Here is a 57671-nt window from a genome sequence, read left to right as displayed (position 1 = left end):
AGCACGGATCCGGTCACGATCGACTCGCTGGTGGACGACACCTATGGCGACCTCGACGGGCTCGGCACCTGCTCGGTCCCGCAGCTCATCCCCCCGGGCGGCACGTACACGTGCGCGTTCACGGAGGTCGTCAGCGGCTCGCCGGGGACCTCGGAGACCAACACGGTCACCGCCACGGGCTCGGACGACGAGGGCAACTCCGTCAGCGACTCGGACTCGGCCACGGTCGACATCAATAACGTCCCGTCGATGATCACGCTGACCAAGACCGCCGATCCGACCTCCGTCCCCGAGGGGGTTGATGGGATCGTCGTGTACACCTACACGATCACGAACACCTCCGCCGCGGACACCGTAACGATCAACACACTGACCGATAACGTGTACGGGAACGTCGTGACGCTGCCACCCCCGTCGGGCGGCATTCAGTGCGCGATGCCGCAGATCCTCGCGCCGGGGGCGTCCTACACGTGCCAGATCCAGGTCCCGGTGCAGGGAGATGCCGCGGACGTGGACGGCCTGACCAACACGGCCACGGCCACGGGCGTCGACGACGACGGCAACCCGCTCAGCGACACCGACGACGCGACCGTGAACTTCACCAACGTCGCGCCCTCGGCGACGCTCACGAAGACCGCGGTGAGGGCGATCGTGACCTATGAGGTCGTGGTATCGAATACATCGAGCGCTGAGGAGCTGTTCCTGAACAGCCTCGTCGACAACACGTTCGGCAACGTCACCCAGACCGGGGCGGTTATCAGCCGCACGACCTGCTCGGTGCCGCAGACCCTGGCCATCCAGGGGACGCCGGGCGACACCTACACGTGCGAATTCGACGCCCTGGTCACATCGTCCCCGCACACCGACACGGTCACCGGCCAGGTCAACGACAACGACGGCTCGGCGACGCTTTCGGTCTCGGACACCGCGACCGTGACGTTCAACTGAGCTCCTCTCGAGCGTGGCGCCCTCGCGGGCGCCTCGCGCGCGGCCTGCGAACCCCCAATGTTGTGGCTATCCCCGGTATCCCAACCTGGGTCGGCGCGCTCGACCCGGGTCGGGGTCACTCAGGGCCGGGCTCCACCGCAGTCGCCCAGCGTCGCGCGGGCGCCTCGGAGGTGACGCAGCGGCCGGGGTGTTGTAACCGCAACGATCGCTGTGCGGCGCTGTGTACCTGGCCTCGGCTTGCTGGTCGCGGGCGCCCTCGCGGGCGCGTGCGCTGCCGCGCCGGACGCGCCCGCGCGGCCGACAGGCGACGTCGAGGCGCCGGCCGGCAGCGCCCTGCCTGGGGCCGCGGAGGCGGCGCGGGTGCCCATGCCGAGGCCGGCGCGGGCGCGGCTCGGGGCGGCGGCGATCGCGAACCATGCCTGCGAGGGGTGCCACGAGGAGGCGGCGCGGGAGTGGCGCGCGTCGCTCCACCACCGGGCGAACACCGAGCCGGCCTACCGGCGGGCGTTCGCGATCGAGCCGATGCCGTTCTGCCGGGCGTGCCACGCGCCCGAGGCGAGGCCGGAGGAGCCAGAGCCGGAGGCGCTCGGGGCGCTCGGGGTGGGGTGCGTGACGTGCCACGTGACGACCGACGGCGAGGGCGAGCTCGCGGGGCAGGCGGTGGCGCCGGTGCTCGCGGCGCCGTGGGCGGGGCGCGGAGCGCCGCCGGCGGCGCCGCACGCGGTGATCCGGGACGCGCGGTTCGGGGGCGCGGACGCGTGCGCGGCCTGCCACGAGTTCGCGTTCCCCACGGCGCGAGGGCGCTCGGCCGCGGAGCTGATGCAGTCGACCGTCATCGAGCACCGCGCGTCTCCGGCCGCGGACCAGCCCTGCGCGGCGTGCCACATGCCCCGCGGGCCGGGGGGGCGGCGCGGCCACGGGTTCGCGGGATCGCGGGACGAGGCGCTCGTGCGGAGCGCTGTGGCGGTGACGGCGCGGCGGCTCTCGGCGACGCGCGTGGCGGTGACGCTCGCGCCCGCGAACGCGGGGCACGCGTTCCCGACGGGGGATCTGTTCCGGAGGCTCGAGGTGTCGGCCGAGGCGCTCGGGCCCGACGAGCTGGTGCTGGGGCAAGCGGAGCGCTACCTGACGCGGCACTTCGCGCTGCGGCCCGGGGCGATCGGGCGGAAGCTCGTGGCCGACGACCGGGTGCACGCGGAGCCCGTGACGGTGGATCTCGACGTCGGGGCCGCCGGCGAGGGGCAGACGATCGCGTGGCAGGTGGCCTACCAGCGGGTGGCGCACCCGAACGGGGTGGACCTGCGCGACGCGGAGATCGAGGGCGAGATCCGGGTCGCGTCAGGGAGGCTCGCGCCATGAGCGGACGAGGGATCGGCGCGAGGCGGAGCAGGCCGGCGTGGCGAGCGGTCCGGGGTGGTGAGCGGCCGGGCAGCCGGCGGGTCAAGGATGAGAGCATGGGAGCGCGGCGCGGCAGTCCGGCGCGGCCGTGCCTGGAGGAGGACGAGCGATGATCGGGCGAAGGGCGTGGAGGGGGCTGGGCGGGCTCGTGATGGCGATGGCAGGGTGTGTACCGGCGCCTGCGCCGCAGGCCGCGGACGGGCCGCGCGCGGAGGCCGCGGCGCAGGGGCCGGGCACGGCAGGCGCGGCGGGCGCATCGAGCACCGCGGGCGCGCCGGGCGCGCCGGGCGCGGCGGGCGGGGTGAAGGCGGACGAGGCGGCGAAGCCGGAGCCGCCGCCGAAGTCGGCGTTCGCGCCGGTGGCGCAGATCCCGGAGGAGGTCGAGCTGCGGCTGCACCCGGTGGAGGGGGCGCTGCTCGTGTCGACCTCCAACCTGACGATGCTCGAGGGGGAGCAGACGGCCGTGGCCGCCGCCGTCGGCGTGCTGAAGGAGGGGAAGATCGAGTTCCCGAAGCGGCTGCACCTGCCGGGGTGGTGGGTGTCCGTGATCGGCGTCCACGGGCGCTATCCCGACCAGCTCGACCTGATCGCGACGGGCACGACGGGCCGCACCGGCGTCGCCGAGCACTACGCGCTGGGGGCGAAGGGCTGGGTGCAGCGCGTGAGCGACGCGGGGCAGTGGTTCACCGGGGTGGCGAGCATGGGCAGCTCGCTCGTGGGGCTGGTGGGGCCGACGATGATCGGGCCCTCGAGGTTCGTCACGCTGCGCGGGCCCAGGGTGGGGCTGACGATCACGCCGGCGCCCAAGAAGGGGGAGTGCCGCGGGTTCGACTTCGAAGGGGCATCGCGTTACTCGGAGACCGAGGTCCGCCCGGAGGCATTCGGGGCGACGCGCGATGGGACCGCGCTGAGCTACGGGCTCGACTGCAAAGGGGAGAGCGCCCTGGAGGTCTGGAAGCCGGGCGAGAAACGCTCGACCATCCTGCCCATCCCGGCGCCATCCGACGAACAGAGCGCCGACGATGTGCGCACGCTGATCCTGCCGGGCCCCGGCGACGGCGAGGCGTGGATCGTGGACGGGGGCGTGCTCCGCTACCAGGGCGGGGAGGCGAAGAAGATCGACCCGCCGGCGAAGGGCGCGCGCGTGCTCACCGCGTCGGCGGCGCCGGACGGGACGCTGTGGGCGCTCACGGACGGCGCGCTGTTCGCGCGCAAGGGCGACGCCTGGGAGCAGGCGCCGCTGCCTGACGGGGTGAAGGCCCGCGACGTGGCCGTGGGGAGCGACGGGGCGGTGTGGGTCGCGGCCGGCGGGGCGATCCTGAAGCACGGCGGCGCCAGCGAGGCCGCGGGCGCGGCGCCGGGGACCATCCAGCTCCAGAAGGGGCCGCCGCCGAAGCCCAAGGAGAACCGGACCTTGCCCAGGCCCGGCGGGCCGAAGTGCCCGCAGAACCTCGTGGTGCTCTACACGTTCAGCAAGACGGCGCCGGACGACTACGACTTCCCGCTGACGCGCAAGGCGCTCAAGGGACGCACGGAGTTCTCGCCGGCGCGCTTCGTGGTGACGCGCGACATGGGGCAGCGCTTCTTCGCCGCGTTCGTGCCGACCTGGGATCTCGCCAAGAAATTGGAGGAGCGGATCAAGACCGATGTGCAGGGCTCGACGCCGCAGATCGTGTGCGCCAAGCCGGAGGTGGTGCGGGAGCTCAAGCTGGATCTGAAGACGGGAGAGGTCGCGAAGTAAGACGGCTGAAGACGGCGCGGCGGGGGCGCCGGCGTGCGGCGGCGCCCCCGTCGATGGGCCCCCGTCCGCCGCAGCCAGCGGCGGCGCCGTTCACAGGTGCCGGGTCTCTCCCGGCGGCGCGCCCCAGTTGTTGTTGCGTCCGTCGGCGTACCGGATCGGCGCGGCGATGAGCTCCTCGAGATCCACGCCGTCCAGCGAAGCGAGCTGGACCGCCACATAGTCGCCGCCGATCGCCTCGACATACCCGCGCCCGAACGAGCGCACGCCGCAGTGTCGACAGAACAGGTGGTGCCCGAACTTCATGCCGAACTGGTAGTCGCTCAGCGCGTCCTCACCCGCGAGCAACCGGAACGCGTCCGGCTTGAGGATCACGTTCCAGTTTCTCGTCTTGGTGCAGATAGAGCAGTTGCACTTGTTGGTTCCAGCGCTCAGGTCGATGTCGGCCTCGAAGCGGACCGCGCCGCAGTGGCAGCTCCCTGTATAGGTCTTCTTCATGTGCAAACCTCCTGGCAGGATGGGCGTTCGCGTTCGAACGCGCGACCACCTGAAGGCCTGACGGTACCCGAATCCGCACCGGCGGGAGCCCCCTTCGAAGCGCCGCCGCGCGGTCTGGAGGCGCGCTGCGCCGGCGGCGCCGGGGCGTCCATCAGCCGAGCCGCGGGTTCGTCGCCCTGACACACGTGTCATGCCGCTCGGCGGGCGCCTGGCACAAGGCGTCAGGAGCGCCGGCTTCTTGCGCCCGCGCAGGTGGTCTACCCGTTGCTTCGCCAGCGCCTCCATCCACGGCGGTCCCGCCGGAGAGAGGATGGCTCCATGACCTTATCTCTTTTTTCCCTCGTCCCGCTCGGCCCTTGCGCCCGCAAGGCCGCCGCGCTCGCCGCCGGGTTCGCCGTGACCGCCGCCATGGCCGGCTGCATCATGAACCCGAAGCAATGCACCGAGATGGCCTGTAGCGACACCTTCACCATCACCGCCGCGACGGCGAACAAGAGCTGGGCAGCGGGAGAGTACACGCTGGAGCTCGCGGTGGACGGCAACGCGGTGTCGTGCGCCTACAGCTGGACGAACACACCGAACGTCGGCGGCAGCGGCGTGTTCGTCCAGTGCAGCCCGACCGTCAGCGTCTCGGTCAACGCGGTGACAATCTGCACGGAGACGAGGCACGGAGACGCCGTCTCCCAGAGCTGCGTCCCGGCCCCCGGGCAGTTCACCCAGCAGCTCGCGGTTCGTGGCACGCCGGCGCGCGTCGACGTCGTCGTGCGCCGGGACGGCGCGCTCCTCGGAGAGCGGAGCTTCAGCCCCGCGTACCGGACATGGTACCCGAACGGCGAAGACTGCGGGCCTGGGTGCCGACAGGACGCGCAGGACTGGGCGCTCCCGTAGCCGCCGGCGCCGGAGGGGCGCCGCAGCGCGCCTGACGACGCGGATGAGCCCGTAGCGCACGAAGATGCGCCCCGCTCTACAGCGGTTTCCGCCCCCCTCTGCACCATCCAGAGCAGAGCGGCAGCAGAGCGGCGGTCTCCCGCACAGGAGACGGGCCCAGATCGGCGTTTTTCGGCGCGCAAGCGCACTCCGGTGCGCTGAGCACCGAAAACGTCGAGGTGGGCCCGTATCCGAAGCGGGTGACCGTCGCTCTAATCCCAGCGAGCGGAGAGGACGCCTCTCATCCGGTCTATCCGCAGCGCCCTCTCCAGGGCGCGCCCCTCGTAGGCGCTCAGGAGCGCGGGGAGCGCCTGCCGGGCCAGCGCCAGCAGCGCGCGGCGGCGGACCTCCTGATCGAGCCTGCCCTCGACGACGATCTGGCTGAAGGCCAGGGCGAGGATCGCCTCGTCGCGGGTGAGCAGGCCGTACTCGTCCTCTTCGCCGAGCGCCTCGACCTCGGCCGCGTCCACGGCGTCCCAGCCGGCATTGCCGACCTCCCAGCGCTCGAGGAGCGCGTCGAGGAGCTCGATCGGGCTCTTCTTCGGGTGCTCGTCGCGGAAGTCGCGGAAGGCGGTGAGGGTCTCGTGCGCGGTCTCGTTGCCGAACGGGGCGGTCTCGTCGGTGAGCGACCAGAAGAACGGGTCGGCGAGGGCAGCGGCGGCCCGTGGGTGGCAGTCGTCGGGGGAGAGGTCGGGGAGCTCGGGCGCTTCGGTCATGGGAGAGGGCTTTCCGTCGGGTGAGGCGCTGGCGCGCCGCGCCGCCACCTTACCGCGTCGGCGCGCCCCGTCCGAGCGCGGCGCCCTCCTCCCCCGTCATTTCCAGTGCCACTTGCCCTTCCCCTTGCCCTTGTGCTTGTGCTTGTGGATGACGAGGACCCGGCCGTCGTCGTCATCGTCGTCGTGCACCACCACGGTCGGCTTGACGTCGACCTTCACGGCCCACGTGGTCGCCACCAGGATGCCGATCACGGGCGCGCTCGGGCCGACCACGATCACCGCGCCTGGACGGTAACCGCAGAGGACCACGTGCGTGTGCCCGCCTTCCTTGAGCACCACCGTGATCTTGGTCGGATTGACCTTCACGTCGAGCTTGCCGGTGAAGTAGAGCCGATCGGGCCCAGGCGCGAGCACGATGACGTCCGGCCCCGACGACGTCTGGATCGCGAGCTTGATCTCGCGCTCGCCGATCGGCACCGGCTTGAGGTTGAGATCCAGCACGTACACGCGCAGATCGCCGCTCTCCTTGTCGGCGACGATCTCCACGATGTCGTCTCCGACCGGCTGGAGCACGCCCCCGTTCGGCCCCTTGGTCCCGTCGAGCTGGGTGGTCTGGTGCTCCCTGGCGCTCTCCTGGAGCTCCCGGGTCCCGCCGCGCGGCACGTGCAGCACCCCCTTGAACGGCTCGCCCTTCACCTTGAGCTCGTAGCTGACCTCGGTCAGGTCGTCCTCGAGCGGCGGGAGCTTGGCCAGCAGCACGCCCCCCGACTTGGGCTCCGGCACGAGCGCCGCGCTCATGGGGGCTCCGCCCTTGCCAGGCACCTTGACCGAGACGCTGCCCGACACATCCGCCGCGATGGGCTTGCCGTCGCGATCCTTCACGAGCGCCGTCACCTGCCCGTCCTGGGCCACCGTCATGACGACGGACCCGGGCTCGTGCTGCTCCGTCAGCGCCCAGTTGTCCTCCATGCTCTCCGCCGTGATCTGCGGCGACTTGCTGCAAGCGGACGAGACGAGCGCCGCGGAGGCGACCCCGAGCGCGACGACCATGGACCGGAGACAACGTTGGATTCGCATACACCCCTCTTTGGCAACACCTTGAAGGCGCGATCGCCTCATACCTGCTTGCGCGTCACGGACCAGATGAAGCCGTCGTACCAGAAGTGCATCAGCGCGACGGTCTGCGTGATCGACCACAGCGCGCGGTCGTCCGCCGGCGCGAGCTCGGCCCAGACCCCGTACACAAGGACACCCCCGAGGAAGACCGCCACCGCGATCGGCGTTCCGGCCCGGAGCGCGTCGAGGCGCAGCCGGCGGCGGAGGCGGCCGCCCTCCGACCACCAGACGAGCGCCAGGTACTGCACGGCGTGGAACAGGTTCATGATGAAGAAGGCCTGTCCCCAGGGGTTGAAACCCCACGTGTAGATCGAGCAGAGGCCCGTGCTGACGAGCAGCCACACCTTGGGGAACGACACCCGATAGCCCCGCCGGCATATCGCGCGGTAAGCGAGCGCGTAATAGATCAGGTACGACGTGCCCGCGGCGATGACGGCCCAGCTGAGGGCGCGGTGGCTCGACGTCATCAGCGCAGGGACGGCGGTGAAGAAGGCGGGGCCCACGCCCTCGAAGGCGTCGAAGCTCTGGAAGTGGAGGAGCATCGTCGCGCCGCCCAGGATGGGGCCGGCATAGAGGACGAGGTTGAGCCAGAGATCCAGCCGGCGGCCGAGCGCCGGCGCGTTCCCCGCGCGCGCGTCGTAGATGCGCCCGAGGCCGAACGTCTGGAGCGCCGAGTGGTAGACGTCCCAGAACACCACGAGGACCGACACGCAGGCGACGGCCCACATGGACAGCATCATCGCGGCGAACAGGGCGACCGGCGCCACGAGGAAGCGGAGCCGGTGCCGCCGGAAGATGTCCGCGTTGCCGTGGCTCCGGAGGAGCACCGCGGCGAGGTGGCCGTGGATGAGCGTGCCGATGAAGAGCCCCGCCCACGTGACCTTCTCCCCATGAAGCCTGAACGTCGCGTCGGCGAACGGCGTCCCCGCGATCAGGGCGCCCGCGGCCAGCGCGACGAGCGGCGGGAGCAGGAAGAAGGCCCAGTCGTACCAGGGGCCGACGATGTACGCGGCCCGGCCCACACCGAGCAGCGCAGCGGACGCGGGCTCGGCCCGTGCGCTCATGCGGGACGTGGGGCCGCCGCGGGCCGCGGCTCCGGTGCTGCTGGCGAGAAGCCGATCGTCCATCCCTGCACGACGAGGTGATCGACGAGCGACAGCAGGAAGAGATTCACGCCGAGCATCTCCATCGACTCCTCCACGAAGTCGATGAGCGCGTAGATCAGGTTGTCGCTCCCGGCCCGCTCGGTCCAGTACCCGAGCGGTAGCTCCAGGACGAGGGCGCCGATGACATAGATCCCGCCCGAGAGGAGGAATCGATTCCGCGTATCTCGCGGGAGGTGCGAGAGGAACTGGAGGTATGCGACCGCGAACATCGCCACCGCGGCGGCCGCCGGGATCACCCAGCTGAAGTACAGGACCCCGCCCAGATCGAGCCAGGAGCTCGCCGCTTCATGGATCTCGACCACCTCGTCGAGCGAGATGTAGAGGAACGCCGCGGAGAGCCCCCACCAGTGCTTCACGAACTTACCCGTGCGGCGGGCGCCGACGGCGATGACAGCGAGGGTGAGTGAGCACACGAACAGCAGCGACGAGGTGTACCACGTGGGCACATTCTGTTCGTAGCTCAGCGAGAACAACGGGACGACGCCGCTCTGGCTCCTCAGGTGGAGGAGCGGCTTGAGCACCTCGACGGCGAGCCCGGCGCCCGCAATCACCGCCATCACGGCGAGCAGCGCGACCTGGAGCCGGGCCCTCGGGAGGGTGATCTGCATCGAATGAGAAGAACTACGCCAGGACGCCGGACACGGTCAACGCGTAAAGCAGCCGACACCGGCGCAGCGGGGCGGCGCAACGCGCCCTGGCGAGCGGCCTCGGGAGCGCTCGCCATGCGCTCTCGAGCCACTTCGGTTCAATGCGGTGAGGGCGAACAGGCTCCCTCCGCCGCGTTCGCCCCTGCTGTCCTGCTGCCCGCAATCGCCGCCGGACGCGCGCTCAAGGAGCGCTGTAGGACACGATCTGGCCTTCGAAGCGGTAGTCACCGCCGTTGGTCCAGAACACGTCCTGACCTTCCGGGGCGAGGATGCGCCAGGCGAAGTGCTGGCCGAGCGCGAGCACGACGGTCGTATTGCTCGCGAGATCGTGGGCCTGGACGCTGCGGTTCCGGCTCATGTCCGTCGAGAAGAGCGTCGAGCCCCTGAGGGCCAGCCCCGCCATCGAGCCCCCCCGGTAGATCAGCGTCTTCGCCCCTCCGGCGATCGGCGCCTTGAACACGCCGCCGTCACCGGCGTTGGCCCAGTAGACGAACTGCGCGTCCACCGCGATCCCGGCCGGCTCCCCCTCGTTCTCGGCGATGACGGTCACCTCCCCGCCCGACTTCGCCACCTTGTAGACCTTGTTCGTCGTGGCGCCGCCGGTCCAGTAGATGTTCTCTGCGTCCTGCGCCAGGTACTCCGGCGCGCCGGCGCCCTGCGCGAGGACGACGGGCTCACCGCCGTCGAGCGGCATCTTGTAGATGTTGTGTCCGTCGCCATCGCCGAAATAGACGGACGACTCGTCTCCGGTGACGCTCAGCACGTAGCCGATCTCGACCAGCGTCTCCATCTCCAGGGTCGATTTGTCGACGCGCTTGAGCGCCGAAGGGATGACCGGATCGTTGTCTCCGCCGCTCGCCCAGTACACGTGGGAGGCATTGACCCACAGCGCCTTGGGGTCCGGATCCGCGGGGGTCATCGCCTCCACCTCGGTCGTGCCCGGCTTGACGCGATAGACGTAGCCGTCGTTCGAGTCCGCGGGCGCGGTGGACTCGGTGCCGCCGCTCGCGAAGTAGAGGTAGGTGTCGTCGGCGGCGAGCGCCATCGGGTAGGCGTGCTGGCTCGCCATCACCCCCGCCGGGATCATCCCGGCGTAGAAGGTGCCAACGGAGGTGGTCTCCGTGATGAGCTCAGCGGCCGAGACCTCGTGACGCTCGAGCAGCGTGAAAGCGTCGGAGCCCGTCGGCGCGGAGAAGCCGTAGGCATCGAGGACGGTATTCTCCCCGAGCTCCGCCTCGAGCTCCACGGTGATCGGCAGCGTGAGCTTGATCGGCTTGGCGAACGTCTGCCCCTCCGGACCGAGGCGGTACGTGGGCCCTACCGCGCCTTCGCGGGCGTCCACGATGTTCTCGATGGTGAGCTCCGTCGCCGCGCTGACCGCCCCCGGCGGCACTTCGATCTTGAATCCATCATCCCCGGTGAAGACCCCGCCCTGAGCGTCGACAGAGAACTGGGGCTCAGTCTCCTGCGTGGCGTCGTCGCCCGCGTCCGCCCCCCCGCACGACACGCTGCCCAGCCCGCCCGCTACACACGCCAACACCATGAATGAGTTTTTTTTCATCGACTTGCTCCTCCTCGGGCGGTCACCGCCGCCCAAGGTGGACAGGGTTGCAAGCAGGGGCACGGCCGGAGTCTCCACGGTCGTGACCCGTCAAGAATCGAAACTGCCACAGCGGCGCCTCTGTGCGAGATATTCGTTGAAGTCCAGGGCGTGTGTTCAGATCAAATGCATCCTATATCGATGTTTCGTCCCGATAGCCAGTGTGCGTGATTCCGCCCTGGCCAGCGTGTGCTGCCCCTGTGGCCGAAGACACAGTGAGATGTCTCCGCACGAGCGCTCGAGACCATTGAATCCGCCGAGATCGCTTGCGCGCGGCCGCGGCGTCGCCGTCGCGCCCAGACGCCGGCCGCTGCGCAGTCGACGCCGAACCTGAGCGCGAGAGAACACACCTCCCTACCCTCCAGGGCCATCCCGAACATGCAGTTGCGCCGCGGCTCACCGGCGGCTCATGAATCGACGCGAACGGGACGAGTCCCTCGACCGTCGACGTGATGGCGCGGCGCGCGCCGCGCCACCCTGGGCGGCAGCGGAGAGCGTCGTGCGCCGGCGGAGGCCCGCCGGCGGCGCGTCAGCGCCCGGGGAGCGGCAGCCCGGCCTGCGCCGAGAGCCGGGCCATCGCGAGCTTCGCGGCGACGAGCGCCTCCTCCGGGGTGCGGCCCGTGGCGGAGAGGTGACCCATCTTGCGGCCGGGGCGGGCGACCCGCTTGCCGTAGAGGTGGAGCCGGACGCCCGGGATCTCCAGCGCGGCCTCGAACGGGGGCGGCGCGCCGCCGAGCCACACGTCGCCGAGCAGGTTGAGGATCGCCGCGGGGCGGACGATCTCGACCGAGCCGAGCGGCAGGTCGCACACGGCGCGGACCGCCTGCTCGAACTGGCTCGTCGCGCAGGCGACCTCGGAGGCGTGGTAGCTGTTGTGGGGCCGCGGCGCGAGCTCGTTGATGAGCAGGCGGCCGTCCTTGAGCAGGAAGAGCTCGACGACGAGCAGCCCCTCGACGCGCAGGCCGACCGCGAGGTCGAGCGCGATCTGGACCGCTTGCCCCGTCACTGCGGCCGAGAGCGGGCCCGGCAGCAGCGACCAGTCGAGGATCTGGTCGACATGGTGGTTCAGCGCCGGCGGGTAGACCGCGAGCTTGCCGCTCGGGCTCCGCGCGACGAGCACCGAGAGCTCGGCCTCGAGGTCGAGCGCCTGCTCGACCACGCAGCGCTGGCCGCCGAGCGAGGCGAAGAGCGACGCGGCCTCGCCCTCGAGACCGCCGGCGCCGCCCGGCGACGCGTCCCCCGAGAGCCGCAGCTGGCCGCGGCCGTCGTACCCGCCGACGCACGACTTCACGAAGCACGCCCCGCCCATGGCGCGCGCCGCCTCGAGGAGCTGCTCGCTCGTCGCGACCTCGCAGAAGGGCCCCACCGGGAACCCGTTGCGCGACAGCCAGCCCTTCTGGACGCCGCGGTCCTGCACCATGGCCAGCACGTCGGCCGACGGGCGCACCGGCGCGAACCGGGCGGCGGCCACGAGGCCGTCCGTGGCGACCTTCTCGATCTCGAGCGTCACCACGTCGCACTGCGACGCGAGCTCGGCCGCCTGAGCTACGTCGTCGAACGAGGCGACGATGCAGTGATCGAGCACCGAACGAGCCGGGCAGTCCGGGTCAGGGTCGAGGGCGTGGACCTTGTACCCGAGCGTGCGGGCGGCCAGCGCCGTCATGCGGCCGAGCTGGCCGCCACCGAGGATACCGAGCGTGGAGCCGGGAGCGATGGGCATTTCCGGAGGACCTGTACGAGGGGGAGCAAAACGAGGCCTGACGAGGCCTGACGAGGCCTGACGAGCTAGACGATGACCGAGTCGCGTAGCACCGCCGCCTCCTGGGCGCCGCGGAAGGCGGCGAGGCGCTCGCGGAGCTCCGGGTGCTTGCCCGACAGGACCGCCGCCGCGAACAGGGCCGCGTTGGCCGCCCCGGGCTTGCCGATCGCCATCGTGGCGACGGGGACGCCCTTCGGCATCTGGACGATCGAGAGCAGCGCGTCCATGCCGTTCAGCGCCGTGGCGGGGATGGGCACGCCGATGACGGGCAGCACCGTCTTCGCGGCGACCATCCCGGGCAGGTGGGCGGCGCCGCCGGCGGCGGCGATGATCACCTCGATCCCGCGCTCCGCGGCCGTGCTCGCGTACTCGAACATCCGGTCCGGCGTGCGGTGCGCCGAGACGACGCGCACCTCGTGCGGGATGCCGAGCTGCGTGAGCAGCTCGCTCGTGACGGCGAGGTGCTCGTAGTCGCTCTTGCCGCCCATGATCACGCCGACCCAGGGCTTCTCGGCCGAGCTCGCTCCCATTTCCGCCGGGGTCCGGCCCTCGCCGGCCCCTCCCTGCGCCATCGTGCTCATCGTTCCACCGCTCACCGGCTCATCGTCCGTCCGTCGTCCGTCATCCGTCGCCCCCCCCCGCCCGCGTCAGCGCGTGAGCTGATCCAGGAGGCTCAGGCTCTCGCGCTCTTCCTCGCCGATCTCGCCGTCGGACGAGATCATCTCGCGCGCGGCGTTCAGGAAGAGCTGCCGGTGCGCGCGCGGGATCTTCATCGGATCCACGTCGTCGGCCGCGGGCGGCACCTCGAGCCAGCCGCGCACCTGCTTGGCTTCCTCCGCGTCCAGGTGGAGCCGCAGGATCATCTTGCGCACGAACTCGCGCTCCTGGTCGCGCACCTGGAGGTCGGCCCAGGCGAACGAACAGATGAACCGCATCAGCTGGAGGCGTTCTTCGCGAGAAAGCTTGTCGAGCATGGGCGGGGACTCTAGCCCGGATCCGCCAGCGTTTTGTGTGGAAATCAGCGAGCCGCGCGCCGCGTAAGGGGATTCCCGGTTCCTCGCCTTTCCTCCTTCCCGCGCTCGCGCTGCCGCGCTTTCGCCTTCCCGCGCTCGCGCTGCCGCGCCCCCGCATTCGCGTTTCCGCCCGCGCGTCCTCCTGGTGGGCTGGTGGGTGGGGCCGCGCGCTCCAGCGCGGTCGCCGCAGCCCCCCCCGCCCGGGCGCCCGCTCCTCGCCGCTCAGCGGTACGGGCGGGCGGCGCGCGGGCCGCGCAGGAGCGCCGCCACGTGCAGCTGCTCGCCGAGCAGATCGCGCAGGGTGGCGGGGTCCTCGAGCGGGGCCGGCAGCGTGATCACGATGGCGTGCGGGGCGATCCGGAGCGCGCGCGTGCGGGCCTGCAGGCCCTTGACCGCCTCGCGCGCCCTGGGCGAGGCGGCGCGCAGCTGCTCGGGATCGTCGGGATCGAGCGCCGCGTCGAGGGGCGGATCCACCACCAGCGTGATCTCGGAGCGCTCGGGGTGGGGGCCTCGCTCGAAGCAGGTGTCGACGTGGAACGTCGCGCCGTCGACCTGCGCGTCCCGGATGCGCATGCGGCCCACCTCGAAGCGGCCGTGGACCTCGGCCGCGAACCGCTCCCAGGCCGCGCGCATCCCCGCCATCGGCGTGGGCGGCGGGATGCGCTCGTTCGCGGCGCCGATCTCGGCCGCCAGCGCGGCGAGGTGCTCCAGGAACGCGCCGAGCCAGGGCTGATCGTGGCCCGGCGTCCGCGACCGGACCGACACGTGCTCGTCGTCCAGCCGGACGTCGTCGAAGGCGAGCAGCGCCCGGCGCAGCGGCCCCGCGACCACGGCGCGCACCTGGCCGGGATCGCGCCCGCGCACGCGGTAACGGCGGCCGAAGCCCTCGTCGTCCTCGGACGACAGCGCGAGCAGGAAGCGCTTCACGCCGACCTCCAGGTCGAGCCCCCACGACGGCCAGCGCAGCTCGCCCACGAGCGCGCCGCTCGACGAGGAGCCCGCGTCGATCCACACCGACGCCGCGGCGCCGGAGAGCGTGCCCGAGAGGCGGAGCTCCAGCGCGTCGAGGGACAGGCCGTGGCGCGCGCCGACCGCTTCCCAGACGGCGCGCCACCTCCCGGAGCCGATCTGCCGCCGCATCGCGCCGAGGCCGGGCGGGCTGTCGAAGACGCCGAGCACGAGCGGCGTCGTGTGGACGACGCCGTCCGCGCGCGCGAGATCGACGCGCACCTCGAGCCCCCAGACGAGGGCGACCCAGCCGGCGTCGAACGACGGCGCGACGGAGCGGGGGATCCTGAACCGGAAGGGCAGCTCCCGCCCCTCGTCGCGGCTGTCCGCGCGGCGGAAGGCGGTGAAGCGGTGCGCCTCGGTCGCGCGGTTCGGCGCGGAGCGGTCGGCGCTGAGGAGGCGCTCGACGCCGACCAGCGAGATCTCGATCCCGCGCACGCCGCGGCCCTGCACGTTGCCGAGGGCCACCGCCCCCGAGATCTCGTCGCCCGGCGCGAAGACGCGATCGTCGAGCGAGACCTCGACGAAGGGGCTGTCGCCGCGCGCCGTGGTCCCCGCGGCCGGCGACCGGCCCGGGCGGGTGACGGGGCGGGGCGTGACGAGCACCTCGTAGGACTCCTGGACGTCGAGCCACCACGGGATCGCGATGGAGAGCGTGAGGCCGTAGCGGATCTCGGCGCGCGTGCCGAGGTACGAGCAGGGCGCGTCGGCCGGGACCGGGAAGCTCGCGCGGTAGCGCTGCTCGCCCTCCGGCAACGTCGTCGGCCCCGAGACGCGGGCGACGAGCGAGAGGAAGTGGGGCGGCACGAGGACGCGCTCCTCGACGCGGGCGACCTGCATGCCCTCCAGGTGGAGCTCGATCGCGTCGACCGGCGTCCTCCCGCGGCAGCGGAGCACCAGCTCGACGAGGACGACGTCGCCCGGGTGCACGGTCCTGGACATCCGGAGCTCGACGTCGGGTCGGGTTCGCATGGTGTCCGGCTCAGCGCGGCGGGCGCGGGCTCACTTCACGAGCGGGGCCGGCACGGTGAGGCGGATCGGCCCTCGGGGAGCGCCGCGCTCGAAGATCTCTCCGCGCCGGTCCGCGACGCCGAGGCGCAGGAGCCCGTCCGCGCGCACGAGCGCGAAGGGCGCGCGCGGGGCCGGCGCGTCGCGCACCGAGCCGCCCCGGCCCGCGTCGAACGGGACGATGAAGACCACGACGTCCTCGGCGCCGGCGGCCGGCGCGCGGGGCGGCGCGGCGCGGGCGCAGCGCCCTGCGACCGCGGCGTTCCTGTCCTCGGCGGCGCAGCGGGCGAGCGCGCGGCGATCGTCGTCGGCGCCGCTCCGCGCGAGGTGGTCGGCGGCCGCGAGGCGGACCGCCTCCGCGGGGTCGCGCGCGAGCAGGTCCCGGGCCGCGTCGCCGTCGCAGCGGGCGCCGGCCACGGTGAGGGCCGCGAGCGCGTTGGCCCGCACGTAGGGGCGCGCATCGGGGAGCGCCGCGCAGAGCGCCGCGGCCGCGCGGGCCGGCTGCCCGAGGCGGCCGGCGGCGCGCCCGATCGCGCCCGCCGCGTTGCCCGCCACGGCGGCGTCGGGGTCCTTGAGGAGCGGCAGGAGCAGCGGCAGCGCGTCCTTGTCCCCCGCCGCGCCCAGCGACCAGATCGCGTTGGCGCGGACGCCGGGATCCGGATCGCCCGCGAGCTTGCGGAGCGCGGCGGCGGCCTCCGGGTGCCCCGCGAGCGCCTCGGCGATCTTGCGGCGATCGTCGATGGGCGCCGCCGAGGCCATCCGCGCGAGCGCGGCGCCCGCGGCCTGCCCCGGCATGCGGCCGAGCCCCTCGATCAGCGCGTCGCGCGCGGCGTCCGGCGCGCTCGCGATCGCGGCCGCGACCTCGTGGACGAGGCCCTTGCCGCTCGCGTCGCGCGCGGCCTTCGCGTCCGCCGCGCCGCCGGCGTCGTCCGCGCGCGACAGGGCGCCCGAGAGGGCGATGCCGAGCGCGCCGCGGTCCTGCTCCGCCGCGACCGTGAGGCGCTGGAGCAGCGGCCGGGCGCTCCCTGGGCCGGCGACGCGGGAGAGCGCGATCGCCGCCCGGAGCCGCACGTCGGCCGACTCGTCGTCGAGCGCCGCGAGCAGGGCGGCGTCCACGGCCGCGCCGAGCTGTCCTGCAGCGCGCGCGGCCCCGAGCGCCTCGATCACGGCGAGGCGGAGCGGCGTGGAGCGCGCCTTGGCGAGCGGCAGCAGCGCCGCCTGCGCGCGCGGCGACCCGGTGCGCCCGAGCAGCTGGACGAGGGCGAGCTTCTCGTCGGGCGCGGTCGCCGGGTCGACCAGCAGGGCGCGCGCCGGGTCCACCGCGCGCCCATCGGGCCGCGCTGGATCGAGCAGCGCGGTCGCGGCGCGGATGGCCTCCGCGCGGACCGCGGGGTCGCCGTCGCCGAGCAGCTCCAGCACGCCGGGCAGCGCCGCGGGATCGCCGAGCGCGCCAAGGGCGCGCAGCCCGTGCCGGAGCGGGACGACGCCCCGCTGCATCCCCCGCGCGAGCGCGGGCAGCGCTTCCCTGGCCTTGAGCTCGCCGAGCACGAGGGCGGCGCCCGCCGCGGTGTTGGCCGACGGCGCGGCCGCGAGCGCCGCGACGAGCGCGGGGACGGCCGCGGCGCCGGCGCTGACGAGGGCGTCGCGGACCGCGGAGCGCGGCGCCGCGGGGTTGTCCTTCGCGAGCGCCGCGAGCAGCGCCTTCACGGCCGCGTCGGAGCCGATGCGGCCGAGCGCCCGGAGCGCCGCCTCCCGCACGTCGTTGCTCGAGGTGGCGCTGTCGGACGGCCGCGCCCCCGGGAACGCGCCCGCGGCCCCCGGCGACGCCGTGACGAGATCGGCGATCGCCGACGTCGCGTCGTCCGAGCGCAGCCGGCCGAGGGCGGTCACCGCCTCGACGCGCACGTCCTGGGATGCGTCCTGGAGCGCGAGCAGCAGCGCGCTGACCGCGCGCTGGTCTCCGAGCTCTCCGAGCGCGCGCGCCGTGGCCTTGCGGACCTCCGGCACCGAGTCCTGCACCTTGCCGATCAGCGGCACGACGGCGCGCGCGTCGCCGATCCGGCCGAGCGCGCGCGCGACCTCCGCGCGCACCTCCGGCGCGGTGTCGTCGAGGTGGCCGAGCAGCGGCGAGACCGCGTCCGGGAGCCCCGCCGCGCCCATCGCGGCCGCGGCGGCGAGGCGGACGTGCGGGTCGGGATCGCCGAGCACCCGCCCGAGCGCGACGACGGAGCGGTCCGTGGGCGCCGCGCGGATCACGTCGCAGGCCGCGAGCCGCAGGCGCGCGTCGCCCTCGCCGAGCCACTCGATCACGAGGTCCCCCGCGCGCGGCATCCGGAGGCGCACGGCCGCCCCGGCGAGGTGCAGCCGCACCTCGACGTCCGGGTCGCTCATGCCCCGCTGGATCAGCCTGATCGCCGTCTCCGGGGCGAGCTCGCCCACGCGGGTCGCGGCCAGGCGCCGCTCCAGGGCGTCGCCCGACGTGAGCGCCCGCGCGATCTGCTCCGGCACGTTGGGCCAGAGGGTCGCGGCCGCTCCCCCGGGCGACGCGACCGCGGCGGCCGAGGCGGCGACGACGAGCAGGACCTGCGGTAGGCGGCGCAGCGGCGAGGACGAACGGCGCACGAGCCGAGCGTAATACAGCGGGCGCGGCCGCGTCATGGCGTTCCAGACGGCTCGAGCGCCGCGGGGCGCGCTGGCGGGGCCGCGCGCTGGCGGGGGCGCCTCCTCGCCGCGATCGCGTACGAGCCGCGCCGGTCCCCGAGCGCTCCCGCAACCGTCCGTGGCGTGCAACAGTCTGGCGAGGTGTCCAACATGATTCCGTTCTCCGTTCTCGACCTTGCCCCGATCGTCCAGGGCGGAGATGCCGCGCAGGCGCTCCGCAACTCGCTCGATCTCGCGCGCCACGCCGAGCGGCTCGGCTATCACCGCTACTGGCTGGCCGAGCACCACAACATGGGCGGCGTCGCCAGCGCCGCGACGTCGATCGTGATCGCGCACGTGGCCGCCGGCACCTCGACGATCCGCGTCGGCGCGGGCGGGATCATGCTGCCGAACCACGCGCCGCTCGTGATCGCCGAGCAGTTCGGCACGCTGGCGTCGCTCTTTCCTGGGCGCATCGATCTGGGCCTCGGGCGCGCTCCGGGCTCCGACCCGATCACCGCCCGCGCGCTCAGGCGCAACCTGGCCGGCGACGCGGACGGCTTCCCCCGGGACGTCCTGGAGCTGATGGGCTACTTCCGCCCGGCGGAGCCTGGCCAGCTCGTGCAGGCCGTGCCCGGCGCCGGGCTCCGCGTGCCGATCTGGATCCTCGGCTCCAGCCTCTTCGGCGCGCAGCTCGCTGCGGCGCTCGGCCTCCCCTACGCCTTCGCCTCGCACTTCGCGCCGGGCCAGATGACGCAGGCGATCGCGCTGTACCGCAGGGAGTTCCGCCCCTCGGACGAGCTCGCAGCGCCCCGCGTCATGCTGGGGGTCAACGTCGTCGCGGCCGGCACCGACGAGGAGGCGCGCCGGCTGTGGACCTCGCTCCAGCAGGCCTTCGTCAACCTGCGCCGTGGCCGGCCGGGGCCCTTTCCTCCGCCGGTCGACGATTTCGAGCGCGACCTGAGCCCCCTGGACCGCGCCGGCCTGGAGCAGGCACTGGCCTGCTCGGTCGCCGGCTCGCCCGAGACCGTGCGGCGGTGGCTGGACGGCTTCATCGTCCGCACCCGCGCCGACGAGCTCATCGTGAGCTCACCGATCTTCGACCACGCCGCGCGCGTGCGCTCGCTCGAGCTCACGGCGGCGGTGCGCGACGAGCTCGCCCGCGCCGGGTGAAGCGCCTTGCCCGGAGGCGCGGGCTCGCGCCGGGCGGGAGCAGAGAGCTTCCTCACCGACCGGGGGGCGAACCTCGCGCTCGAGCCCCTGCGGCGGGAGGTGACGGGACTGTTCGGTACCGGTCGACGCAGCCGAGCGATGCGTCGACCCGGGTCGGGTAGCAGGCGGGACCGCAGGCGCTCACCGGGGGCGCCCAGGCGACCCGTTGACGGAGGGATTCGTCGACCGTCGTGCGGGATCTACTGGATGCACATGACGTGGGCCGTCTTGCCGTTGCTCACGGTCACCTTCCACCAGTGGGTGCCGGGGTCATAGGTGACGAAGACGCCGTCGTCCCAGGAGCTGGTCCGGAAGCGTCCAGCGACGCCCGTGAGGAAGCATTGCGTGCCGAGCGGGCTCGTGCCGTGGTCGATTGCCTGGACGAGGTTGTGCGTGGCCGTGCCGGAGCTCGGCGCGATATAGGTCCAGAGCCCGATGCCGGTGCCGGGGCTGACGTCCACGCAGCTGCCGTCGCCTATGGCGTTCCCGGTGCCGCCGATGTACCAGTTGGTACCGTCGTTCCAGACCTGCACGCTGTCGCTGGCGGCCTGCCATTTGTCGCCCCCGTTGTTCCACACGCTCATCAGGCCACACCGCCGGTTGGCAGTGACCGGCGCCATGACCTTCGCCGCCTGTCCGGAACTCCACCGGATCTCCCCCGTCCTGTTCGCGATGCTGGGAACGCAGAGGGCGGTCGCCTTGACCTTGGCGCCCTCGTAGCTGCCCTTCGTTCGAAAATACCAGCGGCCGCTGAAGGTCCAGAGCCCCGCAAAGCCAATGTTGGAGGTGTCGTTGGCATTGAGGTCACCGGCGACCCCGGAGAGGAAGCATCTCATATCGTCGTCTGATCCGATGTCCCATGACGGCGTATCGTCACCTTCCGTCGCCCGCGACCAGCCCCAGTAGCCGCCGAATGCCTGCTCGGCCGTGCCGACCAGCTCGTCGTCCACCAGCTCGTCGCCCGCCTGTTCACCCGTGGCCGCTACGCAGCCGATTCCCATGAGCAGGACAGGGAGGATGCACGAGAGCTTCCAGAGTTTGTTCGATACGTTCTTCATATGTATTCCATCGATAGGGGTCGTGCAGCTTTGACGACGCTTCAAAACTGATCCATGCAGCGGCGCTTTCGTGGTCCGCGCCCGAGCGTGCAGCGATATTCGATCGAGCCCTGGGTCACGGTCCCGCAACGCGTGGATCAGGTGAAGAGCACTGCTGAAGGGACAAAGCAACAGGCGCGCCAGCTCTGGCGCCCCGCGGTGCTCGCATGCGCAGCAGCGCCAAACTCGGGTCACCGCGGCGCCAGAGCGTCGCAACTACAGCGGCTGCAGAGCGAGAGGGCTGCTGCGCCACGCGTCGCCAGGCGGAGCTGCGTTGAAAGCTTCTGCTGGACTGAAGCGCATGTCACGGTGCGGCCGTGACATGTCACGTGACATGTCACGGTGCGGCCGTGACATGTCACGGCGAAGCCGGCGGCGATCCAGTCAGGTGAGCGGCAGTCGTTTCTGGGGAGTCGACCGAGCTACTCGCGCACGATCCGGACGCTGCTCCTCGAGTGAATCCTGATTGCCGTGGGTCGAGCACGTGCGTGCTCGAAGATCGGCGAGCTCACGATGAGCTCGTCGGCGCGGGCGCGGGCGATGAAGGCGTCCAGCCACCGAGGCGGGCGTAGACGTCGCCCGATCCCGATCCGAGGGTCCGCGACGCGAGGAAGCGGCGGATGCCATCCGCGTCGAGCCACGCCGTTTCGCCGAGGACGAGGCTCTCTCCGCGGGACCAGTTGTAGCGGTAATCCCCCAGCGAGGTGAGCCGCTCGACGCACTCGATCGCGATCTCCCGCGCGGCGGGCAGGTATTCGAACGAGAGCGCGGGCAGCGGCCTCGAGAGGCCCGAGAGCACCTCGGCCTCGAAGCCTTCGACGTCGATCTTCACGAAGGCGGGAACGCCGAGCTCGTCGATCAGCGCGTCGAGCGTGCGGACCTCGACCTCTGCGCCCTCGGACCATCTCACGCCCCGGAACGACGGATCCCTCCGCACCTTGTCGATCCAGGCGCGCGACAGCGTCGTGACCGTCGGCGCGCGCTCGCTGACGAAGAGGCGCGCTCGTCCCGGCGCCCGACCGAGCGCGGCGTGCAGGACGACGACGTCCCCGTCGCGCCCATAGAGGCCACGAAGCAGGCGGACGAACGCGGCCTGGGGCTCGACGGCGACGACGCGCGCGCCGAGACAGCGGAACGCGCGGATGCGATCCCCCGCGTGCGCGCCGACGTCGAAGCAGAGCGAGCCCGGCGTCACGAACTGCCCGTAAAGACGAGCCATCCGGCCGCCGCGGAGCGGCACGCCGTAATACATCGCGAGCGAACGCGCGATGCCGAACCAGCTCTCCACGCGCGTCATCACGCTCCTTACCGCCCCGCGGGTCGAGCCCGGAGCGTCGCAGGCCCCACCCGGCGGCCTGGCGTACCTCGTGTCGTCATTCCGCGGCGCAGCTCCGATCGTGAGCCGCCGCGAGCGACGGTAGCACGGCGCCCGCTCACCCGCCGCGTGCCCGCCGCTCCATGGGGAGCGTACCGATTCTACGTTACCGAGCGGCCGTTACGTCCACGTCCGGCGCGTCCGTCCGCTCGGCGAAGGCGACATCAACGGCTTCACTCGAAGCCGGGGAGGATGCGCGGCGAGGCGGATGGATCCGTAGCGGCGCGCGACGGGTCCCAGCCGCCGGCGTCACCGGCCGTGGCTGCGGGTCCACGGGGCGTCGGTGTTACCCCACCATCGGTCACCAAGGTCGGGGTGGTCGTGCCGGTGAGCTCCTGATAAACGGACGGGCATCGTCCTTGGTCTTCCCATCCCCCCGACACCGTCCGGAGAAACGAGCATGAGTCGATTCGTGGGCTACCGCAGCCTGACCGTTCGAGATCCGATGAACGACCTCTCGTTCCCGGTCCTCGTGATGTACCCGACGCACGTCCCTGCCGAGGTCGTCGCCATGGGGCCTTACTCGCTCGAGGTGGCCCGGAACGCGCCCGCGCACGGCGGCCCTTTCCCCTTCGTGGTCATCTCGCATGGCGGCGGCGGGACGCCCCTCGGGTATCGGACGCTCGCGTCCCACCTCGCGCAGAGCGGCTATGTCGTCGCGATGCCCGAGCACCCCGGGGACAATCGCAACGATCGGTCCCTGACCGAGGCGGTCGAGAACCTGGAGCGCCGGCCCCGGCACGCCCGGCTGGCGGTGGACGCTGTCTGCTCCGACGCCGAGCTCGGGCCTCGCCTGCTGGGCGACGACATCGCCGTCATCGGGCACTCGATGGGTGGCTACACCGCGCTCGCCCTCGCGGGCGGGCAGCCCTGGACGGGGCCGGGGCAGAGGGTCGCGGTCACGAAGGACCCGCGCGTCAAGGCGCTGGTCTTGATGGCCCCCGCGGCGTGCTGGTTCGTGCCCAACGACGCCTTGAAGGACGTCGAGGCGCCCATCCTCCTGCTCGTGGCGGAGCACGACCGCATCGCGCCGCGATGGCAGGGGCAGCTCGTCCTCGACCTCGTCCCTGACCCGGCCCGGGTCACGTTCGAGGTCGTCGAGAACGCGAACCATTACTCGTTCCTGAGCCCGTTTCCTCCCCAGATGCGGCGCCCGGACTTCCTGCCCGCGATCGATCGCGCCGGGTTCGATCGCGAGGCGTTCCACCGTCGGCTCGAGCGCGACGTGCGCGAGTTCCTCGACGCGGCGCTGCGGCGGAGCCCTTCGTCGCCGCCACGTCGACAGCCCGTCCCGGAGGGAGCAGGCGACGCGCCGGCGGCCGTGGAACCACCTCACCCCGGATCGAGCCGGTAGACGCGCCCCGTGTTGAACATCACCACGTAGACCTCCCCGGCCGCGTCCTCGCCGAACGAGGACGGGAGTCCATTCGGGTTCAACGCCGAGGTCAGCTCGGCGGGATCGGTCGCTGCCTTGCCGTCCCACACGAAGGAGAAGAAGCGGCCCGTCACGTAGTCGGCGTACAGGTAACGGCCGCGCAGGCACGGGATCTTCGCCCCGCGGTAGACATAGCCGCCGACGATGGAGCCCGCCTCGCTCCGCGGGTGCTCGACCGCGGGCGGGAGGCCGCGCGGCTTGCACGTCGCGCCGGGAGGGTAGCAATGGGCGCCCTCCATCGCTTCCCAGCCGTAATCGTTCCTGCCCTGGCCAGGGCGCTCCACCAGGATCTCCTCCCAGCTCTTCTGGCCGACATCGCCGATGTACATGTCCCCGGTGAGCCGGTCGAAGCTGAACCGCCACGGGTTCCGGAGCCCGTAGTCCCAGATCATCGGGTCACCGCTCGTCATGTTGCCCGCCGGCGCCTTGCCCGGCTGATCGACGTCGATGCGGAGGATCTTGCCGAGCTTCGAGGTGAGATCGGCCGCGGGGCTCGGCGATCGCGCGGAGTCGCCGATCGCGGCGTAGAGATGGCCGTCCTTGCCGAAGGCGAGCATCCCGCCGACGTGGTTCCAGGCGCCGTGCTTCACGTCGACCAGCGACCTGACCGGCTCGGGATGGGCGGAGTCGCCGCCCTGCGCCGCGCGCTTCCACTCCTCGATCACCACGTTGCCGCGCGGGGCCGACGAGTAGTGGAGCCAGAAGCGCCCGTTCTTCTCGTAGTCCGGGTGGAACGCGAGCCCGAGCAGGCCGCCCTCCGCGTTCGGCGCCGGAAAGAACACGCGCGAGCGCACGTCGAGGAACGGCGCCTGCTGGACGGCGCCGCCCTTGATGAGCCGGACGACCCCCGTCTTTTCGAGCACGAGGAGGCGCGACGGATCGCCGGGCGGCCCGGCGACATACGTCGGCTGCTCGAGCCCGCTCGCCACCAGGGTGAGCTTCAGCTGCGGGACGCCCCCGCACTTCGCTGGGCGAGCGAGATCCGCGGCGCTCGCGGGCGCCCCCTGCGCCGCGGGGGCGCCTTGCGCGGCGGGCGCCCCCTGCGCGGCCGGCGTGTCTTGCGCGGCGAGCGCCGCGCCAGGCGCCCCCGTGCCCCCCTGAGCCGCCTGGACCGGGCTCCCCGCCGTGGCATGGCCGGGAGGGCCGCCCTCGCGAGGCTCCTCGGGCGGCCCCGCCACCTGCACGCGCCTGTCGCAGGCGGCTACACTGCCTGCGAGCAGGAGGCACCAGGCGGTCCGATGGCACGCTCTCGTCACATAGGCAGCGCGCCCCACGACGCGCCGGTGGCTCGGTCTCTCGGGCAAGCGGGCACCTCCCTCTCCACCTTCACCACGAGAGGCCGCGCCTGGCAAGCCGTGCTCGCATCGCTGCTGCTGGCCGGCTGCGGCGGCTGCGGCGCGCAGGAGGCGCCCCGGCCCGAACCTCTCCCCGCCCCACCGGCCCAGACCGGCCCGGCGGCCGCGACCACCACGCGCGCCCCCGGCACAGGCGATCGCCCCGGCCAGGGCGCGGCCCAGGCGCCCGGAGGCCTGCCGCCTTGCAAGGACGGCGACACCGATCCTCACGATCTCCGCTGCACCGGGCTCTACGGCGACCCCGGCGCGCGCTCGCTCGCGGCGGGTGTCCGCGAGTTCAAGCCCGCCTTCGAGCTCTGGAGCGACGGCGCGGAGAAGACGCGGTGGATCTATCTCCCTCCGGGCGCGACCATCGATGTCTCCCGGATGAACGACTGGACCTTTCCTGTCGGCACCAGGCTGTGGAAGGAGTTCCGTCTGCCCGTCGCCGGCGCGAGCCGCCGTATCGAGACGAGGTTCCTGTGGAAGACGGCGGAGGATCGCTGGACGCGCGCGACCTACGTCTGGTCGGAGGACGGAGCGAGCGCGACGCAGGTGAAGGCCGGTGTCCCCCACGTCCCCGGCGCCCCCGACTATGCGATCCCGGCGCAGGTCGACTGCATCCGTTGCCACGCTGGCAAGACCGACAACCCGCTTGGATTCGAGGCGATCCAGCTCGCCGCGCGGGGCGCCGGCGGCCTGACGTATGCCGAGCTCGTCGAGCGCGGCCTCCTGTCGACGACATCCGGCGGCCCGCTCCCCGACGCGGCCGCGCTCGAGGTGCCCGGGACCGCGACGGAGCGGCGCGCCCTCGGCCTGCTGCACGTCAACTGCGGCGTCTCGTGCCACCACCCGCTCGGCGTCGCGACGCACTTCGAGATGCGCCTCGACGTCGACGCTGCCGGCCGGGTGGGCGACGTGCGCGGCACGCGCGTCTACCAGACGGCGATCAACCAGCCCGCGAAGGTCCGCCCGCCCGGAGCGCCGCCGGGAGCCCGCTATGACCGGCTGAGGCCCCTCGATCCGGATCGCAGCGCCGTGCTCCGCAGCATGTCCCGGCGCGACGCGCCCGGCGCGCCGCCCGAGCAGATGCCGCCGCTCGCGACCCGGCGCGTCGACGAGGAGGCCATCGCCGCGATCCGCGCCTGGATCGAGGCGATGACCCCTGCCGCCGGCTACCCGCGCCCCTCCCCTTGATCGCGATCGCCCGCCGGGGTTGCCCGGCGCGTCGCGAACATGCCATCTCGTGCCAGCACCTCATGCCGCCGTCCGAGGCGCCGAGAGGAAGGGAGCGCCGGAAACGCGCGAAGGGAGCCCGCGGGAAACGCCATCGCGCGCGCGCCGCGCCCGTGGTGATCGCGGCCCTCGAGCTTCATGCTCCCGGCGGGTCGCAGCGCCGCGCGGCCTCGACCGACGTCGCGCTCGCCGCGCCCACGGCGCCGGCGGATGCCCCGCCTTGCCCGGCGAGCGCCCACGACCACGACCGGGGGGAACACGTCACGTGAAGCAGCCGAAAAAGATCAAGACCGCGGAGGGCAAGCTCGGGGTCCTGCTGCCGGGGCTGGGCGCCGTCTCCACGACGACCATCGCGGGCACCCTGCTCGCGCGGCGCGGGCTCGCGGCGCCCATCGGGTCGCTCACCCAGATGGGCACGATCCGGCTCGGCCGGCGCACCGACGAACGCGCGCCCAGGATCAAGGATTTCCTGCCGATCGCGGCGCTCGATCAGCTGGTGTTCGGCGCGTGGGACATCTTCCCCGACAACGCCTACGAGTCGGCGCGGCACGCGGACGTGCTCGAGCACCGCCACCTCGACGCCGTCCGCGAGGAGCTCGAGCGGATCCGCCCGATGCCCGCGGTGTTCTACCCGCAGTACGTCCGGCGGCTCCACGGCAACCACGTGAAGAAGGGCGCGAGCAAGGCCGCGATGGTCGAGCAGGTCCGGGAGGATATCCGCGCCTTCCTGCGCGACAGCGGCGCCGCGCGCGCCGTCGCCGTCTGGTGCGGATCGACCGAGGTCTATATCGCGCCGGCGGAGGTCCACTCCTCCGTCGCGCGCTTCGAGGCGGGCCTCGCCGAGGACCACCCGGCGATCTCGAGCTCCCAGATCTACGCGTGGGCCTGCCTGAAGGAGCGCGTCCCGTTCGCGAACGGCGCCCCGAACCTGACGGTCGATTTCCCGGCCGCGTGGGAGCTCGCGAGCAAGCAGGAGGTCCCCATCGCCGGCAAGGACTTCAAGACCGGCCAGACCCTGATGAAGACGGTGATCGCCCCGGGGCTCAAGGCCAGGATGCTCGGCGTCGCAGGGTGGTTCTCGACGAACATCCTCGGCAACCGCGACGGCGAGGTGCTCGACGACCCGGACTCGTTCCGATCGAAGGAGGTCTCGAAGCTCGGGGTGCTCGAGCACATCCTCCAGCCGCACGTCCACGGCGAGCTCTATGGCAAGCTCTTCCACAAGGTGCGGATCGAGTACTACCCCCCACGGGGCGACGCCAAGGAGGGGTGGGACAACATCGATCTCGTCGGCTGGCTCGGCTACCCGATGCAGGTGAAGATCAACTTCCTCTGCCGCGACTCGATCCTCGCCGCGCCCCTCGTGCTCGACCTGGCGCTCCTCCTCGATCTCGCGCAGCGCGCCGGGCTGCGCGGCACGCAGGAGTGGCTCAGCTTCTACTTCAAGAGCCCCATGACCGCGCCGGCCCTGTACCCGGAGCACGATCTCTTCATCCAGTCGATGAAGCTCAAGAACACGATGCGCTGGCTCATGGGGGAGGACCTCATCACCCACCTGGGCAACGAGTACTACGACTGATCGCCCGGCAGCTCCGCGCCGCCCCCGCGGCGGCGTCACTGCCAGCGCAGGTGCACGTCGACGACCGCGCCCGTCCGCGTCGAGGCGCCCTCCGAGAACGTGAACGAGGCCCGCTCGATCTCGCAGTTGCCGCGCGTGTCACAGCGCCGATCGCGTCCATACGAGAGCTCGATCGCGACGAGCCCGCGCGACGCGAGCGGCTCGAGCTCGCCGGCGCTCGAGGCGCGGTTCGCGTCGCGGTCGCTCCAGAGCACGAGCCGCGACCACGCCTCGTCCCGCGCCGTGATCCGGCCGTCTCCGTCGGTGTCGAGCTCGCGGAGCGCGGTGAACCCGTTGTCCGCGCGGGCGCCGCTCGAGAGCACCGTCGCCGAGCCGAACAGCTCCTCGCCGCCGTCGATCGCCCCGTTGTCGTCCCGATCGAGCGCGAGCCACGGCGTCGCCGCGGTCGGCCAGTCGGTGGCGATCGTGGCCCCGAGCCCGCTCAGATCGAAGGCGCCGCTCATCGCGGTCACGTACTCGACCGGCCGTTGCTCGAACGAGAGCACGAGCGGCGTGCTGGTGACGCTGCCGCCCGCCTGGCACCCGGTCCAGGTCGCCACCCCGTCGATGTTCTCGCACTGCTCGAAGCCCTCCGTCCCATTGACGGTGCAGCTCCGGGACTCGCCGATCTCACACGCCGCCTCCGCCTCGTCGCCTTCGAGCTCGTCGCCTTCGAGCGCGCCCTCATCGGTGCCCTCACCGCTTTCCCCTTCTGTCACCTGCGCGGCGCATCCAGCGCCGATCGACGCCACGCCGAGGAGGAGCGCAAGCGAGGCAATTCCCACCGAACCGGAGCGAAGAATGGTCAGCTTGATGTTCATGGCACATGACCGGAGCAAGCGTTGCGCCAGCCCCTCGCCGCCCGCTCATCCCGCGAAATCCCCGGGAGTCGTGGCATCAGGAGCCCCCGAAGCGCTCCACCGTGCCACCCTGCGCCAGGAGCACGACGCGGGTCGTGCCAATCTGGTCCAATCCGTGTCGTCTCGCGCCCTGCCGGACGGGTGAGCCTCATCCGCGCGGCGGCGCGTAAAAATCCACGATCCGGATCGGCTCGGTCAGGCGCACGCGCACCCGCGATCGCTCCCCGCGGACGTCGCCGCCGATCTGGAAGCTCGTCGCCGGGTCCATCTCGATCGTGACCTCATCCACGAAGTAATCGAACACCGTTTCCAGATCGTCGAACTCTCCGCTCCAGATGCTCGAGAAATTCCGCAGGAACGTGAACGGCGAGACCACCGACACGCGCAGCTGCATCCGGTCCTGGCGATCGTCCGCATAGGGGAACATCCGGAAGCCGAAGCCGTAATAGGGGATCGTCGACAGCGCCGCGATCTTCGCCGGCCCCTCGTAGATGACGCCGCCCTTCTTGATGGGCGCCCCCAGCATCGCCCCCTTCTCGCCGACGCGGATCGCGTCGTTGCCCTCGTTGATGATGCGGCAGTGCGGTGTTCGCCGCACGAGGTAGCTCGGGATCGTCCGCGTCGCCGCGGCGACGGCGTACGCCACCGGCCCCGGCGCGAGCCGCTTCAGCGGGCCCCGCGCGAGCGCCGACTTCACCGCGTTGTAGTCGCGGAGCATCACCGCATCGATCCCGAAGCCGCAGAACGGCGACAGGATGTCCTCGGCCTCCACCAGCCGCAGGTTCCGGCTCCCGGCCTCGGCGCGCAGCCGCTGGAGGTCGACCGCGAGCCCGGGCTTCGCGCCCGCGCCGCCGGACGCGCCGAGCACCCACGCCAGCGAGTTGCCCGTCCCCAGGCGCAGCAGCCCGAACCGCGGCAGCGGCAGCCCGCGCCGCTTCGCCTCGTTGACAACGGCCGTCACCACCACCGTGAACGTCCCGTCGCCGCCGCCCGTGAGGATCGTGCCGTAACCCCGGTCGACCAGGATCCGCGCGATGCCCTCGCTCTCCTCCACCCGCCGCGAGACGAACAGATCCCCCGTGTCAAGGATCTGATCGAGCGTCTCGATCACCTCCGCCGTCACGCTCTTGGCGTTGCCGTTCACCACCACGGCAATCCGGCTGCTCGCCGCGCCTCGTGGTATTTCGCTCGCACGACGCGGCGCATCAGCGACCACGGCCTTGGGGACGTCATCGGCGGGGTCGCGACCGGCGGGCGGAGAGGTCATACACCGCGATCTACCACGACCCACCCCTGCGCTTGGAGCGCGGGATGACGCGGGATCGCGCGGGACGGCTGGATGGATGGATGACCAACCGCCCGGCAGGCGACCGGCGCGCGACAGGCGTCGCGGGCGCGGCTCTCGCCGGACCCCAGCGCCGAGCCCGCCGGGGCCGGCGATTGTGGACCGATGTGGCCGACGAAACCCAGCGGTCCCGCCGGGCGACCAGCTTTCCGGGAGGCCCGATAGCGTGCGATGCTCGCTGGTTTTGGCTCCCGGACCGATCTTGGGTCATGCTGCCCTTCGGGAAAGCGAGGAGCCTCCCCGAAACTTAGTGGACGGGGTGGTCGATTTTTTGGTAAGGCGACGACCTGGTGAGCCAATCGGGCTTGACAGCCGTGCGGGTCTTTACCGCCGCGCGGGCGGCGCGCGCTTGAGGCGAAGGGCCGCGACGATCTCGTACCCAGCGGGGGACGCAGCGACATGCCGAAGATCACAAAGCAGGGCAGCTCCGAGAAGGCGACGGGTATGAAGAAGAAGGCCTCTTCGAGCAGCAAGGGGGGCGCAGAAGCTCAGCTTGCGAAGCCCGTGAATCCGGTAATCAAGGAAGATTCGAAATCGGCGTCGAGCGCGTCGAAGCGTAAGCTCGGCCTCCGTGGCGCTGCGCCCTGGGCTGCGCGGCACGCTGCGAAGCACGCCGCCGAGGCGCGGGCCCGGGCCGCGGAGCCGGCGCCCCCTGGCAGCGCCCGGGCGACCATCCGCGTGCCGAGCGGCGCCGAGGAGATCAAGGCGAAGATCGCCGAGCTCCACAATCAGACCCAGAAGATCCGCACGCTCCGCAAGCGGCTCGACAAGGGGTTCTTCGATATCGGGGTGGTGCTCGCCGAGATCCAGCAGCAGGAGCTGTATCAGGCGAAGGGCTACGGCTCGTTCGAGGCGTTCCTCGAGCGCGAGATCGACCTCGGCAAGCAGACGTCGTTGCGCCTCATCAAGGTCGCCCACGTCTTCCAGCGCGAGGTGGCCCTCGACTACGGCATGGACCGGCTGTTCGTCGCGCTCGCCGCCCTCGAGGGCGAGGTGCCCAAGCCCGCCCCCTCCGCGATCCCCTCCGCCCCTGGCTCCAAGCCTCCCCTCCCCCTGAAGCCCCCCATGCGCATCGTGGGGTGAGCGGCGCTCGGCGGTGCGCGTTCCGGGCGGCGAGTCAGACGCCAGCGACGCGGGGGGGTGACGAGCCGACCGGGCGCTCGATGGGCTCGGGGACGAAGCGGGGGAGCCTCACCCGGACCGTCGTGCCGTCGGCGGCGTGCGCGTCGACATCCACACGGCCCGCGTGCTGGTCGACGATCTTCCGGACGATCGCGAGCCCGAGGCCCGTGCCCGCCGCCTTCGTGGTGAAGAACGGATCGAAGATCTCGGCGAGGATCGTCGGCGCGATCCCCGGCCCCGTGTCCCCGATCGACAGCCACACCTCGTGCGCGTCCCCCGACGCGCACGCCCGCAAGACCCCGCCGTCGGGCATCACGTCGAGCGCGTTGACGACGAGGTTCAAGACCACCTGCTTGAGCTTCTCGACGTCGCCCAGCGCGAAGCAGTCGTCCGCGAGATCGCGGACGACCTCGACGTGGTGGCTCGCGAACGCCTCCTCCTCGAGATCGAGCACGTCGCGCACGACGCGGGCCAGATCGACGGGCTCCCGGTGGGGCGCGCGCGGCCGGGCGAGCTCGAGGAACTCGCCGAGGAGCCGGCCCAGGCGGGCGATCTCCGCCTCGACGATGCCGACGCGCCGCTTCATGGGCTCGCGGATCGCCTCGTCGGAGAGGCGGTCGATGCCGCGGCTGAGCAGGTGGAGCTCCAGGACCGCGGCGTTCAGCGGGTTCCTGATCTCGTGGGCGAGCCCGAGGGCGAGCGGGGCCATGGCGTTCAGGGCCTCGGCGTCGGCGGCCCGCCGCTCGAGGGCGCGCCGCTCGGTCACGTCGATGCCGATGCCGTAGACGAGGTCGGTCCTGCCGCCGCGCCCGCCGCCGCGGACGCCGGAGAGGTGCCAGCGCACGCGGCGGATCGCGCCCACCGCGTCCCGGACGCCGACCTCGACCTCGGCGGCGGCGTCGCCCTCGACCACGCTCAGGAACGACTGGTTGAACCGGCGCTGATCGGGCTCGTCGACGAGCGCCTCGCAGAACGCCATGCCGAGCGCGGCGTCGCAGGACACGCCGGTCAGCGCGGTCAGGCGCGGGTTGAAGAGCGCGACGCTGCCGCCGGCGTTCAGGCCGAGGATGAGCACGTCCGCCGCGTCGATGATCGCCCGGTACCGGCGCTCGAGCTCTTCCCGCTCCCGCTTCAGCGAGATCTTCTCGATCGCCTGGGCCACGGTGGAGATGAGCTCCTCGGGGCGGAACGACTTGAGGATGAAGGCGAAGGCGCCGGCGCGGAGTGCGGCCATGGCGGCGTCGACGGTCGCGAAGCCGGTCACGAGGACGATCTCGCCGTGGGGGGCGGCGGCGCGGAGCGGGGCGATGAGCTCGAGGCCGCTCGCGTCCGGGAGCTTGACGTCGACGACCGCGACGTCGAACCCGTCGCGCCGGGCGGCCGCGAGCCCCTGCTTGCCGTCGGGCGCGAGGGCGACCTCCACGTCGAGCTCGCGCGCGCCCTCGAGGACCTCGCGGAGGTTTCCGGCGAGGCTCGTGTTGTCGTCCACGATCAGGATTCGAGCGGGCACCTGGGGTCTCCTGGGCGAGCGGTCCGGCGGGCGGCCCGATGCGCGGGGCGCCCTTCCGCTTTGGGGTCTTTCCTAAATTGTATGCTATGAGCCGCCGTCATGCGGTTCGTCGATCGGTGCCGTCTGAAGGTGATCGCCGGGGATGGCGGCAATGGAGCGATCGCATTCCGTCGTGAGAAGTACATCCCGTTCGGCGGCCCCGCGGGTGGAGACGGCGGCCGCGGCGGGGACGTCGTCTTCGTGGGCGACGGAGGCCTGTCCACGCTACTCGACTTCACCTACGCGCGCACGCTCGAGGCCGACCGGGGCGAGCACGGGATGGGGAGCGACTGCCACGGGCGCGCCGGCGCCGACCGGGTCGAGAAGCTCCCCGTGGGGACGCAGATCTTCGACGCGGAGAGCGGCGAGCTGATCGCCGACGTGACCGAGCACGGCCAGCGGGTCATCGTCGCCCGCGGCGGCAAGGGGGGCCGCGGCAACCTGCACTTCAAGTCGCCGCACGACAGGGCTCCGCGGCGCGCCGAGCCGGGCGAGCCGGGCGAGGCCCGCGAGCTCCGCCTCGAGCTGAAGGTGCTCGCCGACATCGGCCTGCTCGGCTTCCCCAACGCCGGCAAGAGCACCTTCGTCGCGGCCGTCTCGGCGGCCCGGCCCAAGATCGGCGACTACCCGTTCACGACGCTCACCCCGATCCTGGGCATGGTCGAGATCGGCGGCGGCGTCCGCGCGGGCGGGTCGAGCTTCGTCATCGCGGACATCCCCGGGCTGGTGCCGGGCGCGAGCGAGGGGGTAGGGCTCGGCATCCAGTTCCTGAGGCACGTGGAGCGGACGCGGGCGCTCCTCCACCTCGTGACGCTCGACCCGGGCGAGGGCCGCGAGCCGCTCGCCGACTACCGGGCGCTCCGCAAGGAGCTCAAGAAGTTCAGCCCGGAGATCGCGGAGCGCCCGGAGATCGTCGTCCTGACGAAGGCCGATCTGACCGAGGTGCGCGAGGCCTACCCGAAGCTCAAGGCGCGGTTCGCGAAGGCGAAGGTGAAGCTCCACCTCATCAGCGCCGCGACGGGCGAGGGGATGCCGGAGCTCGTCCGCGAGCTCGCGGCGCTCGCGCGCAAGCGGGAAGAGCCGGCAGAGCAGGACGGCTGAGCGCCCCGGCCCGGGCGGGCTGGCGCGGCGCGCACCGACGGCGCGGCGTGAGCGCCGCCGCCGTCGGCGCATCGTGACACGGCAGAGTCCGCTGGCTCGCTGGCTCGAACGGACGTTGGCTCGCGGAACGCGAAAGAACGCGGAAGAACGCGGAAGAACGCGAAAGAACGCGAAAGAACGCGGACGGCGGCGCAGAGCCGGCGCCGTGCGCCCCTTCGTCATCACATCACCCGTCATCCGGCGCACTGGAAAAAGGGGATCACCCGCCTTCGTGCGTACAGACACGAAGTGTTCTCACGTGGGCTGGTCCTCCACATCCGTCGTTATTTGGTTCGAGCGGGCGCGCGCCACCTGGACAGGAGAGCAAAACTCGAGTCCACTTTACGATCCGGACTCACGTGTTCTGTCGGAAGGAGAAGCCCTATGCGCTGGTCGACCCCCAACAAACCGTCTTCTCTCGCGTGGCGTGCGGCCCTCCTCGTGGCGCTCGGCACGGGCGGGGCGGCGCGCGCGGATGTGGTGCAGCCGAACGGCACCGTCGTCCCCGTGATCACGAGCCGATTGAGCGATCTGCTGAACGGCTCGACGAAGAACGACATGCTCGACGAGATGATCGACGTCGTGGCCGACGCCGCGGTGGAGCCCCAGGTGTTCTCGCCGCTCTGCGAGTTCAGCGGCAAGTACATCGAGAAGGGGGGCGGCGCCAACTTCGCGGTCGGCTGGTACAACGTCGACGATGGCCGCGACAGCGGCGACCCGCCGCTGTATGTCCCCGTCGACGCCGGAGCCAACCTCAGCACGCCGGCGCCGGAGAGCGATATCCAGATGCTCTTTCCGTTCTCTGGCTCCCTGCCGCCCACCGAGAAGCGCGAGCTGACGGCCGTCTCGATCCGGGAGAACCCCGCCTACGCGGGAGGCCTCATCGGCTTCGTGTTGATCCCCAACCCGAACGGCACCGGCAACGGCAACGCCACGCAGTACCATTACACCGAGCACCGGTTCAACGTGGAGTGTACGGCGTGCGAGAGCCCGGGGCCCTGGTACTCCGATCTCATCTACAGGTCGAACCAGCTCGCCAACACGTTCTACCTGGGGTTCGAGGATCTCGATTTCCGGAACGCCGCCGGCAGCGCGGGCGTCAACGGCAATGATCTCGATTACGAGGACTTCCTGTTCCGCTTCTCCGGCATCACGTGCCCCGCGGCCGGCCAGCCGTGCGAGGTCGAGGAGAACGTGGGCGCGTGCCGCGCGGGCATCTCCGACTGCGACGCGCAGGGACAGGCGATCTGCACGCCGATCGTCGAGCCTGGCAGCCAGGCCGAGCAGTGCGACGGCATCGACAACGACTGCGACGACATCGTCGACGAGGAGGCGCCCTGTCCGGAGTACCAGGTGTGCAGCCGCGGCCGCTGCGTGAACCGCTGCGGCTCGGCCGAGTTCCCGTGCGAGCTGGGGCTCGTGTGCGTGGAGGGCCTGTGCGTCGAGCAGGCGTGCGTCGACGCGATGTGCGATGTCGGCGAGGTGTGCCATGACGGCGAGTGCCGCGCGCCCTGCGACGGCGTGGTTTGCCCGCACGGTCAGACCTGTCGCGGCGACCGCTGCCTGGATCCGTGCGACGGCGTGACGTGCGGCGCGGGCGAGGTGTGCGAGAGCGGCGTCTGCGTGGTCCAGTGCGGCTGCCGGGGCTGTCCGTCGGAGGACCGCTGCGCGGCGGACACCGGGAGGTGCGTCGAGGCCGCGTGCGCCGACGTCGCGTGCGGCGCGGGCACCACTTGCCGTGGCGGGGCGTGCGTCGACCTCTGCGACGGCGTCGTGTGCCCCGCGGGCGAGCGGTGCGTGGCCGGCATGTGCGCCGAGGAGCCGCCGGCTCCTGCCACCACGACGGCGGCGGGTCCGACGCTCGACGTGGCCGCCTCGGTCGGCGCGGGCGACGCCGGATCGGGCGCGGGCGGGGACGGATCGGGCTCGGGTGGGGCTCCCTCCACCGGCGCGGGCGGGGACGCGAGCGGGAGCGGGGAGTCGGCGGGCTGCAGCTGCAGCCTCGGCGGCGACGCGCCGTCCGCCGGCGGCGTCGCCGCGTTGCTCCTCGCCGTGAGCCTCGGGCTGCGCCGCAGGAGGGGCGGAGACCCGGAGCGCTCGGCCCCGGGCCTCCGTATCCGTCGTTCAGGGTGATTCGGACGTCGGCCCGAAGAACTCGACATCATCGATCTCGATGGTGCCCGAGTCGGCCTTGTCCTTGCCGAGGAAGCCGTTCGCGCGGACGCCGTTCATCTCCGCGCTGAAGGAGAGGCCGACGATCGACCGGAGCACGTCGTTCACGTCGTCGCCCGGGTCGCGCCCCTGATCGATGGCCCAGCCGGGGAGCGCCATGTCGGCGAACCTGAGCTCGATCAGCGTCGGCTCCGCGGTGAGCCGCACGTCCCATCCGTGGCGAACGCCCGAGAGCCCTTCGCTCTGCGCCGGGCTCTCGACGTCGAAGCGCATCCCGCGCGCCGCCTCCGCCCGCGCCCAGAAGCGGACCCCCTCGAGCGCCGTCGCGTCGATCATGCCCTCGGCGAGAGGCACCCCGAAGTACACGTACTGCCCCCAGGGAGACGCCTCGTCGCGGAAGTCGAAGCGGAGGAGCATGCTCTGCGCGCCGTTCAGCGGATCTTCCTGCGAAAGGCCCTGCACGGCGCTCGACGCGTTGTTGGTGGACAGCACCGTCCCGACGTACAGCCCGAGCGTGTCCGCGGCCTCGAAGTCGTTGATCCCCGTCGCGGTGAACGAGAAGGGCGCGAGGGGCGTGCCGCTGGCGAAGCGGCCCAGGCGCTCTCGCAGGATCGGCAGCTCGTTCCTGAGGCGCTCCACCGCGGGCTCCCACCCGGCGAGCCCGGGCCCGAGCGGGTCCTCCTCGACGGCGGTGCGGATCAGCGCCGCGTACTTGTCGACCTGCTCCTCGAGCCGCCCGTCGCTGAACGGGCCCTCATGGAGCGCCTGCAGCGCGGCCTTGTAGCCCGCTGCGTCCTGGTTCAAGGCGGCGAACAGGGCGTCGCAGCCCGGCGGGCGCACGTGCTCGGAGCCCATGAACACCGGGACCACGGCGCTGCAGTCCGCCGGCGTCTCCGTCCATCGCGGCACGTGACCGAAGTAGGTGCTGGGGCCGAGGGTCTGATCGAGATCCCACGGGATGAGGTGGAACTTGCCCGAGGACGGCTCGTCGTAGAAGTAGAAGTTGTGGTTGAACGCGGCGCCCGCCTCGTTGGCGTAGTAGGTCGTGACGCCGTCCCAGTTCACGATCGCCTCGTCGACCGCCATGTAGCGCTGCAGCTGCTCGATGTCCGTCCACTCCGACAGCGCGGTGAGCCGCTCCGCGCCCTCGACGGACGCGAGGGCGGTCGAGAACGCGATGAATCGCTCGTGCGTGGCCACGTCTTCGTTCGTCTCGATCCGCTCCGCGTAGTAGCCGGCGTCGTCCGAGACCGGCCACGCTTCCTTGTAGAGATCGCCGTCCGGAGCCTCGGAGAAGTGGTGTTCCAGGAAGCGGCCGTCCACGTCCTCGACCATCGAGAAGAGCCCTTGCGACTCGCCGTTCACGTTCAGCGTCGCCCACGCGCTCCGCGGGGCGGCGACGCCCATCTCCCGGAACAGGCCATAGGCGATCCGCTCGTGGAGCCGGGTGGGGTCCCAGATCATGGAGTGGAAGTTCAGGCGCTTCTGCGCGTAGAAGCGCTGTCCGCCGACGACCTCGTCGAACTTCACCTTCATGCTGAGCTTCGGACAGGTGAGGTTCCCCTCCCCGTCGAAGCACATGTCGAGGGTGCCGTAACCGCCCTTGAACCGCAGGCCGACCACGCCCAGGCTCTTGCCTTTGTAGCAGGCCTCGGCCTCGACATACCGCTCGTCGCGGGCGTTCGCCTTGAGCTCCGCCCAGCGCTCTTCCGGAAGGTAGAAGTCGAAGCGCGGGACCTCCTCCGCCGCGTACAGCTCGTCCGCGTCGCGGTCGGCCAGCGCGGGGTCGGACGGCTCGCACCGCGGCGTCGGGGGCTGCCCGCCGCTCCCGCCGTCGCTCGTGCCGCCCTCTCCGCCTCCGCCTCCGGCGCCTCCGCCTCCAGCGCCTCCGCCTCCAGCGCCAGCCCCGCCCGAGCCGCCTGGCCCGACGCCGCTGCTCGCGCCTTCGTCATCACCGCAGCCTGCGCCCACCGCGGCAGCCGCAAGTGCAAGCACCATCCAATATCCAAGCTTCATCCAACGATCCTCCAAGAGCCTCGACCCTAGTCATGGTCATCCCGTCCGTCGATGCCTGATTTTCACGGCAGGCATGAACGCCTCGCTGGACATCGTGCGTCGCCGCGCCGCGCCGTGCAGGCGCGCCGCGTGACCTCGCGACCCCGCTCATGACCCGGCACGAGGCGCGCGGTGATGGTAGTTTTCCAGGCGTGAGCCAGCGCCCGTATCCTGAGCCCCAGGCAGCCCGCCTCTTGTCCGTCGCGGAGTGGGCAGCGCTGCCGGAAGACGAAGCCGGTGAGCTCATCGATGGCCGCCTGGTCGAGGAAGAGATGCCCGATTGCGTCCACGAGCTGGCTGTCGCCTGGCTCATCCACACCCTGCGGGCCTGGCTCATCCCGCGCGGCGGCTTCGTCTTCGGCTCCGAGGTGAAGTACGCGCTCAAGCCGCGGCGCGGGCGCAAATCCGACGTGTCGGCGTTCCTTTCGACCTCGCGGAGGCCCCCGGCCCGTGGCGCCGTCGGCATCCCGCCGGACATCATGGTCGAGATCGTCTCCCCCTCGCCGCGGGACAGCCGGCGCGATCGCGTCGAGAAGCTCGAGGAGTACGCCGCGTTCGGGGTGCGCTGGTACTGGCTGCTCGATCCGCAGCTCCGCACGCTGGAGATCCACGAGCTCGCGCGCGGCGGGCTCTACCAGCACCGCCTCACCGCGCCCGGAGGGGTGCTCCGGGAGGTTCCGGGCTGCGAGGGGCTGACGCTCGATCTGGACGCGCTCTTCCGCGAGCTCGACCGGCTCGACACGACGGAGCCGCAGGAGCCGCCGCAAGGCACCGCGGATGACGAGGCGTGACAGCGCGGGCGGCGAACGGCGCGGCCGCGCGGCGGTTCACCCGCGATGCCAGCGCGGCTCACCCGCGGTGCCGCACGGCGCGCTCACTCGCTGCGGGGGCCGGCGCCTCGGCCTCGACGGCCAGGCACGCCTCGAACCCCTCGATGTAGCTCGGGTAGAGCAGCGCCATCCCGAGGGCGCGCTTGATCTTCGCGTTGTCCACGGCGCGATCGTGGCGGAGCGTCTCGTGCAGATCCTCCCGCGGCGCGCCGGCCGGCAGCGCGAGGCCGAGCCGCGCGCAGAGCCAGCGGACGACCTCGATCTGCGGCACGGGCGCGTCGTCCGCGACCAGGAAGGCCTCGCCGGGGGCGGCGCGCTCGACGCGCTCCAGCGCCGCGAGCGCGAGGCGCGCGAGGTCCTCGACGTGGATGCGCGAAACGACGTTCCTGCCCTGCCGATCGCCCTCGCCGGTCATGCGGAAGTCGCCGCGCAAGAGCCGCTGGTGCAGGCCGCGGCCCGGGCCGTAGATCCCCGCGGCGCGCAGCACCACGGCGCCGCGCGCGCGGTACACGTCCTCGGCCGCGAGGCGCGCCGCCGCGCGTGGGCCGTCGGCCGACGTGGGTGTCGCCTCGTCGATGCGCCCCGTCGCGTCGCCGTACACGGCGGTCGACGAGACGTACGCGATCGCGCGCGCGCGGCGGAGCGAAGGCGCGATCGCGGCGTCGGTCGCGCCGTCGGGCGGGAAGGCGACGAGCACGTCCGCGCCGTCGGTCACGAGCCGGTCGACGGCCTCGGCGGTGAGCGCCGGGAGGACGCTCACCTCGATGCCCGCCTGCGCGAGCTCCGCGGCGCGCTCCGGCGAGCGCGTCGTCGCGACGACGCGGCCGCCGGACGCCCTCCGCAGGCCGGCGACCACCGCGCCGGTGAAGCCGCAGCCGAGGACGATGAGCGGGGGGGAGGTGTTGCGCATGAGTTCTGGGCGACGCTTCTACCAGCAAGCGCGAGAGGACGCCTCCGCGGCGCGAGAGCGCTGCCGGCCGCGCCCGAGGTGCACCGAGGCAACGGCCGACGTGGCGCGCGGCGACGCTGGCCGGAGGGGCCGGGCAACGACCAGGCGAAGAGGCTGAGCGAGCGCGGCGAGCACGTCTCCGCGCTGGCATCGTGGCCCCTCGATCTCGCAGGTCGACGGCCCGCGCCCCGGGGCCCCGCCCCGGCCGCTTCCAGGGCCGGGGCGGCGCGGAGCCAACGGAGGGTCGAGAGCCCACGCCGCGTCTGGTAGCCTGGTCGGCGGGGAGCGGGCGGCCGGGACGCAGCGTGCTCGCCGCAGCGACGCTCCTCTGCGCATGGCGGTCCACGTCTTCATCTCCTACGCCCCCGCGGATCGGTCGCACCTCGAAGCGCTCGAGGCGCACCTCGCCTCCCTGAAGCGGCAGGGCCTGGTGAGCACCTGGCACCGCGGCCGGATCGGCCCAGGCGCGATGCGCGACGAGTCGATCGCGGCGGAGCTCTCCTCCGCCGAGGTGGTGCTGCTGCTGGTGAGCGAGGCGTTCCTCGCCTCGGACAGCTGCTACGAGCGGGAGCTCGGGCGAGCGCTGGAGCGGCATCGCAGCGGGGCGGCGCGCGTGGTGCCCATCCTGGTGCGCGCGTGCGACCTGGAGGGCACCGCTCTTTCGGAGCTCCAGGCGCTGCCGCGGGACGGCGCGGCGGTGACGAGCTGGGCCAACCTGGATGAAGCGTGGAGGGATGTCGTCCGAGGCATCCGCGCGACGGTGGAAGAGGCCGCTGCGAGCGCGCAGCCGGAGGCACCGGTCAAGAAGCCAGAGCCGCCCAGAACGTTCGCCTCGACCCTGCGCGAGGCCGAGGACGCGATCCGCGCGATCGACAAGAGGCTTGCGGCAGCGCAGCAGCGCAGGGTGAAGCTCCAGGCCGCGTGCGCGAGCACCGCGGAAGTGGACGGGGAGATCCTCGACCTCCGGCGTAAACGCCGGGAAGGCGGCCAGCTGCACGTGGGCGAGGAGCTCGGCGAAGGCCGCTATCTGCTGCTCGAGCGGATCGGTCGAGGGGGGTTCGCGACCGTGTGGCGCGCGCTCGACGCGGGGCGGGGCGACCTGCCCGTGGCGATCAAGGTGCTGCACCCGAACCTCGCGGGCGACGAGATCCGCCGGGAGCGGTTCTTCCGGGGAGCGCGCGCGATGGCTGCGCTCGACCACCCCGGCGTGGTGCGCATGCTCGATCCCAAGGGCGAGGACAGCGGCTGGCACTACTTCGTGATGGAGCTCGTCGATGGCGAGGACGTGCACAGCGCGGTCATCGGGAAGCGGCTGCCAGCAGAGCGGGTGATACCGATGCTCCTCAGCGCTGGAGAGGCGATCTCGTTCGCCCACGGGCAGGGGCTCGTGCACCGGGACGTGAAGCCGGCAAACATCCTGCTCGACGCGGACGGGCTGCCCCGGATCACGGACTTCGATCTGGTCTGGGCGCGCGACACGACGGGCGGCACGAGGAGCGGCGCGCTGGGGACGTTCCTCTATGCGGCGCCGGAGCTCATGCACCGCCCGCACGAGGCGGACGCGCGCGCAGACGTGTACGGGCTCGGCATGACGGCGGTGTTCTGTCTGCACGGAGCGGAGCTGCCACCGATCATGATGCGCTATCCGGGGCGGGTGCTGGAGCAGCTTCCGTGCAGCGATGCGGTGAGGAAAGTGCTGGAGCGAGCAATCGAGTTCGAGGCATCGGAGCGATTTCCCGACGTAGCGGCGTTCTGTTGGGCGCTCCTGGACGCGGTTTCCACCGCCCTCCCCCCGCCGGCGGACGAGGTCGAGGCCGATCCCTGACATCGGCCTCCTTCTCTCCCATAGGCGTCAACCGGGCTTCGCCCCATGTCGTCCACGTGGACAGGAATGCGTGACGGCCGCCGACATTCACGCTCGGCCCTATGGCCTTGCCACGAAACATGAACACAGCCCGGCCCGGCCGCAGGCCGAGGTGATCCAGGCACAGTACAGGAATTGTGCAGAGAACGACGCGAGGTGCCTGTACCGCTTATGCACTCACCCACCCGGCTTTCTCGTATACCGGTGCTTCACCCCGAGCGGGAAGTACTCCGGATCCCCCGCCGCCCGCAGCGTCACCCGCGGCGCCCGCTTCCCGGCCGGCACGTAGCTCCTGAACTCGCTGTTCAGCCGGACGAGGTGCTCCTCGATCGACCGCGCCGCCGCCTCGCGCCGCGCCTCGCTCTCCCCCTCCCCCGGCGCGAGCTCGACCACCACCGAGAGGTACGCATCTCTGTCCGCGCCCTCGCGGACTTCCAGCACGAACTTTCCGGTCACCCACTCCTTCACGCCGGGCTGCTCGATGCCCACGACCACGTTCTCCGGATAGATGTTCGCCCCGAAGTACGACACCGTGAAATCCGAGCGCCCGAACACATGGACGAACGGGAGCTCCCTGGCCCCACGCTCCCCGTCGAGCTCCCGCCGCGGGTCGAAGCCGAAGCCGGCCAGGGCCGCCATCATCTCCGCGTGTGAAGTGACGCCCCCGCTGTCGAGGATCGCATAACGGACGAGCGGGACGCCGTTGTCGCCCGAGAACAGGAGCATCCCCTCGCGCTGCTCGAAGAACCGCTCCGCGGGGTCGTACTGCACCAGCGTCGGGAGCCGGTCCTGCCCGAAAAGGGCGCGCGCGGCGTCCGGCCTCCCCGCGAGGAACCGGCGGATCGCGACGCTGAGCGGCGTCTCGTTGCCCAGCACGCCAGCGTCCGCCGTCCCGTACAGCGAAGCCGAGTCGTAGCAGGGCGACGCCGACCCGACGCGCTCGCCGACCAGGGTCCGCCACTCCTCGCTGAACACCTCCCCGGCCATCACGAGCTTGATCCGGAAAGGCGCCCAGTCGACGCCCCGGGCCCGCCCCGTGTCGATGACATCCTTCAGGAACGGCGGATAGCCGAGCAGGACGACCTGCTCGAACGCCGGCCCCAGATCCTGCACGACGCGGAAGATCTCGTCCTTGTTGTTGCCCGGCGTGACGACCGTGATCGGATACCCCTTCGCCGCGAGGTGACGGCAGCACGCGGCGGTGTACATCCCGCCGACCCACGAGCCGAGCGCGAAGCACACGACCGCGAGCGTGCGGCGCGTGTCGGCCCGGAAGCCGTCGTGGAACACCTGCTCGAAGCGCCGGGCGACCGGGAGCTCGTCCGTGACGGAGCGGGGCCAGAACGTCGGCTTTCCGGTCGAGCCAGAGGAGACCGCGATCATGTCGCACGGCTCGACCCGCCCCCCGCGGCAGAGATCCGCGATGGGGTGCCTGAGCACGTAGTTCTGCTTCGTGATCACCGGCAGCGCCGCGAAATCCGCGGGCGTCCGGATCGCCGCCGGGTCCACGCCGTGCTCCGCGAGGAAGCGGCGGTAAGCAGGGACAGCGGCGGCGACCTCGTGGAACAGCGCGAGCGCGCGCTCGGCCGGATCGGCCTCACGGTGCCGCGACAGCGCCGCGTCGAGCGGCGTGCTCAGGAAGGCGTCGATGGCCGCCAGGACCCGCTTGGGTTGCACATCCTGCATCGCGAGATCTCCCTCCGTCCGATGTTCGCAGGAACGCAGGAGCCGGTCCAACGCCCGCCTGCCTTCCTCCCCCTCGCCTCGCGGGCGAAAGCGCCCGCGCAGGGTCAGCGCCCTCCACCGCCCACCGCGCCGGCGAGCTCCGCCGCGAGCGCGATCTCCTCGGCGCGCTTCTCGTAGCCGTCCGGCGGCTCGGGACGCGGGTTCGCGAGCAGCGACGTGATCACCGTCTCCAGCCAGCGCCGGAGCGGCGTGTGCTGGAAGCCGAGCTCCGCCCTCGCCTTCGCCGGATCCAGCATCGACATCCAGCGGTCGCTGAACGGCGACATCGCGACCGGATCGATGCCGCGGGCCCTGATCGCCGCCGACGGGATCGGTGCGAGCCGCGCCGGCGCGCCGAGCAGCGAGGCGATGAGCTCGAGCAGCTCGGTGAGCGTCGGCGTCTCGTCCATGCAGAGGTTGTACGCCTCGCCGAAGGTCGACGGCACGAGGAGCAGCTTCACGATCGCCCTGACGACGTCACCGCTGTAGACGTGCCGCACCGCGTGTCCGCCGCCGTCCGGGACGAGCAGCGGACCGCCGTCGAGCATGCGGACGATGTACCGATCGAGGCGGCGGTAGGGATCGCGCTCCCCGTTCACCATCGGGATGCGCAGGACGGTCGCGGGGAAGCGATCCCTCTGCCAGGCGGCGGCGATCTCCTCCTCGCAGCCGCGCTTGTTCACGCCGTAAGACCACGCCTCACGGTCCTCTTCGCCCGCGGGCTCAGGGAGGAGCGCGCCGTGGTAGTCGCGCTCGCGCGACGGCCGCGGGCACGCCTCCCGGACGAGGTACACCGAGCCGGTGCTGATCATCACGTAGTGGCCGATGCGCCCGCAGCCGAGCGCCTGGGCCGCCGCGCGGCCGTCCGCGGCCGTGTACGCGGTGAAGTCCACCGCGGCGTCGAACTCGCGACCTCCGAGCGCCTGCGCGAGATCGCCGGCCGCGCGATCGCAGCGGACCCGCGCGACGCGATCGCCGAACGCGTCGGGCGTCGCGCCGCGGTTCAGGAGCGTGACCTGGTGGCCCGCCGCGAGCAGGCGATAGACCAGGAAATGACCCATGAATCGAGTGCCGCCGAGCACGAGGACGCGCATGCGCGGCAACCTATCACCGCCGCGCGCAATGACGATGACGAGGACGCCATCACGCGCGGGAATGAAGAAGAAGACGCGCGGGAAGGAAGCCGCCGCCGGGCGGCCTCGCGCGCGGCGCGGACCGGGACCAGGTCGACCCCCGGTCGTGCTAGATAGCGGGCCGTGCCGTTCTCCCACATCCTCGGCCAGGACACCGCGGTCGGCACGCTCGTGCGCGCGCTCGAGGCGGGCCGCGTGCACCACGCCTACCGCTTCGAGGGCCCGCCGGGCGTCGGCAAGGAGCTCGCGGCCGTCGCCCTCTCCCAGGCGCTCGTCTGCACCGGGGGCGACCCGCTCGGCTGCGGGCGCTGCGACGCGTGCCGGCGCGCGGCCGCGCGCTCCGACGGGCGCCCCGCGGCGCCGCTCCATCCCGACGTGCAGATCGTCGCGAAGAACTTCTACCCCGCCGCCGTCATCGGCCGGAGCCGCGACGAGCTGACCGAGATCTCGGTCGATCAGGTCCGCGCCATCGTGCTCGCCCGCGCCGCCTACCCGCCCCACGAGGGGCGCGCTCGGGTGTTCATCGTCCGCGACGCCGAGGACCTCAGCGTCGGCGCCGCGAACGCGTTCCTCAAGACGCTCGAGGAGCCGCGGCCCGGCACCCACTTCATCCTCTTGACCTCGCGCGGCGATCGCCTGCTCAACACGATCCGCTCGCGCACCCTGCCCGTGCGCTTCGCCCCGCTCTCCGAGGCCCTCATCCGCCGCGTCCTCCGCGATCGCGGCGTGCCCGAGGGGCGGCACGACCTCGCCGTCGAGCTCGCCGCCGGCAGCGCGTCCACGGCGCTCGATCTCGCGGACGAGGAGCAGACCGCCTCGCGCGACGCCTTTGTAAAGGGTGTCCTCGAGGCCGCGGCCGCCCGGGACCTCGGGCCCGCCGTCGCGTTCGCCGAGTCGGTGGACCGCGACAAGGGCGCCCTCAAGGACGACCTCCGCGCGCTGAGCGCCGCGCTCGCCCGCGAGGCCCGCGCCGCGGTCGCGTCCGATCCGCGCCACGCAGGCCTGTCGGCCCGGCGTTACGCGGCGGTCTCCCGCGCCGTGGCGCAGCTCGAGCGCAACGCCTCGCCGAGCCTCGCGATGGCGTCGCTGATCGCGGAGCTGCGCAGCGTCGTCGGCTGACAGGCGCCGCGCGCCCACGTGGCCGCGCGGGCCGGCGTCAGCCCTCGCCGCCTCCGCCCAGCCGCTCGTATCCGCCGTCCTCGATGCGCCGCCCGGCCCACGCGTGGATCCGCCCCTCGCTGGCGAGCACCACGGCCGCGTCGCGCCCGGGGCCGTCGTAAAGGGCGATGATCCCTGCGTCGCCCACGGGGGGCGCGCCCTGCCCGCACCGCTCGAGCGCCGCCGGCAGCCGCGCCCGCCGCCGCATGGTCGCGCCCGCGATCTCGAGCGTCGCCGGCGGCTCGTCCGGCGAATCGGCCGCCGCCGGCGCGAGCCACAGGATCTCGCGCCGAGGCGCGGGGAAGGCCACGACCGCCCCGTGCGCGCCGCCCTCGGGCGCGAGGAACACCGCGGCGACGATCTCGCCCCGCTCGCGCGCGACGATCGCGCCCGAGAGCCAGCGCTCCTCGCTCCCGGCGAGGACCACGTCGCCGAGCGCGAACGGCAGCTCGTGCCACGGCGCGTCCCCCGGGGGCGCCGCCGGCGCGTCTCCCGCGCGCTCGCCGCCGTTCCCTCCCGGCGCCTCCCGCTCGCGGCGCGACGCCATGTAGCCAACGGTCGCGGCCACCGCGGCGGCCGCCGCGAGCAGCGTGAGGCTCATCGCGCGCCCCCGTCCACCGGCGCCGCGCGCGCGCCCGCCAGCGCGAGCGCCTGCGAGAGCGCCTGCTGGAGCGCCCGCGCCCGCGCGCTCACCTCCTCGAGGGCGCGCGGCGCGGGCGTGCCCTGATCCGGCAGCAGCGCGGCGATGATCGCGGCGGCGGAGCAGCGCGCGCCCACCTCGGCCGCCCTTTCCAGGGAGATGCCGCCGATCGCCACGACCGGGAGCCCGGGACGCACCCGCTCGACCATGGCGCACAGCGACGCGAGCCCCTCGAGGCCGACCACGGCGTCGGGGCGCTCCTTGCTCGAGGTCGCGAAGATCGGCCCGATGGCGACGTAGTCGAGGCGCTCGAGGGAATCGCCGGAACCACCGGCATCGCGGAGCTCGCTCGACGCCCGCAGCGCGGCCTCGATCTGCGCGGACGTGTGGGTCGAGAGCCCGACGCGCAGCGGGACGGAAGCGCGCTGCGCCAGCCTGCGCACCGCGGCCACCGGGAGGTCGTCCTGGCCGACGTGCACGCCGTCGCAGCGGGCGAGGATCGCGAGATCCGCCCTGTCGTTCGCGAACAGCGGCACCCCCGCGCGCGCGGCCAGGAGCTGGATCGCGCGGAGGAGCGAGAGCGTCTGGGCCGCCCCGCCCCGCTTGTCGCGCAGCTGGATGGCCGCGGGGCGCGCGTCGAGGACGGCCTCGGCGAACGCCGCGGGATCGAGCCCGCGGCGCGCGAGCGAGTCGGTGTCGACGATGGCGTACAGGCCGCGCATGACCACGCTTCGAGCGATGGGAGAGCGCCCGGGCGCTCCAGAGGAGGCCAGGCTCGCTGGCTACGCTAAGGTTGACGCCCCCGGAAAGAAAGCGGAAGCGTTCGCTCCCGAACGGATCCTCCATGCGCACACGTCTCGTCCGGATCGCCTGTCTGTTCACCTCGATCGCTCCTGCTGCAGCGGCCGTGATGGGGCTCGCGTCGAGCCCTGCGCCCGCGCTCGCGGAGGAGAAGTCGAGCCCCGCGCAGCAGAGCGAGGGGCCGGGCTCCGCCGTGCCAACGGAGGGGCCGAAGGCTGGCGCGGCCCCGCCGCCTGCAGGGAGCAAGGTCGCCGCGCCCAAGGCGAGCGTCGGCGCGCCCAAGACAAACGCGAAGAAGAAGGCGCCCGAGTCCCCGCCGCTGCCGCCTTCGCCGGCGCGCCTGTGGCTCATCGCGCCATCGCCTCACGGGCCCTGGACGTTGCGGATCGACAACGAAGGGGAGCGGCCGATGCGCATCCCGGCGGACGTGCGGCTGCTGCGCCTGGAGGTCGACACGCTGAACAAGCGCGCGAAGAAGACGGTCCGCTGCGCCGCGCCCGCGGGGCTCAAGCCGAGCGGCTTCCCGGAGCGGCGCGCGCTGCTGCTGGCGCCCGGTCAGTCGTACATGGAGCATTTCGACCCGCGCCTGCTCTGCTTCGGCAAGGACGAGGCGGCGCTCGCCGGCGGCTCGGTGGTGAGGACCTGGTACGGCTGGGGTCCTCCGCCCAAGTGGTCGAAGAAGCCGCCGGCGGCGCCGTTCGCTGCGGAGTCGACGGACGATCCGCCGGCGTTCGCCCCTGCGCCCGGCCTCGCGGCGCCCACCGTCGTGCTGAGCTACGGCCTACCCCCCAAGGAGGCCGCCGCGAACGATGCGGGCGGCGCCGAGCCAGCCTCTCCGGTGGACGAGACGGCTCAGCCTCCGGGCGACAAGGCTGCTCAACCCAGGGACGAGAAAGCGGCCCAGACGTCCGCGGACAGGCCAGCTGGCGAGTCCCCGGAAAAGCGTGTTCCGTCGGACAAGAGCCACAGCGCCGGTCCGCCGATCAAGCCGATCGTGGACGCCAACGCGCCTCGCCTGGAGCTCACGAGCGAACCCTGGTCCGACGCGGCGAGCCCTCGCTCGATCGTCGTCCGGGTGAGCGCCAAGAACGCTGGCAGGCGCGCAATGACCGTCGCCATCCGGTCTCGGATGCTCGAGTTCCACGTCGCCGGCCCGAACGGCGAGACGAGTTGCGCGGCGGCCCCGCCGACGGGGGCGATCCCGCGCGATCTCTTCAGGACGCTGAAGCCCGGCGCATCAGCCGACGTCTCGCTCCTCCTCCGGGAGGTCTGCCCCGCCGACACGTTCAACCGCGAGGGCCTCTACGAGGTCACGGCCACGCTGCACGCGAACGAGCCGGGCAGCGAGCTCGGCCTGGACGCGTACACCGCCGTCGTCCCCGCCAAGAACACGACGCTCCTTCGCGTGAAGAGCGCTCCCGAGCCGTTCTACGCGGCCGCGCCGCGAGCCGTGCCGACGCCCAAGCCCGAGGCCAGCCAGGCGTCGGAACACGAGGCTCACGACGAGTAACGACAGGGATGCGCCGGCGCGCGGCTGGGACACCCTGAGGCCGAGCACCCCGTCCCTGGCTCCCTACACCGGCAGGATCCCCCGCTTCTTCTCCGGCCGCTCCACCCGCTTCTTCCGCGCGAGCTCCAGCCCCCACGCGATCGCCCTCCGCGTGTCCCGCGGATCGATCACGTCGTCGATGAGGCCCCAGCCGGCGACCTTCATCACGTCGATGTTCTTCTGGATCGCGTCGACCATCCCCTGCTTCACCTCCGGCGGCGGCGGCGCGTCACCGAACATCTTCCTCGCCGCGATCCCGAGCATCCCCTCCGGCCCCATCACGCTGATCTCGGCGGTCGGCCAGCCGACAATGAGGTCCGGCTCGTACGCGCGCCCGCACATCACGTAGTAGCCCGCGCCGTACGCCTTGCGCACGACCACCGTGATCTTGGGCACGGTGGCCGCCGCCATGACGTGCAGCATCTTCGCCCCGTGGCGGATGATCCCCTCGTGCTCGACCTTCGAGCCGATCATGAAGCCCGGCACGTCCTGCAGGAACACGAGCGGGATGTTGAACGCGTCGCAGATCTGCATGAAGCGCGCGGCCTTGTCCGACGCGTCCACGTCGAGGATGCCGCCCATCTGGGTCGGCTGGTTGGCCACGACGCCGACCGGCTGGCCGCCGATGCGCGCGAGGCAGGTGATGATCGACCGCGCCCACCGCGGCTTCAGGTCGAACCGCTCGCCGTGATCGACGATGGCGTCGATCAGCTTCAGCATGTCGTAGGCGCGCCGCGGGCTCTCCGGCAGGAGGTCGAGCAGCGACTCCTCCCGCCGGTCGATCGGATCCGTGATCGGCAGGCGCGGCGGCTCCTCGTCGCAGCTCGAAGGGAAGAACGACAGGTACCTCTTCACCGCGGCGATGCACTCGGCGTCGCTCGGGTACTCCGCGTCCCCGACGCCGCTCTTCGTCGCGTGCACCTTGCTGCCGCCGAGCTCCTGCTCGGAGATGTCCTCGCCCGTCATCGCGCGCACGAGCGCGGGGCCGCCGAGCGCCAGCGAGCCGACGTCCTTGACCATCGGCACGAAGTCCGCGAGCCCCGGGATGTACGCCGTGCCCGCGGCGCCGGGCCCCACCATGGCCGCGACCTGCGGCACGACGCCGCTCATGTGCACCTGCTCGCGGAACAGGTGCCCAGAGCCGGCGAACAGCGAGATGCTGTCCGGGTGCATCGAGCCGGGATCGATGCGCGCCCCGCCCGAGTCGATGAACCACACGATCGGCCAGCGGCCGCGGAGCGCCATCTGCCGCAGGCGGGTCACCTTCTCCTCACCCGTCTGCCCGATGCTGCCGCCCTTCACGGTGAAGTCGTACGCCGCCGCGCAGACCATCCGCCCGTCGACCTTGCCGAACCCGCAGACCACCGCGTCCGCCGGCGGCCGGTCGCTCCCGTCCGGCCCGGCCGCGAGCCCCATCTGCGTGCCGTGCATCCCCACCTCGAAGTGCACGCCGTCGTCGAAGAACGCCGCGAGCCGCTCCCGCGCTGTCATCTTCCCGCGCGCGTGCTGCTTCGCCACGCGCTCCTCGCCGCCCATCCGCCGCACCTGCTCCCGGCGGGCCTCGAGGTCCTTCACGAGCTCTCGCATGTTCACGGGCCACCTCTCCCTGCGCGCCCCGGCGCGCCTACTTGCCCGACCAGCGGGGCTTTCGCTTCTCCAGAAAGGCCAGGAGCCCTTCCCGCGCGTCGTCCGTCGCGAGGCAGCCGGCGAGCCGCTCGCGCAGCAGCGGCAGCGCCGACTCGAGGTCGAGATCATCCTGCGCCGCGAACGCCTCGAGGCCGAGGCGCACCGCGATCGGGCTCTTCGAGGCGATGGCGGAGGTCACCTCGTCGACCGCGGCGTCGAGCGCGCCCGGCTCGACCACCTTGTTGAGGAGGCCGCACTGCGCGGCCTCGTCGGCGTCGAGGCGCTGCCCGAGGAGCATCATCTCCAGCAGCTTGCGCCGGCTCACGTGCCGCTGGAGCACCGCCATGATCATCATCGGGAACAGGCCGACGTTGATCTCCGGCGTCCCGAGCTTGGCGCCGCGGGCGCCGATCGCGAAGTGCGACGCCGCGACGAGCCCGAGCCCGCCGCCCAGCGCGTGCCCGTTCACCCGCGCCACGATCGGCTTGCTCGAGTTCGCGAAGGCGAGCAGGAGGTCCGCGTAATCGCCCTTCATCTCGGGCGGCGGCGCCCCCTCGGCGCCCGCGATCTGCGCGAAGTCCCCGCCCGCGCAGAACGCGTCGCCCGCGCCGGTCAGGACCACGCAGCGCACCGTCTCGTCCGCCGCGCCCGCCGCGAGGGCGTCGAGGAGCTCGCTCACCATCGCCGGCCCGATCGCGTTCTTGCGCCACGGGTTGTTCAGCGTGAGCCGGAGGACGCCCCCCGCGGAAAAGGCCTGGATGACCGTGTACGCGCGCTCCGTCACGAGGCCGCCCCTCCTGCCGCGCCGTCGTCGCGCAGGCCCAGGATCTGCCGGGTTTCCTCGACCGTCGCTGGCCTGCGGCCGACGTCGCGCACCATGCGCACGGCCACCTCGCAGAGCTCTCCGTTGCTGCGCGCCATCTCGCCGCTCGGCAGGTAGAAGTGGTCCTCGAGCCCGCACCGCACGTTGCCGCCGAGCACGAGCGCCGCCGCCAGCATCCTCCACTGCCCGTGGCTGATCCCGATCACCTCCCACTCCGAGCCGGGAGGCATGATCCTGGTCTGGAGCTGGAGCGACTCCACGTGCGCGGGGATGCCGCCCAGCACGTTGACGATGAACGAGAACTGGAGCGGGGGTTTGAGGAGCCCCATGTCGACGAGCGGCCAGGTGCCCTGGGTGTGCCCTGTATCGAAGCACTCGAGCTCGGGCTTCGTCCCGGCCTCGTTCATTGCGTTGAGGAGCTTGCTGATCTTCGCGTACGTGTTGGGAAACACCATGTCGAAATCGAAGGTCTTCCGCGCGCGCGAGTACTTCGAGTAGTTCATGGTGCCCATGTTGAGCGCCGCGATCTCGGGGCGGCTCTCCCGGAGGGTCGCGCACTGCTCGCTCACGTCGTCGAGGAGGGTGCCCGTCGAGAAGTTCAGGATCACCGGGCAGCGCTGGCGCACCTCGTCCTTGATCCGCGCGAACACGGCCGGAGAGAACGTCGGTGATCCGTCGTCGTTGCGCGCGTGGATGTGCACCGCCGCCGCCCCTGCGTCATAGGCCCGCTTCGCCTCCTCGGCGATCTCGACCGGCGTATAGGGGATGGCGGGGCATTGCTTGCGGCCGGCGAGCACCCCTGACAGCGCGCAGGTCACCACGCAGATATCGGGATCTCGTCCGTTCGGATCCCTCGGTTCCCCGGTGAACGTCGGCTTCTCTCTCATGCCCCCTGCCTCCCTTTCGCGTCCTCAGCGCCGTCGCTCTTCTTCTGTCCGGCTCTGTCCGACCCGCGAGACCACCTGTTTCTGCAGCTTCGTCAGGATCCGGAGCAGATCGCGCAGATCGGTCGAGCTCAAGCTCAGCAGCGCGCTCCGGAAGATCTCCATCGGTTCGACCTGGATCTCGCGGGCGAGCCGCGCCCCCTTCTCGCTGAGCCGGATGTGGACGACGCGCCGGTCGGCCTTCGAGCGTTCGCGGCGGACGAGCCCCTCTCGCTCCATGCGATCGACGATCCCGGTCACCGTGCTGTTCTGCGCCCGGATGCGCTCCGACAGCGTGGACAGCGAGAGATCCTGGAACGACTCGAGCAGCTTGAGGATGGTGAGCTGTGGCCCGGTGAGGCCGAATCCGCTCGCCATGCCCTTCGTGAGCCTGCGCGACTCCGTGTAGAGATAGATGATCATCTCCACGATGGCGTCGATCTCCGGCCTCTCGGGCGGCGGCAGGGTCGCTGTCACGATGCTTCGTGTACGAAATATTCGGTCCCCGGGGGAGGCGCAACCTGGATCTACCGCCGTCCCCGCCGCCGCTTCTCTGACCCCCGGTCTGCCCGGAGCTCCCGGATGCACCACCTCAGCGCCTCCTGGAGGTCCCGATGCACCTGGACGGACGAGAGCTCGACACCGAGCGACGAGGCCGTCTGCGCCACCTGCGGCTGGACTCCGGCCACGACCCCTTGCGCGCCGAGCAGCTCGATCGTCTGGAGCATGCTGATGAGGTGCTGCGCCGTCGTGGAGTCGACCTCTTCGACCCCCGTCACCTCGACGATCGCGTAGCGCGACTTCGTCTCGACGATCGTGCGCAGCAGCTTCTCCGTGATCTCTGTCGCCCGGTGGCGATCGATGCTGCCGACGAGCGGCAGCACGAGCACGCTGTCCCAGACCTGGATGATCGGCGTCGACAGCGTCTCGATCGCGGACTCCTGCCGCGAGATCACCGCGCGCATCGACTCCTGCTGCTCGACCACCTCGCGCAGCGACTCCTCGGCGCGCATGCGCTCCAGCGTGATCGCGAACATCTCGCCGATGACCTGGAGCAGCGCCCGGACGCTCTTGTCCCACGCGCGGGTGGATCGCACCGCGTCGAGCCCCACGACGCCCACGAGCCGCCCCGCGTACGCTGCAGGCATCCGGACGAGCGAGGCGATCCCGAGCTCCGCGAAGGCACGCCGCTCGCTCGCTGCCTCATCCGGCAGGTCGGCCACGCGCGGCACGTCGCACACCTCGAGGCGGAACAGCCGCTCGACGAGCCACGGATACACGTCCCTGGACACGACTCCCCGCTCCGCGCGCAGCGACGGCACCCCGTCGGCGCACCACTCGTGCGTGTTCAGGAACCGCCGCCCGTCCTCCGCGAGGAGGAACAGGCTCGTCCTGTCGGCGCGCAGCGCCTTGCCGAGCTCCGCGAGCGCAGATTGGAAGCCGCGGTCGACGTCCGAAAGCTTCACGTTGATGAAATGGGCCGAGATCGACGCGACCAGCATCTTCGTCTCGATCCGCTGCATCAGCGCCCGCTCGAGGCGCTTCTGCTTGCCCACGTTGCGCGCCCACCCGTACACGAGCCCTTCGCTCGGCACCGAGAGCATCGACCACGACAGCCAGACGTAGAGGCCGCTCCTGCTCCTGCACCGGTTCTCCAGCCCGAGCGTGACGGGCCCCTGGAGGAGCCGATCCATCTGCTCCCTGGTCGCGACGACGTCGTCCTGGTGCACGAGATCGAGGAGGCTCCGGCCGACGAGATCCTCGGTCCCCAGGCCGAGCGTCCGCTCCCAGGCGCCGCTCACGCGCAGGAACGATCCATCGCTCCGCAGAACACACAGCGGATCGGGACAGACAGCGAAGAACCTCTCTACGTCCGCTTCGTTCGCAGGTGTGTCCATCGCCGGTCGCCTTACCCAGCCCACACCCCCACGCCTAGGTCTCCTTGACGTCCTCGAACGTCGTCCGCGCGGCCACGTGCTCCTCGTTCAGGTTGAGCAGGATGGGCAGCGTCTCGTGCTGCCAGTCATCGTCGAGGATCCGCCGCACGGTCACCCGGCCGGGCACCAGGTTGTACACGGCGTCCACGATATCCATGATGACGTAGAAGCCGTTCGAGTTGCAGAACCGCATCTTCACGAAATCCATCACCGTGGACGTGATCGGGTGCTGCGGGAGGACTCGAGCCAGCTCGTCCAGGTAGCTCGACAGGTACCGGTACGGGTTGTCGATCCGGATAGCGCCCTCGAAGGTCAAAACGAGGCGGTTGTCGTCATCGAGCCGGGCGACCGACTGAAAGACGCTCAGCCCGCCATCCGTGATTTCGCCATAGCTGAGAGCCTTCATACGCGACCTTTCGTGAAAAACATACGCAGCCTTTTCAAGGGAAAGTAGCCTGGACGACGAGGATTCCATCGACGTACTGCGTCGAGAGATGGAATTTGTTCTCGGCGGTCAACCGAATGAGCCCTAGACCGCCCCTGCGTCGATCGTTGCGCCGCTCGCGCACCGTCCTGGCAAAGAGCTCTCTCGGGTCCTCCGCGGCGAAGATCTCGTCGAATACCGCCTTGACGGTCCGGTACTCTTCCGGCGTAACGCGGTTGGATACCTTGATGAGCAATCGATCCGGATCGATGCTCAGATCGAGCCGCACCTCGCTCTCACGCTCGGTCCCGTGCTGGAGCACGTTGGTGACCAGCTCCGTGACCACCACGTTGACCTTCTGGCAGATCCGTCTGGGATAGAACCTCACCAGAAGCGCGTCCAAAAAGTTCGCAAGCAGGCCGGCCACGTCGCCCGTGATGTGATCGATCGGAGAGATATATATCGATGCACCGACCGACGTCTGCGAATGATTCTTCTCGGGCTTCATCAGGCGCACCTTCGCAGGATGATCAGTGTGATGTCGTCGGCGTCCGCCACCCGGAACCGCGTGTAGTCCTCGATGCACCGGTCGAGGATCACCTGCACCGGTTCCTCGCTGTGCTTGACGACGATTTCGTTGAGACGTTGCACGGAATATATCTCCCCGCTCGCGTCCTGGGCCTCGAACATCCCGTCTGTGTACAAGGCGAGGACGTCATCCTCCTCGAACGGCAGCTCGAACTCGTGAAATGGCTTGATGCGCAGACCGATAAAGTTGCTCACCCGGTTGAACGAGCGAGGCGTGCCGCGACGGACCAGGAGCCCGTACCCTCCGCCCGAGACGTAGCGGAGGAATCGGTCAGTAAACATGACAAAGTTCACCGTCGCGTACCGGCGAACCTCCCGCAGGAACGAGTAAGCGCTCCGGTTCACCCAGTCCACGATCGCCCCAGGGCTATCTAGCCGCTTGGTAGCGTGGGCGAACTGCGCCTTCAGAAACGCCATGATGAGCGCCGACGATACTCCGTGACCTGAGATATCGTAAACCCCTATCGCGTGGCGCTCGCCGGGAAGGTAGAAGAAGTCGTAGTAGTCTCCTCCGACCTGGGCGAGCTGCTTGTGGAAGATGGCCATGTCGAAGGACGAGGCGATGGCCCCGCTCGCCTCCGGAAGCAGGGCGCGCTGGACCTGCCGCGCCACCGCGAGGTCGTCGTCGATGGCCCGGTTGTACCCTTCGAGCTCGTTCTCGATGCTGGTCGCGTGTTCCAGGATCGCCTCGTGCACCAGGGAGAGGTCGTCGAAGTCGAGCTTCAGCTTGTCGACGTACTCCAGCAGCGCGTTGCAGCGCTCCATGAAGTCTGTGAAGTTCCCCTCCTCGCGGAGCAACGTGTTCCACGCTTGCCGCTCCTTCACGATCGCCCTGATGGCATCCAGATTGCTCTGCTTCTGCAGGAAGCCTCTGGAGTGCATCGAGCTGATGTCCTTGGGTGCAGTCATGGCTCGACCTGGACGCGATTCGGGTTGGACGGAAGAACCCATCCGATCTCAATCACAGAGTATCATCTCGAAGTTCTGATTGAACTTCTTGAGGTTGGGCAGCGACTTCCCCTGCCACGGGATGGACTTCGACCCGCGGACGATGAGCTGGAGCTCACCCTTCTTCCGGGTGGCGATCGCGAACTTGTAGAGGACGTTGATCCCTGAGCTGTTCAGGAAGTTCAGCGCCCTGACGTCGAGTGTGATGGTGGGAGGGTTCGTGGCCAGGACCTTGTCGAGCAGCTCCTCGATGGGGGCGTACTCGGTGGTGCCGCCAAGACGAAGGATTCCTTCCAGGTACACCACCACCTCAGAGGGATCGTACCAAACCCGATAGTTACCACCCTTGATTTCCATTCTCGACCTTTCATTCAAAATAGGAATCCTGGCCATCGTCTTGATGCTGAAGCTGTTGACCGAGATCGGATCCAGCTTCCAACCAAGACTGACACCGTAATCATTCATGATGATGAGATACCCGAGCCCCGACCCGGCGTTCTCCGCGTCCTCGGCGTTCGCCTCCGCCTGTCGACGCAGGAGCTCCCCAGGGTCCTCCTGTGTGAGCTCTAGGAGCTTCTCACGAAGCGAGGGGACGGCGGCGTTCGTGATCTGGTTGCTGACGAGACACACCAGATCCTCACGCCCGATACCCACGGTCACGGTGATGTCACCGTGCTGATTGAACTTGACGGCGTTCTCAACCAGTTCGTTCAGAACGTACCCGATGGCGCCTGAGACCTCGTCTCGGCTGATGAGCCTGTCCTCGCCGTCTATCTCCGGAAAGAGCTCGCCGAAGTACTCGGCCATGAAATTGGCCGTCAGGTTACAAAGGCTCCATCTCACCGCGAACGAGTCGGGGTACAACGTCAGCGACATGTGTTCGCTGAACGAATCGTCTAAAGAGTAGACGCCGATGATTTCGCTCATGGTAATGCCCAGTCTCCCCCTTGCTCATACCCTCTTAATGACAAGTACAGTGATGTCATCATGGATTTTGTTGTAGCCTACGTGCGCCAAGACGTCCTCGATGATAGCGTCCTTGATCTCCCGCGAGGTTCTTTCGTGGTTTCGTGAGATCACCTGACACAGCCGGTCGATTCCGTACTGTTCCTCTGAAGAGTCCTCCGCCTCGGTGATGCCGTCGCTGAAGAGCGTCACGACGTCCCCGGGCTCCAGCTTCACCTCGATGCTACCGATGAAATCGCTGATATCCAGGTCGATGCCTATCGGCAACCCGAGCCCCATGGTCTCGACACGATCGAGGGTCCCGTCCTTCCGGACGATGATCAGATCCTCGTGCTGACCGGTGAGCTGGAGCCCGCCGTCGCTGTAGTCGAGCAGCGTCAAGGACAGGTTCTTGTCCGACCGGATGCGCTGGATGTTCTGGTAGATGACCTTGTTGACGATGCTCAGGAACTTCTTCGGATCCCGCTCGTTGGCCGCGAGCAGCGTCCGGACGGCCGTCTGGACCATGAGCATCAGCACGCCGCTCTCCAGCCCGTGGCCGGTGACGTCGCCGATGCCGATCTTGACGAGCCCGTCGCTCCGGAGCACGTCGTAGTAGTCCCCGCCGACCTCGTCGGCAGGAGCCATGTAGCCCGCGATGTCGAGGCCCGGGATCTCCTGGAGCTCGCTCGGCGCGGGGAGCACCATGAGCTGGAGCTGCCGCGCGACGTTCAGCTCGGCGCCGAGCCGGATGTTCTCCTGGGCGAGCTTCGCGTTCAGCTCGCTGATCTCCTCGTTCGCCTTCTCGAGGGCCCTCGTCCGCTCGCCGACGAGCTCTTCGAGGTTGTTCGTGTAGGCCTCGATCTCGCTCGCCATCTCGTTGAACGCGACGCCGAGCTGCCCGATCTCGTCCGCGGAGTTCACGTCGATGCGAACGCCGTAATCGCCCTCGCGCATCCGCGTCGCGCCGGTCGAGAGCGCGACCAGGGCGCCCGTCATCTTGCGGGAGATCAGGTAGACACCCAGCATGAGCACGAGGAACGAGGCGATCGTGATGAGGACCTGGGTCCCGACGA

At 71.3% G+C, this 57671-nt stretch carries 48 protein-coding genes (2 of these 48 cut by a window edge); 15 read left to right on the top strand and 33 right to left on the bottom strand.

Annotated elements, in window-relative coordinates:
- The 3 genes from WMF39_RS09790 to WMF39_RS09780 form a co-directional block, all read left to right on the top strand.
- Positions 1-948, top strand: the end of a protein-coding gene (locus tag WMF39_RS09790) for a DUF7507 domain-containing protein (protein ID WP_437745265.1). Its footprint begins 1026 nt before the window's first position; 948 of the gene's 1974 nt are visible here — the last part of the coding sequence; its start codon lies off the left edge, out of view; its stop codon occupies positions 946-948.
- A gap of 237 nt (positions 949-1185) precedes the next feature.
- Positions 1186-2307 carry a multiheme c-type cytochrome gene (locus WMF39_RS09785; protein WP_437745264.1) on the top strand — a complete coding sequence of 374 codons (1122 nt, stop codon included), beginning with the start codon at positions 1186-1188 and terminating at the stop codon, positions 2305-2307.
- 148 nt (positions 2308-2455) lie between these two features.
- Positions 2456-4087 carry a hypothetical protein gene (locus WMF39_RS09780; protein WP_437745263.1) on the top strand — a complete coding sequence of 544 codons (1632 nt, stop codon included), beginning with the start codon at positions 2456-2458 and terminating at the stop codon, positions 4085-4087.
- A 90-nt stretch (positions 4088-4177) separates the two neighbouring features.
- Here WMF39_RS09780 and WMF39_RS09775 read toward each other — a convergent pair whose 3' ends face one another.
- Positions 4178-4582 carry a GFA family protein gene (locus WMF39_RS09775; RefSeq protein ID WP_437745262.1) on the bottom strand — a complete coding sequence of 135 codons (405 nt, stop codon included), beginning with the start codon at positions 4580-4582 and terminating at the stop codon, positions 4178-4180.
- A gap of 318 nt (positions 4583-4900) precedes the next feature.
- Here WMF39_RS09775 and WMF39_RS09770 point away from each other — a divergent pair, with 318 nt between their 5' ends.
- Positions 4901-5470 (top strand): hypothetical protein, encoded by a 570-nt coding sequence (locus tag WMF39_RS09770; protein ID WP_437745261.1) that lies wholly within the window; start codon positions 4901-4903, stop codon positions 5468-5470.
- 251 nt (positions 5471-5721) lie between these two features.
- Here the strand turns inward: WMF39_RS09770 and WMF39_RS09765 are convergent, their stop codons facing one another.
- The 10 genes from WMF39_RS09765 to WMF39_RS09720 all read right to left on the bottom strand — a co-directional run bounded on the left by WMF39_RS09765 (position 5722) and on the right by WMF39_RS09720 (position 18164).
- Positions 5722-6225, bottom strand: coding sequence for a hypothetical protein (locus tag WMF39_RS09765; RefSeq protein WP_437745260.1), 504 nt, complete (start codon positions 6223-6225; stop codon positions 5722-5724).
- 96 nt (positions 6226-6321) lie between these two features.
- Positions 6322-7302: a hypothetical protein gene (locus tag WMF39_RS09760; protein WP_437745259.1), complete on the bottom strand. Its 981-nt coding sequence runs from the start codon at positions 7300-7302 to the stop codon at positions 6322-6324.
- A 38-nt stretch (positions 7303-7340) separates the two neighbouring features.
- Positions 7341-8405, bottom strand: a complete 1065-nt coding sequence (locus WMF39_RS09755; protein ID WP_437745258.1) for a hypothetical protein — start codon at positions 8403-8405, stop codon at positions 7341-7343.
- Positions 8402-9115, bottom strand: a complete 714-nt coding sequence (locus WMF39_RS09750; protein WP_437745257.1) for a hypothetical protein — start codon at positions 9113-9115, stop codon at positions 8402-8404. The genes WMF39_RS09755 and WMF39_RS09750 overlap by 4 nt, the downstream gene beginning before the upstream one ends.
- A 220-nt stretch (positions 9116-9335) precedes the next feature.
- On the bottom strand, positions 9336-10715 hold the full coding sequence (locus tag WMF39_RS09745) for a DUF5050 domain-containing protein (RefSeq protein WP_437745256.1): 1380 nt from the start codon (positions 10713-10715) through the stop codon (positions 9336-9338).
- A gap of 568 nt (positions 10716-11283) precedes the next feature.
- Complete coding sequence (gene purK, locus WMF39_RS09740; protein ID WP_437745255.1) at positions 11284-12474, bottom strand: 5-(carboxyamino)imidazole ribonucleotide synthase; 1191 nt, start codon at positions 12472-12474, stop codon at positions 11284-11286.
- Between the two features lie 65 nt (positions 12475-12539).
- Positions 12540-13043, bottom strand: a complete 504-nt coding sequence (gene purE, locus WMF39_RS09735) for a 5-(carboxyamino)imidazole ribonucleotide mutase (RefSeq protein WP_173427451.1) — start codon at positions 13041-13043, stop codon at positions 12540-12542.
- A 117-nt stretch (positions 13044-13160) separates the two neighbouring features.
- Positions 13161-13487, bottom strand: coding sequence for a TerB family tellurite resistance protein (locus tag WMF39_RS09730; RefSeq protein WP_437551368.1), 327 nt, complete (start codon positions 13485-13487; stop codon positions 13161-13163).
- Between the two features lie 261 nt (positions 13488-13748).
- Entirely contained in the window at positions 13749-15506 is a 1758-nt protein-coding gene (locus WMF39_RS09725; RefSeq protein WP_437745254.1) for a hypothetical protein, read from the bottom strand.
- A gap of 30 nt (positions 15507-15536) precedes the next feature.
- Positions 15537-18164, bottom strand: coding sequence for a HEAT repeat domain-containing protein (locus WMF39_RS09720; protein WP_437745253.1), 2628 nt, complete (start codon positions 18162-18164; stop codon positions 15537-15539).
- A 189-nt stretch (positions 18165-18353) separates the two neighbouring features.
- Between WMF39_RS09720 and WMF39_RS09715 the strand changes: the two genes are divergently transcribed.
- Positions 18354-19355, top strand: coding sequence for an LLM class flavin-dependent oxidoreductase (locus WMF39_RS09715; protein ID WP_437745252.1), 1002 nt, complete (start codon positions 18354-18356; stop codon positions 19353-19355).
- 239 nt (positions 19356-19594) lie between these two features.
- Here WMF39_RS09715 and WMF39_RS09710 read toward each other — a convergent pair whose 3' ends face one another.
- Both WMF39_RS09710 and WMF39_RS09705 read right to left on the bottom strand, forming a co-directional pair.
- Positions 19595-20452: a hypothetical protein gene (locus WMF39_RS09710; protein WP_437745251.1), complete on the bottom strand. Its 858-nt coding sequence runs from the start codon at positions 20450-20452 to the stop codon at positions 19595-19597.
- 547 nt (positions 20453-20999) lie between these two features.
- Positions 21000-21788, bottom strand: coding sequence for an FkbM family methyltransferase (locus tag WMF39_RS09705; RefSeq protein ID WP_437745250.1), 789 nt, complete (start codon positions 21786-21788; stop codon positions 21000-21002).
- A 478-nt stretch (positions 21789-22266) separates the two neighbouring features.
- Between WMF39_RS09705 and WMF39_RS09700 the strand changes: the two genes are divergently transcribed.
- Positions 22267-23220: an alpha/beta hydrolase family protein gene (locus tag WMF39_RS09700; RefSeq protein ID WP_437745249.1), complete on the top strand. Its 954-nt coding sequence runs from the start codon at positions 22267-22269 to the stop codon at positions 23218-23220.
- On the opposite strand, the gene WMF39_RS09695 is transcribed toward WMF39_RS09700, so the two are convergent.
- Entirely contained in the window at positions 23199-24605 is a 1407-nt protein-coding gene (locus WMF39_RS09695) for a PQQ-dependent sugar dehydrogenase (protein WP_437745248.1), read from the bottom strand. The genes WMF39_RS09700 and WMF39_RS09695 overlap by 22 nt on opposite strands.
- Before the next feature lie 51 nt (positions 24606-24656).
- Between WMF39_RS09695 and WMF39_RS09690 the strand changes: the two genes are divergently transcribed.
- Positions 24657-25832, top strand: coding sequence for a hypothetical protein (locus WMF39_RS09690; protein WP_437745247.1), 1176 nt, complete (start codon positions 24657-24659; stop codon positions 25830-25832).
- 304 nt (positions 25833-26136) lie between these two features.
- Positions 26137-27450 (top strand): inositol-3-phosphate synthase, encoded by a 1314-nt coding sequence (locus tag WMF39_RS09685; RefSeq protein WP_437745246.1) that lies wholly within the window; start codon positions 26137-26139, stop codon positions 27448-27450.
- A 35-nt stretch (positions 27451-27485) separates the two neighbouring features.
- Here the strand turns inward: WMF39_RS09685 and WMF39_RS09680 are convergent, their stop codons facing one another.
- Together WMF39_RS09680 and WMF39_RS09675 are read right to left on the bottom strand one after the other, a co-directional pair.
- Entirely contained in the window at positions 27486-28310 is an 825-nt protein-coding gene (locus WMF39_RS09680) for a calcium-binding protein (RefSeq protein WP_437745245.1), read from the bottom strand.
- A gap of 187 nt (positions 28311-28497) precedes the next feature.
- Positions 28498-29616, bottom strand: coding sequence for a diacylglycerol/lipid kinase family protein (locus WMF39_RS09675; protein WP_437745244.1), 1119 nt, complete (start codon positions 29614-29616; stop codon positions 28498-28500).
- A gap of 477 nt (positions 29617-30093) precedes the next feature.
- Between WMF39_RS09675 and WMF39_RS09670 the strand changes: the two genes are divergently transcribed.
- A complete protein-coding gene (locus WMF39_RS09670) occupies positions 30094-30777 on the top strand; it encodes a hypothetical protein (protein ID WP_012234436.1) in 684 nt (227 codons plus the stop codon).
- A 34-nt stretch (positions 30778-30811) separates the two neighbouring features.
- Here WMF39_RS09670 and WMF39_RS09665 read toward each other — a convergent pair whose 3' ends face one another.
- Positions 30812-32326, bottom strand: a complete 1515-nt coding sequence (locus WMF39_RS09665; RefSeq protein ID WP_437745243.1) for an ATP-binding protein — start codon at positions 32324-32326, stop codon at positions 30812-30814.
- A gap of 99 nt (positions 32327-32425) precedes the next feature.
- On the opposite strand from WMF39_RS09665, the gene obgE reads away from it, so the two are divergent.
- Together obgE and WMF39_RS09655 are read left to right on the top strand one after the other, a co-directional pair.
- A complete protein-coding gene (gene obgE / locus WMF39_RS09660; protein WP_437745242.1) occupies positions 32426-33466 on the top strand; it encodes a GTPase ObgE in 1041 nt (346 codons plus the stop codon).
- Positions 33467-33889: 423 nt separating this feature from the next.
- Complete coding sequence (locus tag WMF39_RS09655) at positions 33890-35638, top strand: hypothetical protein (RefSeq protein ID WP_437745241.1); 1749 nt, start codon at positions 33890-33892, stop codon at positions 35636-35638.
- Here the strand turns inward: WMF39_RS09655 and WMF39_RS09650 are convergent.
- A complete protein-coding gene (locus WMF39_RS09650) occupies positions 35630-37693 on the bottom strand; it encodes a CotH kinase family protein (RefSeq protein ID WP_437745240.1) in 2064 nt (687 codons plus the stop codon). The genes WMF39_RS09655 and WMF39_RS09650 overlap by 9 nt on opposite strands.
- A 191-nt stretch (positions 37694-37884) precedes the next feature.
- Between WMF39_RS09650 and WMF39_RS09645 the strand changes: the two genes are divergently transcribed.
- Positions 37885-38523 carry a Uma2 family endonuclease gene (locus tag WMF39_RS09645; RefSeq protein WP_437745239.1) on the top strand — a complete coding sequence of 213 codons (639 nt, stop codon included), beginning with the start codon at positions 37885-37887 and terminating at the stop codon, positions 38521-38523.
- A 58-nt stretch (positions 38524-38581) separates the two neighbouring features.
- On the opposite strand, the gene WMF39_RS09640 is transcribed toward WMF39_RS09645, so the two are convergent.
- The gene (locus tag WMF39_RS09640) at positions 38582-39472 is read right to left on the bottom strand and encodes an NAD-dependent epimerase/dehydratase family protein (protein WP_437745238.1); all 891 of its coding nucleotides are present in this window, start codon (positions 39470-39472) and stop codon (positions 38582-38584) included.
- Positions 39473-39845: 373 nt separating this feature from the next.
- Between WMF39_RS09640 and WMF39_RS09635 the strand changes: the two genes are divergently transcribed.
- Positions 39846-41336, top strand: coding sequence for a protein kinase domain-containing protein (locus WMF39_RS09635; protein ID WP_437745237.1), 1491 nt, complete (start codon positions 39846-39848; stop codon positions 41334-41336).
- 216 nt (positions 41337-41552) lie between these two features.
- Here the strand turns inward: WMF39_RS09635 and WMF39_RS09630 are convergent, their stop codons facing one another.
- Together WMF39_RS09630 and WMF39_RS09625 are read right to left on the bottom strand one after the other, a co-directional pair.
- Entirely contained in the window at positions 41553-43061 is a 1509-nt protein-coding gene (locus WMF39_RS09630) for a phenylacetate--CoA ligase family protein (RefSeq protein WP_437745236.1), read from the bottom strand.
- A 104-nt stretch (positions 43062-43165) separates the two neighbouring features.
- Complete coding sequence (locus WMF39_RS09625; RefSeq protein ID WP_437745235.1) at positions 43166-44194, bottom strand: NAD-dependent epimerase/dehydratase family protein; 1029 nt, start codon at positions 44192-44194, stop codon at positions 43166-43168.
- A 162-nt stretch (positions 44195-44356) separates the two neighbouring features.
- Between WMF39_RS09625 and WMF39_RS09620 the strand changes: the two genes are divergently transcribed.
- On the top strand, positions 44357-45352 hold the full coding sequence (locus WMF39_RS09620; RefSeq protein WP_437745234.1) for an ATP-binding protein: 996 nt from the start codon (positions 44357-44359) through the stop codon (positions 45350-45352).
- 37 nt (positions 45353-45389) lie between these two features.
- Here the strand turns inward: WMF39_RS09620 and WMF39_RS09615 are convergent, their stop codons facing one another.
- Positions 45390-45992, bottom strand: coding sequence for a hypothetical protein (locus WMF39_RS09615; protein WP_437745233.1), 603 nt, complete (start codon positions 45990-45992; stop codon positions 45390-45392).
- Positions 45989-46753, bottom strand: a complete 765-nt coding sequence (locus tag WMF39_RS09610; protein ID WP_437745232.1) for a thiamine phosphate synthase — start codon at positions 46751-46753, stop codon at positions 45989-45991. Before WMF39_RS09610 ends, WMF39_RS09615 begins: the two co-directional genes overlap by 4 nt.
- Before the next feature lie 122 nt (positions 46754-46875).
- Between WMF39_RS09610 and WMF39_RS09605 the strand changes: the two genes are divergently transcribed.
- Complete coding sequence (locus WMF39_RS09605; RefSeq protein ID WP_437745231.1) at positions 46876-48342, top strand: hypothetical protein; 1467 nt, start codon at positions 46876-46878, stop codon at positions 48340-48342.
- 63 nt (positions 48343-48405) lie between these two features.
- Here WMF39_RS09605 and WMF39_RS09600 read toward each other — a convergent pair whose 3' ends face one another.
- The 10 genes in view from WMF39_RS09600 to WMF39_RS09555 are tightly spaced (at most 50 nt apart) and all read right to left on the bottom strand, a layout consistent with a single transcriptional unit that may run on beyond the window.
- Entirely contained in the window at positions 48406-49968 is a 1563-nt protein-coding gene (locus WMF39_RS09600) for an acyl-CoA carboxylase subunit beta (RefSeq protein WP_437747959.1), read from the bottom strand.
- A 37-nt stretch (positions 49969-50005) separates the two neighbouring features.
- Entirely contained in the window at positions 50006-50791 is a 786-nt protein-coding gene (locus tag WMF39_RS09595; protein WP_437745230.1) for an enoyl-CoA hydratase/isomerase family protein, read from the bottom strand.
- Positions 50788-51717 (bottom strand): 3-keto-5-aminohexanoate cleavage protein, encoded by a 930-nt coding sequence (locus WMF39_RS09590; RefSeq protein WP_437745229.1) that lies wholly within the window; start codon positions 51715-51717, stop codon positions 50788-50790. Before WMF39_RS09590 ends, WMF39_RS09595 begins: the two co-directional genes overlap by 4 nt.
- Before the next feature lie 24 nt (positions 51718-51741).
- The gene (locus WMF39_RS09585; RefSeq protein ID WP_437551312.1) at positions 51742-52230 is read right to left on the bottom strand and encodes a MarR family winged helix-turn-helix transcriptional regulator; all 489 of its coding nucleotides are present in this window, start codon (positions 52228-52230) and stop codon (positions 51742-51744) included.
- 50 nt (positions 52231-52280) lie between these two features.
- Positions 52281-53651, bottom strand: a complete 1371-nt coding sequence (locus tag WMF39_RS09580; protein ID WP_437745228.1) for an STAS domain-containing protein — start codon at positions 53649-53651, stop codon at positions 52281-52283.
- A 34-nt stretch (positions 53652-53685) separates the two neighbouring features.
- Complete coding sequence (locus tag WMF39_RS09575; RefSeq protein ID WP_012234416.1) at positions 53686-54096, bottom strand: hypothetical protein; 411 nt, start codon at positions 54094-54096, stop codon at positions 53686-53688.
- Positions 54097-54130: 34 nt separating this feature from the next.
- Entirely contained in the window at positions 54131-54622 is a 492-nt protein-coding gene (locus tag WMF39_RS09570) for an ATP-binding protein (protein ID WP_231864758.1), read from the bottom strand.
- Positions 54622-55611 carry a PP2C family protein-serine/threonine phosphatase gene (locus tag WMF39_RS09565; protein WP_437745227.1) on the bottom strand — a complete coding sequence of 330 codons (990 nt, stop codon included), beginning with the start codon at positions 55609-55611 and terminating at the stop codon, positions 54622-54624. Before WMF39_RS09565 ends, WMF39_RS09570 begins: the two co-directional genes overlap by 1 nt.
- Positions 55612-55659: 48 nt before the next feature.
- The gene (locus tag WMF39_RS09560; protein WP_012234413.1) at positions 55660-56577 is read right to left on the bottom strand and encodes a slr1658 superfamily regulator; all 918 of its coding nucleotides are present in this window, start codon (positions 56575-56577) and stop codon (positions 55660-55662) included.
- A 24-nt stretch (positions 56578-56601) separates the two neighbouring features.
- Positions 56602-57671 carry the end of a PP2C family protein-serine/threonine phosphatase gene (locus tag WMF39_RS09555; RefSeq protein WP_437745226.1) on the bottom strand. The gene runs 1315 nt beyond the window's last position, so only the last 1070 of its 2385 coding nucleotides appear in the window; its start codon lies off the right edge, out of view; it ends in the stop codon at positions 56602-56604.

Origin of the sequence: Sorangium sp. So ce1504, assembly GCF_051521635.1 — a bacterium.
Classification (GTDB): domain Bacteria; phylum Myxococcota_A; class Polyangia; order Polyangiales; family Polyangiaceae; genus Sorangium; species Sorangium cellulosum_B.
This window is presented reverse-complemented; position numbering and strand designations above follow the sequence as displayed.

Bases quoted from the DNA above. Each gene is read 5' to 3' on its own strand.
- WMF39_RS09780 (WP_437745263.1), top strand. From the start codon at position 2,456: ATGATCGGGCGAAGGGCGTGGAGGGGGCTGGGCGGGCTCGTGATGGCG.
- WMF39_RS09775 (WP_437745262.1), bottom strand. From the start codon at position 4,582: ATGAAGAAGACCTATACAGGGAGCTGCCACTGCGGCGCGGTCCGCTTC.
- WMF39_RS09770 (WP_437745261.1), top strand. From the start codon at position 4,901: ATGACCTTATCTCTTTTTTCCCTCGTCCCGCTCGGCCCTTGCGCCCGC.
- WMF39_RS09765 (WP_437745260.1), bottom strand. From the start codon at position 6,225: ATGACCGAAGCGCCCGAGCTCCCCGACCTCTCCCCCGACGACTGCCAC.
- WMF39_RS09760 (WP_437745259.1), bottom strand. From the start codon at position 7,302: ATGCGAATCCAACGTTGTCTCCGGTCCATGGTCGTCGCGCTCGGGGTC.
- WMF39_RS09755 (WP_437745258.1), bottom strand. From the start codon at position 8,405: ATGAGCGCACGGGCCGAGCCCGCGTCCGCTGCGCTGCTCGGTGTGGGC.
- WMF39_RS09750 (WP_437745257.1), bottom strand. From the start codon at position 9,115: ATGCAGATCACCCTCCCGAGGGCCCGGCTCCAGGTCGCGCTGCTCGCC.
- WMF39_RS09745 (WP_437745256.1), bottom strand. From the start codon at position 10,715: ATGAAAAAAAACTCATTCATGGTGTTGGCGTGTGTAGCGGGCGGGCTG.
- purK (WP_437745255.1), bottom strand. From the start codon at position 12,474: ATGCCCATCGCTCCCGGCTCCACGCTCGGTATCCTCGGTGGCGGCCAG.
- purE (WP_173427451.1), bottom strand. From the start codon at position 13,043: ATGGGAGCGAGCTCGGCCGAGAAGCCCTGGGTCGGCGTGATCATGGGC.
- WMF39_RS09730 (WP_437551368.1), bottom strand. From the start codon at position 13,487: ATGCTCGACAAGCTTTCTCGCGAAGAACGCCTCCAGCTGATGCGGTTC.
- WMF39_RS09725 (WP_437745254.1), bottom strand. From the start codon at position 15,506: ATGCGAACCCGACCCGACGTCGAGCTCCGGATGTCCAGGACCGTGCAC.
- WMF39_RS09715 (WP_437745252.1), top strand. From the start codon at position 18,354: ATGATTCCGTTCTCCGTTCTCGACCTTGCCCCGATCGTCCAGGGCGGA.
- WMF39_RS09710 (WP_437745251.1), bottom strand. From the start codon at position 20,452: ATGAAGAACGTATCGAACAAACTCTGGAAGCTCTCGTGCATCCTCCCT.
- WMF39_RS09705 (WP_437745250.1), bottom strand. From the start codon at position 21,788: ATGACGCGCGTGGAGAGCTGGTTCGGCATCGCGCGTTCGCTCGCGATG.
- WMF39_RS09700 (WP_437745249.1), top strand. From the start codon at position 22,267: ATGAGTCGATTCGTGGGCTACCGCAGCCTGACCGTTCGAGATCCGATG.
- WMF39_RS09680 (WP_437745245.1), bottom strand. From the start codon at position 28,310: ATGAACATCAAGCTGACCATTCTTCGCTCCGGTTCGGTGGGAATTGCC.
- WMF39_RS09675 (WP_437745244.1), bottom strand. From the start codon at position 29,616: ATGACCTCTCCGCCCGCCGGTCGCGACCCCGCCGATGACGTCCCCAAG.
- WMF39_RS09670 (WP_012234436.1), top strand. From the start codon at position 30,094: ATGCCGAAGATCACAAAGCAGGGCAGCTCCGAGAAGGCGACGGGTATG.
- obgE (WP_437745242.1), top strand. From the start codon at position 32,426: ATGCGGTTCGTCGATCGGTGCCGTCTGAAGGTGATCGCCGGGGATGGC.
- WMF39_RS09655 (WP_437745241.1), top strand. From the start codon at position 33,890: ATGCGCTGGTCGACCCCCAACAAACCGTCTTCTCTCGCGTGGCGTGCG.
- WMF39_RS09650 (WP_437745240.1), bottom strand. From the start codon at position 37,693: ATGAAGCTTGGATATTGGATGGTGCTTGCACTTGCGGCTGCCGCGGTG.
- WMF39_RS09640 (WP_437745238.1), bottom strand. From the start codon at position 39,472: ATGCGCAACACCTCCCCCCCGCTCATCGTCCTCGGCTGCGGCTTCACC.
- WMF39_RS09635 (WP_437745237.1), top strand. From the start codon at position 39,846: ATGGCGGTCCACGTCTTCATCTCCTACGCCCCCGCGGATCGGTCGCAC.
- WMF39_RS09630 (WP_437745236.1), bottom strand. From the start codon at position 43,061: ATGCAGGATGTGCAACCCAAGCGGGTCCTGGCGGCCATCGACGCCTTC.
- WMF39_RS09625 (WP_437745235.1), bottom strand. From the start codon at position 44,194: ATGCGCGTCCTCGTGCTCGGCGGCACTCGATTCATGGGTCATTTCCTG.
- WMF39_RS09615 (WP_437745233.1), bottom strand. From the start codon at position 45,992: ATGAGCCTCACGCTGCTCGCGGCGGCCGCCGCGGTGGCCGCGACCGTT.
- WMF39_RS09610 (WP_437745232.1), bottom strand. From the start codon at position 46,753: ATGCGCGGCCTGTACGCCATCGTCGACACCGACTCGCTCGCGCGCCGC.
- WMF39_RS09605 (WP_437745231.1), top strand. From the start codon at position 46,876: ATGCGCACACGTCTCGTCCGGATCGCCTGTCTGTTCACCTCGATCGCT.
- WMF39_RS09600 (WP_437747959.1), bottom strand. From the start codon at position 49,968: ATGCGAGAGCTCGTGAAGGACCTCGAGGCCCGCCGGGAGCAGGTGCGG.
- WMF39_RS09590 (WP_437745229.1), bottom strand. From the start codon at position 51,717: ATGAGAGAGAAGCCGACGTTCACCGGGGAACCGAGGGATCCGAACGGA.
- WMF39_RS09580 (WP_437745228.1), bottom strand. From the start codon at position 53,651: ATGGACACACCTGCGAACGAAGCGGACGTAGAGAGGTTCTTCGCTGTC.
- WMF39_RS09575 (WP_012234416.1), bottom strand. From the start codon at position 54,096: ATGAAGGCTCTCAGCTATGGCGAAATCACGGATGGCGGGCTGAGCGTC.
- WMF39_RS09570 (WP_231864758.1), bottom strand. From the start codon at position 54,622: ATGAAGCCCGAGAAGAATCATTCGCAGACGTCGGTCGGTGCATCGATA.
- WMF39_RS09565 (WP_437745227.1), bottom strand. From the start codon at position 55,611: ATGACTGCACCCAAGGACATCAGCTCGATGCACTCCAGAGGCTTCCTG.
- WMF39_RS09560 (WP_012234413.1), bottom strand. From the start codon at position 56,577: ATGAGCGAAATCATCGGCGTCTACTCTTTAGACGATTCGTTCAGCGAA.